This window comes from Pseudomonas fluorescens (genome assembly GCF_001623525.1).
Lineage (GTDB): Bacteria > Pseudomonadota > Gammaproteobacteria > Pseudomonadales > Pseudomonadaceae > Aquipseudomonas > Aquipseudomonas fluorescens_Q.
Map to the genome: position 1 here is coordinate 3,323,159 of NZ_CP015225.1, position 56,363 is coordinate 3,379,521.

Annotated in this window: 56 protein-coding genes and 1 pseudogene (3 of these 57 only partly in view); 19 read left to right on the forward strand and 38 right to left on the reverse strand. The window is 61.0% G+C overall.

Annotated elements, in window-relative coordinates; genetic code table 11:
* The 7 genes from pcaG to pcaR all read right to left on the reverse strand — a co-directional run.
* A protein-coding gene (pcaG, locus tag TK06_RS14235; protein WP_063322594.1) for a protocatechuate 3,4-dioxygenase subunit alpha crosses the window boundary here: on the reverse strand, positions 1-334 show its 5' portion. It extends 233 nt beyond the left edge of the window; 334 of the gene's 567 nt are visible here — the first part of the coding sequence; the start codon lies at positions 332-334; the stop codon falls past the left edge of the window.
* Between the two features lies 1 nt (position 335).
* Positions 336-1,040, reverse strand: coding sequence for a protocatechuate 3,4-dioxygenase subunit beta (gene pcaH / locus TK06_RS14240; RefSeq protein WP_063322595.1), 705 nt, complete (start codon positions 1,038-1,040; stop codon positions 336-338).
* A gap of 37 nt (positions 1,041-1,077) precedes the next feature.
* A complete protein-coding gene (gene pcaF / locus TK06_RS14245; RefSeq protein WP_203417437.1) occupies positions 1,078-2,283 on the reverse strand; it encodes a 3-oxoadipyl-CoA thiolase in 1,206 nt (401 codons plus the stop codon).
* On the reverse strand, positions 2,280-3,059 hold the full coding sequence (locus TK06_RS14250; protein ID WP_053178376.1) for a CoA-transferase subunit beta: 780 nt from the start codon (positions 3,057-3,059) through the stop codon (positions 2,280-2,282). The genes pcaF and TK06_RS14250 overlap by 4 nt, the downstream gene beginning before the upstream one ends.
* Positions 3,056-3,916: a CoA transferase subunit A gene (locus TK06_RS14255; protein ID WP_063322597.1), complete on the reverse strand. Its 861-nt coding sequence runs from the start codon at positions 3,914-3,916 to the stop codon at positions 3,056-3,058. The genes TK06_RS14250 and TK06_RS14255 overlap by 4 nt, the downstream gene beginning before the upstream one ends.
* A gap of 307 nt (positions 3,917-4,223) precedes the next feature.
* Positions 4,224-5,570 carry an MFS transporter gene (locus TK06_RS14260; protein WP_063322598.1) on the reverse strand — a complete coding sequence of 449 codons (1,347 nt, stop codon included), beginning with the start codon at positions 5,568-5,570 and terminating at the stop codon, positions 4,224-4,226.
* A gap of 140 nt (positions 5,571-5,710) precedes the next feature.
* Complete coding sequence (gene pcaR, locus TK06_RS14265; protein WP_014336961.1) at positions 5,711-6,553, reverse strand: pca regulon transcriptional regulator PcaR; 843 nt, start codon at positions 6,551-6,553, stop codon at positions 5,711-5,713.
* Between the two features lie 577 nt (positions 6,554-7,130).
* On the opposite strand from pcaR, the gene TK06_RS14270 reads away from it, so the two are divergent.
* A complete protein-coding gene (locus TK06_RS14270) occupies positions 7,131-7,331 on the forward strand; it encodes a hypothetical protein (protein ID WP_003198635.1) in 201 nt (66 codons plus the stop codon).
* Positions 7,332-7,696: 365 nt separating this feature from the next.
* On the forward strand, positions 7,697-9,172 hold the full coding sequence (locus TK06_RS14275; RefSeq protein ID WP_063322599.1) for an inorganic phosphate transporter: 1,476 nt from the start codon (positions 7,697-7,699) through the stop codon (positions 9,170-9,172).
* Positions 9,173-9,341: 169 nt separating this feature from the next.
* On the opposite strand, the gene ccoM is transcribed toward TK06_RS14275, so the two are convergent.
* The 3 genes from ccoM to TK06_RS14280 all read right to left on the reverse strand — a co-directional run bounded on the left by ccoM (position 9,342) and on the right by TK06_RS14280 (position 10,200).
* Positions 9,342-9,458 carry a cytochrome c oxidase subunit CcoM gene (gene ccoM, locus TK06_RS33275; RefSeq protein WP_025212288.1) on the reverse strand — a complete coding sequence of 39 codons (117 nt, stop codon included), beginning with the start codon at positions 9,456-9,458 and terminating at the stop codon, positions 9,342-9,344.
* A 144-nt stretch (positions 9,459-9,602) separates the two neighbouring features.
* Positions 9,603-9,764, reverse strand: coding sequence for a hypothetical protein (locus TK06_RS32750; protein WP_003198631.1), 162 nt, complete (start codon positions 9,762-9,764; stop codon positions 9,603-9,605).
* Positions 9,765-9,858: 94 nt separating this feature from the next.
* Complete coding sequence (locus TK06_RS14280) at positions 9,859-10,200, reverse strand: hypothetical protein (protein WP_063322600.1); 342 nt, start codon at positions 10,198-10,200, stop codon at positions 9,859-9,861.
* A gap of 228 nt (positions 10,201-10,428) precedes the next feature.
* On the opposite strand from TK06_RS14280, the gene rapA reads away from it, so the two are divergent.
* A complete protein-coding gene (rapA, locus tag TK06_RS14285; protein WP_063322601.1) occupies positions 10,429-13,275 on the forward strand; it encodes an RNA polymerase-associated protein RapA in 2,847 nt (948 codons plus the stop codon).
* Positions 13,276-13,539: 264 nt separating this feature from the next.
* Here rapA and TK06_RS14290 read toward each other — a convergent pair whose 3' ends face one another.
* From TK06_RS14290 to TK06_RS14305, 4 genes are all read right to left on the reverse strand, one after another.
* On the reverse strand, positions 13,540-14,382 hold the full coding sequence (locus TK06_RS14290) for a cache domain-containing protein (protein WP_063322602.1): 843 nt from the start codon (positions 14,380-14,382) through the stop codon (positions 13,540-13,542).
* A gap of 236 nt (positions 14,383-14,618) precedes the next feature.
* A complete protein-coding gene (locus tag TK06_RS14295) occupies positions 14,619-15,494 on the reverse strand; it encodes a hypothetical protein (protein ID WP_063322603.1) in 876 nt (291 codons plus the stop codon).
* Between the two features lie 138 nt (positions 15,495-15,632).
* Positions 15,633-16,625 (reverse strand): NAD-dependent epimerase/dehydratase family protein, encoded by a 993-nt coding sequence (locus tag TK06_RS14300; protein ID WP_063322604.1) that lies wholly within the window; start codon positions 16,623-16,625, stop codon positions 15,633-15,635.
* A gap of 85 nt (positions 16,626-16,710) precedes the next feature.
* Positions 16,711-17,610 (reverse strand): LysR family transcriptional regulator ArgP, encoded by a 900-nt coding sequence (locus TK06_RS14305; protein ID WP_063322605.1) that lies wholly within the window; start codon positions 17,608-17,610, stop codon positions 16,711-16,713.
* A gap of 97 nt (positions 17,611-17,707) precedes the next feature.
* On the opposite strand from TK06_RS14305, the gene TK06_RS14310 reads away from it, so the two are divergent.
* The 4 genes from TK06_RS14310 (at position 17,708) to TK06_RS14325 (ending at position 22,969) form a co-directional block, all read left to right on the forward strand.
* Positions 17,708-18,310: a LysE/ArgO family amino acid transporter gene (locus TK06_RS14310; protein ID WP_063322606.1), complete on the forward strand. Its 603-nt coding sequence runs from the start codon at positions 17,708-17,710 to the stop codon at positions 18,308-18,310.
* 175 nt (positions 18,311-18,485) lie between these two features.
* On the forward strand, positions 18,486-19,082 hold the full coding sequence (locus TK06_RS14315; protein WP_063322607.1) for a superoxide dismutase: 597 nt from the start codon (positions 18,486-18,488) through the stop codon (positions 19,080-19,082).
* Between the two features lie 295 nt (positions 19,083-19,377).
* Entirely contained in the window at positions 19,378-21,429 is a 2,052-nt protein-coding gene (locus TK06_RS14320) for a putative bifunctional diguanylate cyclase/phosphodiesterase (RefSeq protein ID WP_063322608.1), read from the forward strand.
* 196 nt (positions 21,430-21,625) lie between these two features.
* Positions 21,626-22,969 carry an imelysin family protein gene (locus TK06_RS14325; RefSeq protein ID WP_063322609.1) on the forward strand — a complete coding sequence of 448 codons (1,344 nt, stop codon included), beginning with the start codon at positions 21,626-21,628 and terminating at the stop codon, positions 22,967-22,969.
* A gap of 239 nt (positions 22,970-23,208) precedes the next feature.
* Here TK06_RS14325 and TK06_RS14330 read toward each other — a convergent pair whose 3' ends face one another.
* From TK06_RS14330 to TK06_RS14345, 4 genes and pseudogenes are all read right to left on the reverse strand, one after another.
* Positions 23,209-24,444 carry an RNA polymerase sigma factor gene (locus tag TK06_RS14330; protein WP_063322610.1) on the reverse strand — a complete coding sequence of 412 codons (1,236 nt, stop codon included), beginning with the start codon at positions 24,442-24,444 and terminating at the stop codon, positions 23,209-23,211.
* A gap of 8 nt (positions 24,445-24,452) precedes the next feature.
* Positions 24,453-24,578: pseudogene (locus TK06_RS33480) on the reverse strand (polyketide cyclase); the annotation flags it as partial.
* Positions 24,579-24,605: 27 nt separating this feature from the next.
* On the reverse strand, positions 24,606-24,950 hold the full coding sequence (locus TK06_RS14340; RefSeq protein WP_063322612.1) for a YciI family protein: 345 nt from the start codon (positions 24,948-24,950) through the stop codon (positions 24,606-24,608).
* Between the two features lie 67 nt (positions 24,951-25,017).
* Positions 25,018-25,452, reverse strand: a complete 435-nt coding sequence (locus tag TK06_RS14345; protein ID WP_063322613.1) for a YybH family protein — start codon at positions 25,450-25,452, stop codon at positions 25,018-25,020.
* Between the two features lie 140 nt (positions 25,453-25,592).
* Between TK06_RS14345 and TK06_RS14350 the strand changes: the two genes are divergently transcribed.
* Together TK06_RS14350 and TK06_RS14355 are read left to right on the forward strand one after the other, a co-directional pair.
* Entirely contained in the window at positions 25,593-26,078 is a 486-nt protein-coding gene (locus TK06_RS14350; RefSeq protein ID WP_063322614.1) for a GNAT family N-acetyltransferase, read from the forward strand.
* A 35-nt stretch (positions 26,079-26,113) separates the two neighbouring features.
* Positions 26,114-26,719 carry a pyridoxamine 5'-phosphate oxidase family protein gene (locus tag TK06_RS14355; protein WP_063325153.1) on the forward strand — a complete coding sequence of 202 codons (606 nt, stop codon included), beginning with the start codon at positions 26,114-26,116 and terminating at the stop codon, positions 26,717-26,719.
* 11 nt (positions 26,720-26,730) lie between these two features.
* Here TK06_RS14355 and TK06_RS14360 read toward each other — a convergent pair whose 3' ends face one another.
* Both TK06_RS14360 and TK06_RS14365 read right to left on the reverse strand, forming a co-directional pair.
* Positions 26,731-27,219 carry a GyrI-like domain-containing protein gene (locus TK06_RS14360; RefSeq protein ID WP_063322615.1) on the reverse strand — a complete coding sequence of 163 codons (489 nt, stop codon included), beginning with the start codon at positions 27,217-27,219 and terminating at the stop codon, positions 26,731-26,733.
* Between the two features lie 80 nt (positions 27,220-27,299).
* Positions 27,300-27,962 carry a LysE family translocator gene (locus TK06_RS14365; protein WP_063322616.1) on the reverse strand — a complete coding sequence of 221 codons (663 nt, stop codon included), beginning with the start codon at positions 27,960-27,962 and terminating at the stop codon, positions 27,300-27,302.
* Between the two features lie 209 nt (positions 27,963-28,171).
* On the opposite strand from TK06_RS14365, the gene alaC reads away from it, so the two are divergent.
* A complete protein-coding gene (gene alaC, locus TK06_RS14370; RefSeq protein WP_063322617.1) occupies positions 28,172-29,389 on the forward strand; it encodes an alanine transaminase in 1,218 nt (405 codons plus the stop codon).
* Between the two features lie 155 nt (positions 29,390-29,544).
* Here alaC and TK06_RS14375 read toward each other — a convergent pair whose 3' ends face one another.
* Together TK06_RS14375 and TK06_RS14380 are read right to left on the reverse strand one after the other, a co-directional pair.
* Positions 29,545-30,897: a GntP family permease gene (locus TK06_RS14375; protein WP_063322618.1), complete on the reverse strand. Its 1,353-nt coding sequence runs from the start codon at positions 30,895-30,897 to the stop codon at positions 29,545-29,547.
* 92 nt (positions 30,898-30,989) lie between these two features.
* Entirely contained in the window at positions 30,990-31,523 is a 534-nt protein-coding gene (locus TK06_RS14380) for a gluconokinase (protein WP_063322619.1), read from the reverse strand.
* A gap of 216 nt (positions 31,524-31,739) precedes the next feature.
* On the opposite strand from TK06_RS14380, the gene TK06_RS14385 reads away from it, so the two are divergent.
* From TK06_RS14385 to TK06_RS14395, 3 genes are all read left to right on the forward strand, one after another.
* Positions 31,740-32,771: a LacI family DNA-binding transcriptional regulator gene (locus TK06_RS14385; protein ID WP_063322620.1), complete on the forward strand. Its 1,032-nt coding sequence runs from the start codon at positions 31,740-31,742 to the stop codon at positions 32,769-32,771.
* Between the two features lie 159 nt (positions 32,772-32,930).
* Positions 32,931-33,485 (forward strand): hypothetical protein, encoded by a 555-nt coding sequence (locus TK06_RS14390; protein ID WP_063322621.1) that lies wholly within the window; start codon positions 32,931-32,933, stop codon positions 33,483-33,485.
* 291 nt (positions 33,486-33,776) lie between these two features.
* On the forward strand, positions 33,777-34,199 hold the full coding sequence (locus TK06_RS14395) for a GNAT family N-acetyltransferase (protein ID WP_063322622.1): 423 nt from the start codon (positions 33,777-33,779) through the stop codon (positions 34,197-34,199).
* 28 nt (positions 34,200-34,227) lie between these two features.
* Here the strand turns inward: TK06_RS14395 and def are convergent, their stop codons facing one another.
* Together def and TK06_RS14405 are read right to left on the reverse strand one after the other, a co-directional pair.
* Entirely contained in the window at positions 34,228-34,767 is a 540-nt protein-coding gene (gene def, locus TK06_RS14400; protein WP_063322623.1) for a peptide deformylase, read from the reverse strand.
* Positions 34,764-35,714 (reverse strand): YihY/virulence factor BrkB family protein, encoded by a 951-nt coding sequence (locus TK06_RS14405; RefSeq protein ID WP_057448927.1) that lies wholly within the window; start codon positions 35,712-35,714, stop codon positions 34,764-34,766. Before TK06_RS14405 ends, def begins: the two co-directional genes overlap by 4 nt.
* Positions 35,715-35,960: 246 nt before the next feature.
* Between TK06_RS14405 and TK06_RS14410 the strand changes: the two genes are divergently transcribed.
* Positions 35,961-36,338, forward strand: coding sequence for a hypothetical protein (locus TK06_RS14410; protein ID WP_030139341.1), 378 nt, complete (start codon positions 35,961-35,963; stop codon positions 36,336-36,338).
* Between the two features lie 206 nt (positions 36,339-36,544).
* Here the strand turns inward: TK06_RS14410 and fadD1 are convergent, their stop codons facing one another.
* Complete coding sequence (gene fadD1 / locus TK06_RS14415) at positions 36,545-38,236, reverse strand: long-chain-fatty-acid--CoA ligase FadD1 (protein WP_063322624.1); 1,692 nt, start codon at positions 38,234-38,236, stop codon at positions 36,545-36,547.
* Positions 38,237-38,545: 309 nt separating this feature from the next.
* Positions 38,546-40,234, reverse strand: a complete 1,689-nt coding sequence (gene fadD2 / locus TK06_RS14420; protein ID WP_063322625.1) for a long-chain-fatty-acid--CoA ligase FadD2 — start codon at positions 40,232-40,234, stop codon at positions 38,546-38,548.
* 224 nt (positions 40,235-40,458) lie between these two features.
* On the opposite strand from fadD2, the gene TK06_RS14425 reads away from it, so the two are divergent.
* Both TK06_RS14425 and TK06_RS14430 read left to right on the forward strand, forming a co-directional pair.
* Entirely contained in the window at positions 40,459-41,403 is a 945-nt protein-coding gene (locus TK06_RS14425) for an alpha/beta hydrolase (protein ID WP_063322626.1), read from the forward strand.
* Between the two features lie 44 nt (positions 41,404-41,447).
* Positions 41,448-41,918 carry a MaoC family dehydratase gene (locus TK06_RS14430; protein WP_014336929.1) on the forward strand — a complete coding sequence of 157 codons (471 nt, stop codon included), beginning with the start codon at positions 41,448-41,450 and terminating at the stop codon, positions 41,916-41,918.
* Between the two features lie 160 nt (positions 41,919-42,078).
* Here TK06_RS14430 and TK06_RS14435 read toward each other — a convergent pair whose 3' ends face one another.
* From TK06_RS14435 to TK06_RS14450, 4 genes are all read right to left on the reverse strand, one after another.
* Positions 42,079-42,942 carry an efflux RND transporter periplasmic adaptor subunit gene (locus TK06_RS14435; RefSeq protein WP_063322627.1) on the reverse strand — a complete coding sequence of 288 codons (864 nt, stop codon included), beginning with the start codon at positions 42,940-42,942 and terminating at the stop codon, positions 42,079-42,081.
* Positions 42,943-42,951: 9 nt separating this feature from the next.
* Positions 42,952-43,158: a DUF1656 domain-containing protein gene (locus TK06_RS14440; RefSeq protein ID WP_063322628.1), complete on the reverse strand. Its 207-nt coding sequence runs from the start codon at positions 43,156-43,158 to the stop codon at positions 42,952-42,954.
* A complete protein-coding gene (locus tag TK06_RS14445) occupies positions 43,145-45,145 on the reverse strand; it encodes an FUSC family protein (protein WP_063322629.1) in 2,001 nt (666 codons plus the stop codon). The genes TK06_RS14440 and TK06_RS14445 overlap by 14 nt, the downstream gene beginning before the upstream one ends.
* Positions 45,146-45,430: 285 nt before the next feature.
* Positions 45,431-45,895, reverse strand: a complete 465-nt coding sequence (locus TK06_RS14450) for a PA2169 family four-helix-bundle protein (protein WP_063322630.1) — start codon at positions 45,893-45,895, stop codon at positions 45,431-45,433.
* Positions 45,896-46,101: 206 nt separating this feature from the next.
* Between TK06_RS14450 and TK06_RS14455 the strand changes: the two genes are divergently transcribed.
* Together TK06_RS14455 and TK06_RS14460 are read left to right on the forward strand one after the other, a co-directional pair.
* Positions 46,102-46,338: a DUF3820 family protein gene (locus TK06_RS14455; RefSeq protein ID WP_014336924.1), complete on the forward strand. Its 237-nt coding sequence runs from the start codon at positions 46,102-46,104 to the stop codon at positions 46,336-46,338.
* A 17-nt stretch (positions 46,339-46,355) separates the two neighbouring features.
* Entirely contained in the window at positions 46,356-47,543 is a 1,188-nt protein-coding gene (locus TK06_RS14460; protein WP_063322631.1) for an aminotransferase class V-fold PLP-dependent enzyme, read from the forward strand.
* Between the two features lie 233 nt (positions 47,544-47,776).
* Here TK06_RS14460 and TK06_RS14465 read toward each other — a convergent pair whose 3' ends face one another.
* The 3 genes from TK06_RS14465 to zwf are packed head-to-tail and all read right to left on the reverse strand — an operon-like array spanning position 47,777 to position 50,629.
* Positions 47,777-48,442 (reverse strand): bifunctional 4-hydroxy-2-oxoglutarate aldolase/2-dehydro-3-deoxy-phosphogluconate aldolase, encoded by a 666-nt coding sequence (locus TK06_RS14465; RefSeq protein WP_013692437.1) that lies wholly within the window; start codon positions 48,440-48,442, stop codon positions 47,777-47,779.
* Positions 48,443-48,459: 17 nt separating this feature from the next.
* Positions 48,460-49,173, reverse strand: a complete 714-nt coding sequence (pgl, locus tag TK06_RS14470) for a 6-phosphogluconolactonase (RefSeq protein WP_063322632.1) — start codon at positions 49,171-49,173, stop codon at positions 48,460-48,462.
* On the reverse strand, positions 49,160-50,629 hold the full coding sequence (gene zwf / locus TK06_RS14475) for a glucose-6-phosphate dehydrogenase (protein ID WP_060738865.1): 1,470 nt from the start codon (positions 50,627-50,629) through the stop codon (positions 49,160-49,162). The genes pgl and zwf overlap by 14 nt, the downstream gene beginning before the upstream one ends.
* 196 nt (positions 50,630-50,825) lie before the next feature.
* On the opposite strand from zwf, the gene TK06_RS14480 reads away from it, so the two are divergent.
* A complete protein-coding gene (locus tag TK06_RS14480; protein ID WP_170842276.1) occupies positions 50,826-51,686 on the forward strand; it encodes a MurR/RpiR family transcriptional regulator in 861 nt (286 codons plus the stop codon).
* Positions 51,687-51,747: 61 nt separating this feature from the next.
* Here TK06_RS14480 and TK06_RS14485 read toward each other — a convergent pair whose 3' ends face one another.
* Positions 51,748-52,602, reverse strand: a complete 855-nt coding sequence (locus tag TK06_RS14485) for a D-hexose-6-phosphate mutarotase (RefSeq protein ID WP_063322633.1) — start codon at positions 52,600-52,602, stop codon at positions 51,748-51,750.
* Between the two features lie 278 nt (positions 52,603-52,880).
* Positions 52,881-54,227, reverse strand: coding sequence for a carbohydrate porin (locus TK06_RS14490; RefSeq protein ID WP_063322634.1), 1,347 nt, complete (start codon positions 54,225-54,227; stop codon positions 52,881-52,883).
* A gap of 130 nt (positions 54,228-54,357) precedes the next feature.
* Entirely contained in the window at positions 54,358-55,518 is a 1,161-nt protein-coding gene (locus TK06_RS14495) for an ABC transporter ATP-binding protein (protein WP_063322635.1), read from the reverse strand.
* Between the two features lie 2 nt (positions 55,519-55,520).
* Positions 55,521-56,363, reverse strand: the 3' portion of a protein-coding gene (locus TK06_RS14500) for a carbohydrate ABC transporter permease (protein WP_003198539.1). Its footprint extends 3 nt past the window's final position; the window shows 843 of its 846 coding nt (coding positions 4-846); its start codon lies off the right edge, out of view; its stop codon occupies positions 55,521-55,523.
* Positions 56,359-56,363, reverse strand: partial view of a carbohydrate ABC transporter permease gene (locus tag TK06_RS14505; RefSeq protein WP_003198535.1) — the 3' end only. It continues 904 nt past the right edge of the window; only the last 5 of its 909 coding nucleotides appear in the window; its start codon lies off the right edge, out of view; it ends in the stop codon at positions 56,359-56,361. The genes TK06_RS14500 and TK06_RS14505 overlap by 8 nt, the downstream gene beginning before the upstream one ends.

A 56,363-nucleotide genomic window follows, 5' to 3' on the forward strand; every position in this document is an offset into this window, starting at 1 on the left:
TGCCCCCCAATCCCGGCACAGTGCCCGGCTTGATGGTGGTAAAGCGGAAGCGCCCTTCGGCGTCCACCGGCACCCGGCCGAAGCCTTCGAAATTCGGGTCCAGGGGTTTGTCCTGGTCGTCTTCCGGGTGGGCGTATTTGCCGGCGGCGTTGGCCTGCCAGACTTCCAGCATCGCGTCGTTGACGAACTGGCCGTTGCCGTCGACCACCTGCCCGGTGATCGCCACGCGTTGGCCGAGGGTTTCGGCGACGGTCAGGTCTTCGCGGTTCAGCCAGGTCAGGCCGATGTGGTAGTAAGGGCCAACGGTGTGGGACGTGGTGGCGGTGAGCGTCATCTTATTTCTCCATCGGCGTGGCATCGCGGCCGCGCAAGACGATGTCCCAGCGGTAACCGAGGGCGTAGTGAGGGACAGTTTTTTCCAGGTCGAAACGGGCGATCAGGCGTTCCTTGGCACTCGTGTCCGGCACGCAGTTGTAGATCGGGTCGTATTCCAGCAACGGATCGCCAGGGAAGTACATCTGCGTCACCAGGCGCGTCAGAATGCTCGGCCCGAACAGTGAGAAATGGATGTGCGCCGGGCGCCAGGCGTTGTGATGGTTGCCCCACGGATAGGCGCCGGGCTTGATGGTCTGGAACTGATACCAGCCATCGGCGTCGGTGACGGTACGACCGGTGCCGGTGAAATTCGGGTCCAGCGGCGCGTCATGGTTGTCGCGATCGTGGTTGTAGCGACCGGCGGCGTTGGCCTGCCAGATCTCCACCAGGATGCCCGGCACCGGCTGGCCGTGCTCATCCAGCACGCGCCCGTGAATGATGATCCGCTCCCCCAGCGGCTCGCCGGCATGCTGGGCGGTCAGGTCGTTGTCCTTCTCTTGCACGCGGTCGGCACCGACAGTCGGGCCGGTAATTTCCGACAGCGAATGCGGCAGGAACACCAACGGCTTGGACGGCGAGCGCAGGTTGGTGGACTGGTACGGCGGGTGCAGATACTCCGGCTGGGTGCCCGCTTGGGGGCGACGATAACCAGGCTTGTCAGTCATGAAGCGTTCCTCGGTTTCTTATTAGTAGAACGACGCGTCAGACGCGTTCGATTGCCAATGCCAGACCCTGGCCGACGCCGACACACATGGTCGCCAGGCCTTTCTTGCCGCCGGTCTTTTCCAAATGGTGCAACGCCGTCAACACCAGACGCGCCCCGCTCATGCCCAGCGGATGGCCGAGGGCGATGGCACCGCCGTTCGGGTTGACCTGGGGCGCATCGTCCGCCAGACCGAGGTCGCGCAACACCGCCAGGCCCTGGCTGGCAAAGGCTTCATTGAGTTCGATCACGTCGAAATCGGCGACCGCCAGGCCCAGCCGTTCAGTGAGTTTGCGCACCGCCGGCACCGGGCCGATGCCCATCACCCGTGGCGCCACGCCGGCACTGGCCATGCCCAGCACTTTGCCACGCGGCGTCAGGCCATGTTTCTTTACCGCTTCGGCCGAGGCCAGGATCAGCGCCGCCGCACCGTCGTTGACACCCGAGGCGTTGCCGGCGGTGACGGTCTTGTCCGGCCCGTTGACCGGCTTGAGTTTGCCCAGGGTTTCCAAGGTGGTGTCGGCGCGAGGATGTTCATCCTGCTCGACCACGGTTTCACCTTTCTTGTGGGCAATGCGCACCGCCACGATTTCTTCGGCGAAAAAACCTGCCGCCTGGGCCGCTGCCGTGCGCTGTTGGCTGCGCAAGGCGAAAGCGTCCTGGTCGGCGCGGGACACGGCATAGTCATCAGCCACGTTATCAGCGGTCTGTGGCATCGCATCCACCCCGTACTGGGCCTTCATCAATGGGTTGATGAAACGCCAGCCGATGGTGGTGTCTTCCAGCTTCATGCTGCGGGAAAACGCCGCGTCGGCCTTGCCCATCACGAACGGCGCACGGGACATCGACTCCACCCCACCAGCGATGGCCAGTTCCATCTCACCGCTGGCGATGGCGCGGAACGCCGTGCCGATGGCGTCCATGCCCGAGGCGCAAAGACGGTTGAGGGTTACACCGGGAATGCTGTCCGGCAGGCCCGCCAACAGCAGCGCCATGCGCGCCACGTTGCGGTTGTCTTCGCCGGCCTGGTTGGCGCAGCCGAGAAACACTTCGTCCACCGCGCTCCAGTCCACCGATGGGTTGCGCTCCATCAGCGCCTTGATCGGCACCGCCGCCAAGTCATCGGCACGCACGGCGGACAAACCGCCGCCAAACCGACCGATGGGGGTTCGAATCGCATCACAGATATAAACGTCGCGCATCAGGCTTCTCCCGGTGCCTGGCCATGGGCCGCCGCGGTGCGAGCTTCCAGATCGCGCAGTGCGCGCAGCTCTACCTCGGTCGGTTCGGCGGTGGTTTGCACCTGGTCGGCGAAACGGATCGCCCATCCGGTGGCGGCAATGACTTGCTCGCGAGTCACGCCGGGGTGCAGCGCGGTGACCACGAATTCATGGGTGCCGGCTTCCGGTTCCATGATGCACAAGTCGGTGATAATCCCCACTGGACCGGCACCCGGCAGGCCCAGGCGCTTGCGCGAATCGCCGCCTTCACCGTGGCCGACCGAAGTGATGAAATCCAGCTTGTCGACAAACGAACGCGCCGACTGCTTGAGGATGATCAACACGCTCTTGGCCGAGCCGGCGATTTCCGGCGCGCCACCAGCACCCGGCAGGCGGACTTTCGGCTGATGGTAATCGCCCACCACCGTGGTGTTGATGTTGCCGAAACGGTCGACCTGGGCCGCGCCCAGGAACCCGACGTCGATACGCCCGCCCTGCAGCCAGTAGCGAAAAATCTCACCGGTCGGTACGACGGTATCGGCGGTTTCCGCCAGCTCGCCGTCGCCGATGGACAGCGGCAGTACGCTGGGCTTGGCACCGATCGGGCCGGATTCGTAGATCAGCACGACGTCCGGCGATGAGGTCAGTCGTGCCAGGTTGGCCGCTTTCGACGGCAGGCCGATGCCCACGAAGCATACGGCATTGTTCTTCAAGCGACGCGCCGCGGCGACGGTCATCATTTCGTTGGTGGAGTAAGTCATGGTTTCACCTGCGAAGCGGCTGCCAGTCTGGCCTGGAATTCACTGAAGTCTTTAGTGCCATGGATGTATTCGTTGATCCATGCGGTGAAGGTCTCACGGTCCCGGGCGATCGGATCCCACGCCTGGTAGAAACGGTTGTCACGCTCGGTATAGCCGTGGGCGTAGGACGGATGAGCGCCACCCGGCACGAGGCACACGGCGCTCAATGCCCAGGTCGGCAGTACGCAAGCGTTCATCGGTGCATTCAGGTCGTCGACAATTTCTTCCACGGTGACGATGCAACGCTTGGCGGCCAAGACGGCTTCTTTCTGCACACCGAGAATGCCCCACAGCAGCACGTTGCCCTTGCGGTCGGCTTTCTGGGCGTGGATCACCGTGATGTCCGGGCGCACCGAAGGTACAGCGGCCAGTACTTCACCGGTGAAGGGACAGGTCACACTCTTGATCAGCGGGTTGACCTTCGGCAGGTCGGAACCGGCGTAGGCCCGCAGCACCGCGAACGGCAGGCCGGAGGCGCCGGCAACGTAGGCGTTGGCCAGGTCGGCGTGGCTGTGTTCCTCGATCTCCAGGGGGTGCGGCCATTGTTTCTCCACGGCATCGCGCAAGCGGTGCAACGACCCCACGCCAGGGTTGCCGCCCCAGGAGAAAATCAACTTGCGAGCACAACCGGCGCCGATCAACTGGTCATAGATCAGGTCAGGTGTCATGCGCACCAAGGTCAGATCTTTCTTTCCCTGACGAATGATTTCATGACCCGCCGCCGTAGGAATCAGGTGAGTGAAGCCTTCGAGCGCGACGGTATCGCCGTCGTTGACGAATTGCTTCACCGCGTCGTGCAGCGAAAGGATTTCAGCCATGGGGCAGGCTCCCGTTTTCCAGTAGACCGACATGAAGGAAAAGGCGCGAGGTTAAGCGCCGAAGTGACTGAAGATTAAGCCTGGGGGAAAAGCCAAACAATCCGATAATCGACAGAGTGTTCGTTTATCGAACGGATTGTTGTTTGGCTATCGATTTATCCACACAGCGAAAACGAGAACCGTGGCGAGGGCGCTTGCTCCCGCTGGGCCGCGCTGGCGCTCCAGTACGAAGCGGCCCTGTTTTTGGGGCTGCTACGCAGCCCAGCGGGAGCAAGCTCCCTCGCCACAGGGGTGTAGGTTCGGGGTTTCAGGTGGCATCCGCATGGCTGACCATGCCTTTGATCACCACCGCCGTGGTCGCCAGGGCCGCCGGGATCACCAGGGCGGTCAGGACCTGTTCGAAGTTCCAGCCCAGGCCCAACAGGGTCGCGCCCATCCAGGCACCGAGAATCGCGCCGAAACGACCGATGCCCAACATCCAGGACACACCGGTGGCCCTACCCTGGGTCGGGTAGAAACGCGCCGCCAGCGAAGGCATCGCCGATTGCGCGCCGTTGACACACATGCCCGCCACCAGCACCAGGGTGGCGAGCAAGGTGATGTTGCCCAGGCTCTGCCCCACCGCGTAGGCAAACACCCCCGCCATCAGGTAGAAAAGGCCGATGACCTTGTGCGGATTGAACCGGTCCATCGCCCAACCCACCCCGACAGCGCTCAACACGCCGCCGAATTGGAACAGCGCACCGATAAACGCTGCCTGCTCCATGCTCGCGCCGCTGTCGCGCATCAGGGTCGGCAGCCAACTGGTCAACAGGTAGACGATCACCAGGCCCATGAAATAGGTCAGCCACAGAAGCAAGGTGCCAGCGCTGTAGGTGCCGGAGAAAATCACCGCCAGCACATTGCGGGCTTTCACGGTTTTCTGTTCCGGCACACTGAAGCTCGCCGCTTGGGCCACCGTGTTCGGGTCGATCGGTGCCAGGGTCTTGCGCACCTTGTCGGTGCCGCGATTGCGCACCACCAGGTAACGCGCCGACTCCGGCAGCCAGAACAGCAACACGACCGCCAGGATCAACGGCAGGATCCCACCAATCAGCAGCAGGCTATGCCAACCGAACGCCGGTATCAGCTTGGCGGAGATGAACCCACCGCCGGCCATGCCCAAGTTGAAGCCACAGAACATGCTGGTCACCAACAGGGATTTCTTGCGTTCAGGGGTGTATTCCGAGAGCAAGGTCGTGGCGTTCGGCATCCCGGCGCCCAATCCCAGGCCGGTGAGGAAACGCAGCACCAGTAATTGATCGACATTGGTGCTGTAGGCCGAGGCCAAGCTGAACGCGCCGAACAGCAGAACCGCGCCCACCAGTACGACTTTTCGCCCGAAGCGGTCAGCCAGCGGCCCTGAACCCAGCGCGCCGAACACCATGCCGATCAGCGCGGCGCTCATCACCGGGCCGAGGCTGGCGCGATCGATGCCCCAATCCTGGGACAGCGCCGGGGCGATGAAGCCCATGGCCGCTGTATCAAGGCCGTCGAGGAAAACAATCAGGAAACAGAGAATCACCACCCGCCACTGGTAGCGCGAAATAGGTTGGGCATTGATAAAGGACTGCACATCGAGGCAGTGGCCTACGGAGGTCTGGGGCTGGTTCATTTTATTTTTATTCCACGTGATAAACGCAGGCGAACGATCAGGGACCGGCGAAACACGCCGGATGACGCTGCGCGACATTAATGAGGGCAGGCAAATACCGTCAATTCATCGCCGCCGACTGTGTGCGTTTATCGAACAGCTTAAGTGAACAGCTGCGCGCTCAAGTCGCGGCTGGCCCCCAGCAGGCCTGGCAGGAAGCGCTGTTCCAGCTCATTGCGGCTGACCCGCCCGGCATGGGTGCTGACGTTGAGCGCGGCCACTACTTGACCGGAAGCGTCGTACACCGGCACGGCAATCGAACGCAGGCCCTGTTCCAGCTCCTGGTCGACGATGCACCAGCCTTGCTGCCGCACCTGTTCCAGGCATTCAAGCAATGCCTCGGGGGTGTGCAAGGTGCGGCTGGTCTTGGCTTGCAGGTCGGCATGGTCCAGGTAGTCGCGCAGCGAAGCGTCATCCAGGGCCGCCAGGAGAATCCTGCCCATCGAAGTGCAATAGGCTGGAAGACGCCCGCCGACCGACAGATCGACCGAAATCAGGCGCTGGGTGGTGGCTGACCGGGCGATATAGAGGATATCGTCGCCTTCGAGCGTCGCCATGTTGCAGGCCTCGTGCAATTGCTCGCTCATGCGGTCCAGGTACGGCTGGGCAGAAACGGCCAGCGGCGTCGAGGACAGATAGGCGTGCCCCAGGGTCAGCACTTTGGGCAGCAGCGAATAGGTCCGTCCATCCGTGGTGGCGTAGCCCAGCTTGATCAAGGTATGCAGGCAACGTCTGACGGCGGCGCGAGGGATTTCCGTACGATGGCTGATTTGGGCAATGGTCAGGTGCCGCTTGCGCTCCTGGAAGGCCTGGACCACGGCCAACCCGCGGGCCAGGGACGTCATGAAATCGGGATCGCCGGTCAGGGCCTGGATCCGCTTGGCCGGCGAGGCGACGATCGGTGGCGCGACTGAAGTGAAAGCATTGCGCAATTGGTCGTTCATGTCTGGTCCTTCCCGGGGAATGACGGCTATTACAAGCGGCTGTCCGACGGACAGACAAGGGCCGGACCGCCAACAGTGTTCGATTATCGAACCAGCAACCGATAATCGCAATCCTGCCCGGTATCATGAGTTCGACAGCCGTCGAACGCCCGATAACAAGTTGAGCGAGAGTGACAAGCGATTTGACGTGAAGGCGCGGGCGATATTGAACTTGTCGCCTTGAACGGCATCAGGATATCGGCACTAGCAGACATCTTCTGAAACCTGATTGACACAAGTTTGCACATACAAACATCGATTCACACAACAACAGGCCCCTTTAAATATTTCCCGATAGTGTTATTCAGCTGGACCGCTATAATGCAACTCAGCGACGGTACGGCCAATCGACCGCTCCCGTACGCAGGCACCTTGGTAATACCCTGGCGCCCGAAGCACCTTTAGGTCGCTTCCCCTGTATTGGCAACAACACGAAGCCCTGATGCTACGTCAGCTGTCAGCTCTGGTGCCGTGGCCGTCTGCATGTCTACATGCAGTGCGTATCACCAGATTCAATTTCAATTAATTAGGTACAACTGTGACGAAAGACGAACTGCGCGCGGAACTTGAGCGCCAGGAACAACGTTACAAGGAAGTTTACGGCGGGGAAATCACCACCTACGCCGCACAACCTGAACCGGAACGTAAACCCTGGCGTAAGCGCGCCACCGTTCAGGACCAGGCCTTCACCCAGGAACTCCAGAAAATGGAAAAAGAACTCAAAGCCGAAGAGCAGTGACGCGCTGGGCATGATGTTCTTGTGAAGAGGTCTCCGGCCGCCATCCAGGCCGGAAACCGCAGCGCACGCCCGCCATGAGCGGGCCGCCATCCGCTCCCGCCCGACGGCCGGGAAGGCTCATGGCCGACCTTCTTTTCAGATATTTCATGCAACCGCTCGAAGTGCTCTACACGGGGCGGCGGTCAGGCTCCAGGACGCTTTGCGCCCCTGAATCAAAGGGTTACGCGCCCCACGGAAAACCTCGCGCCAGAGCCATTCCTACAAATTATTTCGTTGAAGAATGTTGCCGATGAGCAGGCAATGCATCGATTGCCATGGTTTTCTGGCATAATCGCGCCCCCTTATGACCGGGTCAGAAAACCTTCATGATCGATTTATTCAGCGGACTGGATGCTTGGGTGCTTGTGAGCCTCTTGCTCGCCCTGGCTTTTGTCCTCGCCTTCGAGTTCATCAACGGCTTTCATGACACCGCTAACGCGGTTGCCACTGTTATCTACACCAAAGCCATGCCGCCTCATCTGGCGGTGTTCTTTTCCGGTGTGTTCAATTTCCTCGGCGTGCTGCTGGGTGGTGTGGGGGTGGCGTACGCCATCGTTCACTTGCTGCCCGTAGAGCTGCTGATCAATGTGAACACCGGACACGGGCTCGCCATGGTGTTTTCGCTGCTCGCAGCGGCCATTACCTGGAACCTGGGCACCTGGTACTTCGGTATCCCGGCGTCCAGCTCCCACACGTTGATCGGCTCGATCCTCGGCGTGGGCCTGGCCAATGCGTTGATCAACGATATCCCGTTGGCCGATGGGGTGAACTGGCAGAAGGCGATCGATATCGGCGCCTCCCTGGTGTTCTCGCCCATGGCCGGCTTCCTGATCGCTGCCCTGGTGCTGATCGGCCTGAAATGGTGGCGTCCGCTGTCGAAGATGCACAAGACACCGGAACAGCGCCGCAAGATCGATGACAAGAAGCACCCGCCGTTCTGGAATCGCCTGGTACTGGTGATTTCGGCCATGGCCGTCAGTTTTGTCCATGGCTCCAACGATGGCCAGAAAGGCATCGGCCTGATCATGCTGGTGCTGATCGGTATCGTGCCTTCGCAGTTCGTGCTCGACCTGAGCAGCACCACGTATCAGATCGAGCGGACCCGCGACGCGACCCTGCACCTGAGCCAGTTCTACCAGCGCAACAGCGAATCCCTGGGTGAATACCTGGCGCTGGGCAAGAGCGTGGAAGGCGATCTGCCGGAAAAATTCCGTTGCAACCCGCAGCAGACCGAACCCACCATCGATGCCCTGCTCAACACCCTCAAGGGCGTGGCTGACTACCATTCGCTGCCGTCGGAAAGCCGTATCGAAGTGCGTCGCTACTTGCTCTGCCTGGACGACACGGCGAAGAAGGTTGGCAAACTGCCAGGCCTGGCAGCCCGTGAGAAAGACGACCTGAACAAACTGCGCAAGGACCTGACCGGCACCACCGAGTACGCCCCATTCTGGGTGATCCTGGCGGTCGCCCTGGCACTGGGCCTGGGCACCATGGTCGGCTGGAAGCGTGTGGTACTGACCATCGGCGAGAAGATCGGCAAGCAAGGCATGACCTACGCCCAGGGCATGTCGGCGCAAATCACCACCGCGTGCATGATCGGCGCGGCGAACATTTTCAGCCTGCCGGTTTCCACCACCCACGTACTGTCTTCGGGCGTGGCCGGTACCATGGTCGCGAACAAGAGCGGCCTGCAAGGTGGCACCGTGCGCAACATCCTGCTGGCCTGGGTGCTGACCCTGCCGGCAACGGTGGCGCTGTCGGCCGGGCTGTTCTGGTTGGCGTCCAAGGCCTTGGGCAGCTGATTCCAGCAGCCACAAAAAAGGTGCGATCCTGATGGGTCGCACCTTTTTTTATGCTTAAAACACCTCGCCCCCACAATGGTCTTGTGTGGAACAGGGAAAATTTGGCCAAAAAAAAAGGGCGACCGAAGTCGCCCAAAATGCCTTGCGTGCTCGTTTTAGCCGGAAAGACCTACGGTTTTTTCCGCTTGTGTGCGTCTTTCCAGATGAATAATCCAAAACCTGCGAAAAATACGAACATGAGGCCGACCGTCAACACACCGGCAAACACCACATTATCGAAAAACATGACTGGCCTCCTGGTCTTGCCCCTGTTGCGATGGCTTCAAGTTAACCAATCAGGCCTGGATGAAAATTGACCGGGGTCAATAACGCCCGCAACGGGGCGAAAAGGTGGGGAAATAACTGATCTGCATCAATGGATCGAGGGGGTTCAGCGCTTTTTCGGTTTGTTTTTCGACTTTTTCTTGGGCTTGCCCAACGGCATGGCCTGCTCGAAAGCCTGGCGGACTTCATTGAGGCGCTTTTCGTTGAGGTCGTGAACGCGCTTGGCGCGCTCGGCACTGAGGTCGATCAGCTTATCGTCTTGGCTCATGGCGTGTGGGCATCGTGCAGTGAATTGCGGATGCGCCCATGATGCGGGGTGTTGACGGCGTTGACCAGCCTGCGTACGTCGGCAAACGCCTGAATCAGATCTGGATATCGACCCACAAGCCCTGGCGCGACTCTTCGTCCATCAGCGGCACCACCGGCACGGTGTTGTCGGCGTTGAGTTCGGTACCCGGTACGGCCAGGTGTTCTTCAGGATCTTCATTGGCCTCGCGGTGGCGCTTGTCGCGCTCCTGCCGGCGACGCTGTTCCTCGCGCAACAGCAGCGCGGCCTCTTCCGGGTCGCGGCTCTGCAGGTCGATGGTGCTTTCGTTGGAGCTTTGCTGCACCGGGACCACGGGCGGTATGTCCGGTCGCTGGCGAACCGGATCCTGTTGAGCGGTGATAGGTACGGCGCTCAAAGGGAGCATGGGTGGCAACATAAAGGTCTCCTGTCTTCAGGTTGTCGGCTGGGAAAGTGGCAGCTTGAACCGCCGGTCTGAAACTTGTGACCCAGTTGGCATTGCAGCGATCCCCAGGGCCGAGCTCGTTTGATCGCTGGGCAAGCGTAAGTTCCGTGCGTCGCTCACTAATCAACGTACGTAAATCCTTTGGTCTGAGGGATCCTTCCGTTAAGATAACCGGCTTTTTCAAGGCGGGAGTCAGGCAGCATGGCGCAGCAGTATCAACCGGGGCAACGCTGGATCAGTGACAGCGAAGCCGAGCTGGGTTTAGGCACCGTTCTGGCACAGGACGGCCGCTTGTTGACCGTGCTCTATCCGGCCACTGGCGACACTCGCCAGTACGCGCTACGGAACGCGCCGCTCACCCGTGTACGGTTTTCGCCGGGCGATGTGATCACTCACTTCGAAGGCTGGAAAATGACCGTGCGCGAAGTCGATGACATCGACGGGCTGCTGGTCTACCACGGCCTCAACGGACAGAACGAAGTCGTCACCCTGCCGGAAACCCAACTGTCGAACTTTATCCAGTTCCGCCTGGCGAGCGACCGTCTGTTCGCCGGCCAGATCGACCCATTGGCCTGGTTCTCCCTGCGCTACCACACCCTGGAACACACCAGCCGCCAGTTGCAGTCTTCGCTTTGGGGCCTGGGCGGCGTCCGTGCCCAGCCTATCGCCCACCAATTGCACATTGCCCGTGAAGTAGCCGACCGCATTGCGCCGCGGGTGTTGCTGGCGGACGAAGTGGGCCTGGGCAAGACCATCGAGGCCGGCCTGGTCATCCATCGTCAACTGCTGTCCGGCCGCGCCAACCGCGTCCTGATCCTGGTACCGGAAAACCTCCAGCACCAATGGCTGGTGGAAATGCGTCGACGTTTCAACCTGCAAGTCGCGCTGTTCGACGAAGAACGCTTCATCGAAAGCGATGCCAGCAACCCGTTCGAAGACACTCAACTGGCCCTGGTGGCGCTGGAGTGGCTGGTGGACGACGAGAAGGCCCAGGACGCGCTGTTCGCCGCCGGCTGGGACCTGATGGTGGTCGACGAAGCCCATCACCTGGTGTGGCACGAAGATCAGGTCAGCCCGCAGTACGCGCTGGTCGAGCAACTCGCCGAGACGATCCCGGGCGTGCTGCTGCTGACCGCGACCCCGGAACAACTGGGCCAGGACAGCCACTTTGCTCGCCTGCGCCTGCTGGACCCGAATCGCTTCCACGACCTCAAGGCCTTCCGTGCCGAGAGCGAGAATTATCGCCCGGTGGCCGAAGCCGTGCAGGAGTTGTTGGACAAAGGCCGTCTTTCGCCCGAGGCCCACAAAACCATCCAAGGCTTCCTGGGCAATGAAGGTGAAGCATTGCTGACCGCGGTCAGTGATGGCGATGTCGAAGCCAGTGCCCGCCTGGTGCGTGAACTGCTGGACCGCCACGGCACTGGCCGCGTGCTGTTTCGCAACACCCGCGCCGCCGTGCAGGGTTTCCCGGAGCGCAAGCTGCACGCCTATCCGCTGCCGTGCCCGGCCGAATACCTCGAATTGCCGCTGGGCGATCATCCCGAGCTGTACCCGGAAGTCAGCTTCCAAGCCCAGCCGGACGCCAGCGAAGAAGAACGCTGGTGGCGTTTCGACCCGCGGGTCGAGTGGTTGATCGACACCCTGAAGATGCTCAAGCGCACCAAAGTACTGGTGATCTGTGCCCACGCCGAAACCGCCATGGACCTGGAAGACGCCCTGCGCGTACGTTCCGGCATTCCGGCCACGGTGTTCCACGAAGGCATGAACATCCTGGAGCGCGACCGCGCGGCGGCCTATTTCGCCGACGAAGAGTTTGGTGCCCAGGTGCTGATCTGCTCGGAAATCGGCAGTGAGGGGCGCAACTTCCAGTTCGCCCATCACCTGGTGCTGTTCGATCTGCCGGCGCACCCGGACCTGCTCGAGCAACGTATCGGCCGTCTGGACCGGATCGGCCAGAAGCACACCATCGAGCTGCACGCGCCGTACCTGGAAACCAGCCCACAGGCGCGGCTGTTCCAGTGGTATCACGAAGCCCTGAATGCCTTCCTCAACACTTGCCCGACTGGCAACGCCTTGCAGCATCAGTTCGGCCCGCGCCTGCTGCCATTGCTGGAAGAAGCCGACGATGGCCAGTGGCAAGCACTGATCGACGAAGCCCGCACCGAACGCGAACGCCTGGAGGCCGAGCTGCACACCGGTCGAGACCGTTTGCTGGAGCTCAACTCCGGCGGCGCCGGTGAAGGCGATGCGCTGGTGGAAGCCATTCTCGAGCAGGACGACCAGTTCGCCCTGCCGATCTACATGGAAACCCTGTTCGACGCCTTTGGTATCGACAGCGAGGACCATTCGGAAAACGCGCTGATCCTCAAGCCGAGCGAAAAAATGCTCGACGCCAGCTTCCCGCTGGGCGACGACGAAGGCGTGACCATCACCTACGACCGCAACCAGGCGCTGTCGCGCGAAGACATGCAGTTCATCACCTGGGAGCACCCGATGGTGCAAGGCGGCATGGATCTGGTGCTGTCCGGTTCCATGGGCAACACCGCCGTGGCGCTGATCAAGAACAAGGCCCTCAAGCCCGGCACCGTGTTGCTGGAACTGCTCTACGTCAGTGAAGTAGTGGCCCCGCGCTCGCTGCAACTGGGCCGCTACCTGCCGCCGGCCGCCCTGCGCTGCCTGCTTGACGCCAACGGCAACGACCTGGCCGCCCGGGTTTCGTTCGAAACCTTGAACGACCAGCTCGAAAGCGTGCCACGCGCCAGCGCCAACAAGTTCATCCAGGCCCAGCGCGACCAACTCACGCCGCGGATCAACGCCGGCGAAGAGAAGATCACCCCGCGTCACGCCGAACGCGTGGCCGAGGCCCAGCGTCGCCTGGCCGCCGATACCGACGAGGAATTGGCACGCCTGACCGCCCTACAAGCGGTCAACCCGACCGTGCGCGACAGCGAACTGGTAGCCCTGCGCCAACAGCGCGAGCAAGGGCTGGCGATGCTTGAGAAAGCGGCGTTGCGCCTGGAGGCGATTCGGGTGTTGGTGGCGGGCTGATTGCCACAGTAGTCCGAAAAAAGGCCCGCAGCGATGCGGGCCTTTTTGTGAGCAACCTGCCAAACACAGAAATGCCTGGCCAGGACATGGTCAACTGTGGCGAGGGGATTTATCCCCGCTGGGTTGCGCAGCAGCCCCAGAATCCATCATGCGCCGCGATTGTCAGTTGAAATGCAGAGGGTTGCTGCGCAACCCAACGGGGATAAATCCCATCGCCACAATGCCCTGTCGGCTTCAGCTCCAGCCTTGGCCTTGGCCTTGGCATCAAGGACTGTAATATCCCACCGCCACCAGGAAATGCCCGACCTTCTTCAGGTACGCGTGCTTGTCCTCGACCTTGCCGGTCACCGGGTTCTTCCACCGATACTCATACTCCCCCACGTCCTGCTTGCCGATCATGGCCAGGATCGGCTCGCCCACCGGCTTGCCATCGGGGTCCTTGACCTTGGCGAAGTCGGTATTGATCAACCGCAGGTTGGTGCCGTGACCGACATAGCGCCGGGTATTGAGGTCGACGACAAAGACGTACAAGTCATCCTGCAGATAACCACCCTTGAGGGAGTTAACCGCCGTCAGCGTGGCCTTCTCATTTTTCAACAGGTCGCTCGAAGCCTTGTCCAGCAACGCCCTGGCCTGTTCGGCGGAAGCCCGGGGCAGGTAGTAGCCGACAGCCAGAATCCGTTCGCCGATACGCTGGAAATACACATGCTTGCGCTCGACCTTGCCGTCCGACCAGTTCTGCCAACGGTACTCGGCTTGCTGGATGCCACTGGCCTCGGGAGTCTTCAAGGCGTCCTTGAAGGCTTTGCGCAGGTCCGGGCCCAGCACTTCAGACACGTCTCGCCCGATCAGCGCCGAGGAAGGCCCGCCGCTGGCGAGCATCACACCCTGGGTATCCACCACGAATACGTAGCGATCCTTGTCGACGAATTCCCCCTGGCGACTGAAGGCGGCAAAGGCTTTGTCGCCGTTGTCGTGGTAGTAAGCCAAGGCCTTTTCCAGCAGCGAGCGGGCCGCCTGGCCGTCATCCGGCGTCGCTGCATGAACCGGTGCCAGCCCCAGCACAAGCATTGCGCCCAGCCAGGCCATCCTGTGAAAAAAACCCATATGCGCGCCCCTCGTTCTTGTTGGTGTTTCAAGAGCGTAGACGGCGTGGGGTGATGTTGGAGTATTCAGGGAATTGCTGGAGAGCCGGAGGCGTCAGCGGGTATGGTTACTGACAGAGGCGGTGCCATCGCGAGCAAGCTCGCTCCCACGCTGGACAGCGTTTCCTGTGGGAGCGAGCTTGCTCGCGATAGCAGCGGCACATTCACAATCGCTATCGCGAACAAACGCCCACAGGCTTATTGAGCCCCAGCGCGGAGTTGCTGCTGCAAGTTCTGGATCTGCGCTTGCAAGGTGTTGATGTTACGGGTGACCTGGCCACGGAAGGCGTCGAACTCGGCAGTGTTGCCGCCCTTGTCCTGCTGGCTCTTGAGCACGATCATGTCCTGCTCCAGGCGATCGATGGCCGAGTTGGAGGTGGCTCTTTTCAGGGCGGTGATGTCGGCTCCGATGCTCTTGAGCTGAGCATCCAGGGCACCACCCTCGCCTTGGCTTTTCAGGGCGTTAACTTCAGCCACCAGCGTCTTGACCTGGGCTTGGAGTTCCTTGTTGGACGCTTGCAACTGGGCGTTGGTGTTCTGCTGCTCAGAGGCCTGGGCAATGAGCTGGGCCAGTTCCTTGTCCAAGTCGGCGGACGGACCGAAGGTAGCTTGCTGTTGCTTATACTGCTCCAACAGTTTGTTGTCGAATTGCTTACCCTGATCCTGCAGCTTGCTTTCCAACTGCTTGATCTGCAGTTTCAAGGCCTCACTGTCGCTCATCACATTGGACTGGCCGGCGACGACCTTGCCGGAAAACTCCTGCAGTCGCCCCGCCGCATCTTCACTGATCCGCGCGAAGCTCTCCTGGGTGGCCACCAGTTGCTGCTCCATCAGGGAAATTTGCTGGAAGCTCCACCAGGCCAGGAAACCGAACGCACACAGCAGCGCGCCGACCAATGCCCACAGCGGCCCGGTGCTGGGCCCCTTGACCTTGGCCGCGGCAACGGGAGCCGGGCGTGCTTGCACGTGAGGCTGGCGGTTGGGCAGGAAATCATCGTCATCGGGAATGTCGGCCCGCATCCGCAGGCTCGGTACATCATCGAAGTCGTCGTTGGCATCGTTACGCATGGGCATGGTTCAACCTTTGGGAAACCGGTGATGGCTTGATGCGGCGAGTATAACCCCCTCGCCCGCCGCACCGATTGACCCCGAACCTGGCAGTCGGTTCATGACGGGCCGATCAGCGGGTACTCGGGTGGGCTGTATGGCTAGTCATACCGGCTGCTGTACCTTCCACCAGGCACAAAATTCATCGAGGGCGGTCCACAGGCTGACCTGCGGATCATAATCGAGATAATGCCGGGCCCGGCTGATGTCCAGGGTGAAATTTTTGTTCATGACCTGCATGCCCAGGCGCGACAGCGTCGGTTCGGGGCGGCCCGGCCACAATTTGCAGAAACCTTCATTCAGGGCCGCAACACTATAAGCCAAGCCGTAGGAACGATAACGCCGGACCTGCGGGACTTCCATCTGGCGCATCACATAATTGACCACATCCCACAGTGGAACCGGTGCCCCATTGCTGATGTTATAGGCCTTGCCCAATGCTGAATCGGTAGCCAGCAGGCTGCTGAGCAGCGCTTCGTTGAGGTTTTGCACGCTGGTGAAATCCACTTTGTTCAGCCCGTTGCCGACAATCGCCAGGCGCCCCTTGCGCTGCATTTTCAACAGCCGCGGAAAAATGCTCATGTCACCGGCACCGGTCACGAAACGCGGGCGCAGGGCCAACACTTCCAGGCCGAACTCCTGGGCGCCGAAGACTTTCTGCTCGGCCAGGTACTTGGTGGCCGCGTAAGGGTGCTTGAAGCGCTTGGGCACCTGTTCTTCGGTCAACCCGAGGTGGTCACGACCGTCGAAGTAGATGGACGGCGAGGACAGATGAACCAGCCGGCGAACCTTTTGCTTGAGGCAGGCCTCGACGACATTTTCCGTGACCTGGACATTGCCCTGGTGGAAATCCTGGTAGCGGCCCCAAAGTCCCACGGAACCGGCGCAATGCACGACGGCTTCGACATCCAGGCACAAATCCCGGGCCAGCAGCGGGTCGCTCAGATCCCCTTGGACAAACTGTGCACCGCGACGCACCAGGTGTTCCACGCTCTCGGCCCGGCGACCATTGACCCGTACATCCAGGCCTTGCTCCAGGGCGAAACGCGCGAAGCGTCCGCCAATGAAGCCGCTCGCGCCGGTGACCAGAATTTTCATGAATGCTCCTAAGAAATGCGGTTACGAGCCTTGCGCTACAGCCTGCAATTTTATCTGTGCGCCGCTTTTACCAGCAGCTTGACGTCTACTGCGCCTCCCAAGGCACCAGCCACTGCCGGGAGGAGCGGATCAACTGTTCGGTCAACAAGCCGAGCAACTGCCCGCCATTGCGCCAATGATGCCAGTACAGCGGCACATCGATCGGTTTATCTGCCAACAATTCCACCAGCACGCCTCGCTCCAGCTGTTCGCGCACTTGCAGCTCCGGCACGAGCCCCCAGCCCAGCCCGACTTCAGCAAGACGGATAAAACCTTCGGACGAGGGACACAGATGGTGCTCGAAACCGCCCTCCACGCCTACGGACGCGAGGTAGCGGTGCTGCAGGAAATCATCCGGGCCAAACACCAATGCCGGCGTACGGGCCAGTTGATCGGCCCGCACCTCGTCGGGGAAATGCCGGGCGATGAACGCTGGGCTGGCCATCGCCCGGTAGCGCATCGCCCCCAGCAAAACACTGCGGGCGCCCGCCACCGGGCGTTCGCTGGCGCAGACACACGCCGCCACTTCACCGGCGCGCATGCGCTTGAGACCAACGGTCTGGTCCTCCACCACCAGGTCGAGCAACAGGTGCTGCTCGGCGCAGAAATCGCCCACGGCCGCCGCCCACCAGGTTGCCAGGCTGTCGGCGTTCAAGGCGATGCGCAAACGCTCCGGCAAACCCTCTTCATCCAGGGCCGGCACCAGGCCTTGCAGGTCGCGCTCAAGCAGACGCACCTGTTGCACGTGATTGAGCAGCCGTCGGCCGATCTCCGTGGGCGCTGGCGGCGTGGCACGTACCAGCACGGGCTGGCCGACGCGTGCTTCCAACAGTTTGATTCGTTGGGAAATGGCCGATTGCGACAAACCCAACACTTGGGCCGCGCGCTCGAAACCGGCCTGCTCGACCACGGCAGCCAGGGCAGAAAGCAATTTGTAATCGAACATCAGTTTTCCTAATGAGCAGTCAGCAGGATTGGTTTTTCTTATACAGCCCTTCCCCGGAGAATGGCCAGCATTGAGACACAAACCGGGGATCAAACCTATGTGGCAAAGTTATATGAACGGCCTGCTGGTGGCCTTTGGGCTGATCATGGCCATCGGCGCCCAGAACGCATTTGTGCTGGCCCAGAGCCTGCGCCGCGAACATCATCTGCCCGTGGCGGCGCTGTGCGTCACGTTCGATGCGCTGCTGGTCGCCGCCGGGGTTTTCGGCTTGGCGACCTTGCTGGCCCAGAGTCCGTTGCTGCTGTCGATTGCCCGCTGGGGCGGTGCAGCGTTCCTGCTCTGGTACGCCAGCCTGGCCCTGCGCCGGGCCTGCTCGAAGCAAAGCCTGCGACAGGGGGAAAACCAGGCTGTACGCTCGCTGCGGGCGGTGCTGCTCAGCGCCCTGGCGGTGACGCTGCTCAACCCCCACGTCTACCTCGACACCGTGCTGCTGATCGGCTCTCTCGGTGCCCAGCAGAGCGTGCCTGGCGCCTATGTCGTGGGCGCGGCCAGTGCCTCGCTGCTGTGGTTCTTCACCCTGGCCTTCGGCGCTGCGTGGCTGGCACCCTGGCTGGCTCGTCCAAGCACCTGGCGGATCCTCGACCTGCTCGTGGCGGTGATGATGTTTACCGTGGCGGTGCAATTGATCGTCAACGGCTGATTATTCCAAACCGCTCTGGAACCTCTATTCCACACAGTTGTTGCGTGGTTATGCCGCCCCCCCGGTGCTATGATCCGACTCCTGCGCCGCAAAGAGTACAAACTCCCCGGCGCTAGTCTGGCCGCCCGTGATCGGCCTTGCGCTCACCGCAACTGACCTGATTAGGAGAATCACCATGGCTTTCGAATTGCCGCCGCTGCCCTATCCACACGACGCACTGGCGCCACACATTTCCAAGGAAACACTGGAATACCACCACGACAAGCACCACAACACCTATGTCGTGAACCTGAACAACCTGGTGCCTGGCACCGAGTTCGAAGGCAAGACCCTGGAAGAAATCGTCAAGACTTCCTCGGGCGGTATCTTCAACAACGCCGCTCAGGTCTGGAACCACACCTTCTACTGGAACTGCCTGGCACCGAACGCCGGCGGTCAACCAACCGGCGCGCTGGCTGAAGCCATCAACAAGGCCTTCGGTTCGTTCGACAAGTTCAAGGAAGAGTTCAGCAAAACCTCCATCGGCACCTTCGGTTCCGGCTGGGGCTGGCTGGTGAAAAAGGCCGACGGTTCCCTGGCCCTGGCCAGCACCATTGGTGCCGGCAACCCGCTGACCAGCGGTGACACCCCGCTGCTGACCTGCGACGTGTGGGAACACGCTTACTACATCGACTACCGCAACCTTCGCCCGAAATACGTCGAAGCGTTCTGGAACCTGGTCAACTGGAAATTCGTCGCCGAGCAGTTCGAAGGCAAAGCCTTCACCGCCTAAGCGCCAATGCCAGACAAGAAAACCCGGCGTCGTGCCGGGTTTTTTTTGCCGGAAAAAAATGACCGCAGGCAAAATACCTCGCGTCTGGAACCCCAAGAAAAAATCCCTGGAGGCCTCAAGTTGCGGCCCCTTCCAACCGACACAATGGTCGTAGAGCAATCACTCTGGAAAAAACGTACACCGGCAAGGTTTCAAGCGAAAAACCTTGTGTTTGATTGTCCCTTTGACTGACATCACAGGATTGCCAATACTCATGGCAACTTGACGCTACCCGCACGGAACAAGGAACCACTCTTTGAAGCTGGAACTCAAGAACAGCTTGTCTGTGAAGTTACTCCGGGTCGTGCTCCTCTCGGCATTGATCGTTGGCATGGTCTTGAGCTGCGCCCAGATCGTGTTCGATGCCTACAAAACCAACCAGGCTGTCGCCAGTGACGCCCAACGGATCCTCGACATGTTCCGCGATCCTTCGACCCAGGCCGTCTACAGCCTGGACCGGGAGATGGGCATGCAAGTGATCGAGGGCCTGTTCCAGGACGAAGCCGTACGCATGGCTTCCATCGGCCATCCACGCGAAACCATGCTCGCCGAAAAAACCCGGCCCTTGCAGCGCTCCGAAAGCCGCTGGCTGACCGACCTGATCCTGGGCAAGGAGCGCACCTTCACCACGCAACTGGTGGGACGCGGCCCCTATAGCGAATATTACGGCGACCTGAGCATTACCCTCGACACCGCCACCTACGGCGAGGGTTTCATCGTCAGCTCGGTGATCATCTTCATCTCCGGAATGCTGCGGGCCCTGGCCATGGGCCTGGTGCTGTACCTGGTCTATCACTGGCTGCTGACCAAGCCGTTGTCGCGGATCATCGAGCACCTGACCGAGATCAACCCCGATCGCCCCAGCGCCCACAAGATCCCGCAGCTGCGCGGCCACGAGCAAAACGAACTGGGCCTGTGGATCAATACGGCCAACCAACTGCTCGAATCCATCGAGCGCAACACGCACCTGCGCCACGAAGCGGAAAACAGCCTGCTGCGCATGGCCCAGTACGACTTTCTCACCGGTCTGCCCAACCGCCAGCAACTTCAACAGCAACTGGACAAGATCCTGGTGGACGCCGGGCGCCTGCAACGCCGGGTGGCGGTGTTGTGTGTAGGGCTGGATGATTTCAAGGGCATCAACGAACAGTTCAGCTATCAGACCGGCGACCAGTTGCTGCTGGCCCTGGCCGATCGGCTGCGGGCCCACAGCGGTCGACTCGGCGCACTGGCGCGGCTGGGGGGCGATCAGTTCGCGCTGGTCCAGGCCGACATCGAACAGCCTTACGAGGCGGCCGAACTGGCTCAAAGCATCCTCGACGACCTGGAAGCGCCGTTCGCCATCGACGATCAACAAATCCGCCTGCGGGCCACCATCGGCATCACCCTCTTCCCCGAAGACGGCGACAGCACCGAGAAACTGTTGCAGAAAGCCGAACAGACCATGACCCTGGCCAAGAGCCGCTCGCGCAATCGCTACCAGTTCTACATCGCCAGCGTCGACAGCGAGATGCGCCGTCGCCGCGAACTGGAGAAAGACTTGCGCGAGGCCCTGGCCCGCGAGCAGTTCACGCTGGTGTACCAGCCGCAGATCAGCTACCGCGACCTGCGGGTGGTGGGCACCGAAGCCCTGATCCGCTGGCACCATCCCGAACACGGCCTGGTGCCGCCGGATCTGTTCATTCCCCTGGCCGAGCAGAACGGCACCATTATCGCCATCGGTGAATGGGTGCTGGACCAGGCTTGCAGGCAATTGCGCGACTGGCACGACCAGGGCTTCGTCGACCTGCGCATGGCGGTCAACCTGTCGACGGTGCAACTGCACCACACCGAACTGCCGCGGGTGGTGAACAATCTCCTGCAAATGTACCGGCTGCCGCCGCGCAGCCTGGAGCTGGAGGTTACCGAGACCGGCCTGATGGAAGACATCACCACCGCTGCCCAGCATTTGCTGAGCCTGCGCCGCTCCGGGGCGCTGATTGCCATCGATGACTTCGGGACCGGCTATTCGTCCCTGAGCTACCTCAAGAGCCTGCCGCTGGACAAGATCAAGATCGACAAGAGCTTCGTCCAGGACCTGCTCGACGACGAGGACGATGCAACCATCGTCCGGGCCATCATCCAGTTGGGCAAGAGCCTGGGGATGCAGGTCATTGCCGAAGGCGTCGAAACAGTCGAGCAGGAAGCCTACATCATCGCCGAGGGCTGCCACGAAGGTCAGGGGTATTACTACAGCAAACCGCTGCCGGCACGGGAATTGGGCCTTTACTTGAAGCAGGCCGAGCGCAGCAAGGCGTCCATCATCTGATTCCTGCCCCTGGGCGCCAAGCCTCGCTTTGCGAGGCAGTTCCTACAGACACTATCGAAGGCTGCAATCTTTCATCATTAAATAAGAAATATTTACACCTGCGACCCTTTACACATAATGCAAATCTTTCGCATTATGTCGCAGTTTTGCGCACCCTCGCGCCTGTCCCATCCATCATCGAAGCAGGATGTTTGCCATGATTCGTATGCCCCTGGCTACCGCCAGTCTGCTGGCTATCGCTATTTCCCTCGCCGGTTGCGGCGAAGGCAAAGACAAGGCCGCCGCCCCGCAAGCGCCAACGCCTGCCGCCAGCACCGCGGCACCGGTCGCCCCTGCTGCCGCCGGCAAAATCGACGAAGCGGCCGCCAAGGCCGTCGTCGCGCACTATGCCGACATCGTCTATGCCGTCTACAGCGATGCCGAATCCACTGCAAAAACCCTGCAAACCGCCGTCGACGCGTTCCTGGCCAAGCCGAACGCCGAGACCCTGAAGGCCGCCAAGGCTGCCTGGGTCGCCGCACGCGTGCCTTACCTGCAAAGTGAAGTGTTCCGCTTCGGCAACACCATCATCGACGACTGGGAAGGCCAAGTGAACGCCTGGCCCCTGGATGAAGGCCTGATCGACTACGTCGACAAATCCTACGAACACGCCCTGGGTAACCCTGGCGCCACCGCCAACATCATCGCCAATACCGAAGTCCAGGTTGGCGAAGACAAAGTCGATGTAAAAGACATCACCCCGGAAAAACTCGCCAGCCTCAACGAGCTGGGCGGTTCCGAGGCCAACGTCGCCACCGGCTACCACGCCATCGAATTCCTGCTGTGGGGCCAGGACCTCAACGGCACCGGCCCTGGTGCGGGCAACCGCCCGGCATCGGACTACCTGCAAGGTACTGGCGCCACCGGTGGTCACAACGACCGTCGTCGTGCCTACCTCAAGTCCGTGACCCAATTGCTGGTCAACGACCTCGAAGAGATGGTCGGCAACTGGAAGCCGAACGTGGCCGACAACTACCGCGCCACCCTGGAAGCAGAGCCCGCCGAAAGCGGCCTGCGCAAGATGCTGTTCGGCATGGGCAGCCTGTCCCTGGGTGAACTGGCGGGCGAGCGCATGAAGGTGTCCCTGGAAGCCAACTCGCCAGAAGACGAGCAGGATTGCTTCAGCGACAACACCCACAACTCGCACTTCTACGATGCCAAGGGCGTGCGTAACGTGTACCTGGGCGAATACACCCGCGTCGACGGCACCAAGATGACCGGCGCGAGCCTGTCGTCCCTGGTCGCCAAAGCCGATCCAGCCGCGGATACGGCGCTCAAGGCCGACCTGGCCGACACCGAGGCCAAGATCCAGGTCATGGTCGATCACGCCAACAAGGGTGAGCACTACGACCAACTGATCGCCGCCGGCAACACCGCGGGCAACCAGATCGTGCGCGACGCCATCGCCGCACTGGTCAAGCAGACCGGTTCGATCGAACAGGCCGCGGGCAAACTGGGTATCAGCGACCTGAACCCGGACAACGCTGATCACGAGTTCTGATCAACGCCGGCTGGCTGAAAAAAAGCGACCTTCGGGTCGCTTTTTTTTTGCCTGATGCCCGTCACTCAGTAGAAATAAAGCCGAAGCTGTTCTTGTGGCGAGGGGATTTATCCCCGCTCGAGTGCGCAGCGCTCGCCGACAACTGGCAGCGTTGCACAGAGTTCTGGGATTGCTTCGCAATCCAACGGGGATAAATCCCCTCGCCACAGATTCGGTGCTTGCAGGTCCTTGGTGGCTCATCACTGCAACCCCGCAAGCCGCCCTTCGATAAACCGCCGTTCCGGCAGTTGCTGCGTCAACTCGAGCGCCCGTCGATACGCCGCCCTCGCCTCGTCCAATCGTCCCAGTTGACGACAGAATTCCGCCTGCGCCGAATAGGCCAGGTGATAGTCGAGTAATTCCCCACGCGCCAGGATCGCCTCGACCAGGCGCAAGCCGACTTCCGGTCCGTCGCGCTTGGCCAGGGCAGCGGCGCGGTTGAGTTCGATCACCGGCGACGGCACGGCGCGCAGCAGCTCATCATAAAGCCCGACGATCTGCGGCCAGTCGGTCTGCTCTGCCGTCGGTGCTTCGGCATGCACCGCCGCAATCGCCGCCTGCAGGCAGTACGGCCCGAACCGCCGGGTCTTCAGCGCAGCCTCCACCAATGCACAGCCCTCGGCGATCAGCTCGGCATCCCACAAGGATCGTGCCTGTTCATCCAGCAGGATCAGTTCACCGGTCGATGACGTTCGTGCCGGGCGCCGGGATTCGTGCAGCAGCATCAATGCCAGTAACCCCATGACCTCAGCGTCGGGCAGCAATTCCATCAGCAGGCGCCCGAGGCGGATGGCTTCGCGCGTCAGGTCTTCGCGGGTCAGCTCGGCGCCCATCGAGGCCGAATAACCCTCGTTGAACACCAGATAGATCACCCGCAGCACGCTGTCCAGCCGTTCCGGCAGTTCCGCGCGGGACGGCACTTGGTAGGGGATCCTGGCATCGCGAATTTTCGCCTTGGCCCGCACGATACGCTGGGCAATGGCCGCCGGGGCGGCGAGGAATGCCCGGGCGATTTGCTCAGTGGTCAGGTCGCAGACTTCCCGCAGCGTCAGGGGCACTTGGACATCCGCCGCCAGGGCCGGGTGGCAACAGGTGAAAATCAGCCGCAGGCGATCATCTTCCACGTCTTCGTCACTCCACTGGCCCTGCTCCAGCTCTTCGAGCTGGGCGATCAACATCGGCCGGGACGCGGCGAAACGCGCGCGCCGGCGCAAACTGTCGATGGCTTTGAAACGCCCGGCAGACACCAGCCAGGCCCGCGGGTTGTCCGGCACCCCGTCGCGCTGCCAGCGCTCGACCGCAATGAAGAAGGCCTCGTGCAAGGCTTCTTCGGCGAGGTCGAAGTCCCCCAGCAGGCGAATCAACGTCGCCAGGATTCTCCGCGAGTCTTGCCGATAAACCTGCTCGACCCGCGCCTGGACCGCTTCGACCGACATCAGTCGGGCATGCCTTGGGGGCCCCACCCTTGGACCAACAAGGCTGGCTCGCTCCGGGGGCGGAAAATCTTCTGACGCGGGGCGTCGATCGTTCGGCTGATGAATAACGCGTAGGGGGCAGCTGCAAGGTTCATGAATGAAGTCCTGTTTGTATTTATTGTTCAGGGGTTCAGTTGGCGTACCGGTCGCACTTCGACGCAGCCGACCCGGGCCGCCGGGATATTGCCGGCGACCTGGATGGCTTCGTTGAGGTCCTTGGCATCGATCAGGTAGAAGCCCGCCAGTTGCTCCTTGGTTTCGGCGAACGGGCCGTCGATGATCGACAGCTTGCCGCCGCGCATGCGCACCGTGGTGGCGGTCTGCACCGACTCCAGGGCCTCGGCGGCCAGCATCCGCCCACTGCCCTGGATCGATTCCGCATAGGCCATGCACTCGGCGTCCTCCGGGCTGTCGGGCGAGTTGTGCAGCGTGTGTTCGTTGCTATACACCAGGCATAGGTACTTCATGGAAGGCTCCGCGATCAGACTGATCAACTATGGACGGTAGAATGTGGCCCAGCAAAAAAACCGACGATCAGGGTTGTAGGTCAAACAGCGTCGTACCGGCCATCGGGTCGAACGGCGCGGACCAATGTTCATGGACGATCCGCCATTGCCCGGCTACACGCCGGTAGCAGGCCGTCACACGCATCCAGCAGGCCTGCTCCTCGCCCTTGTCATTGGTGCCGCCGCAATAGGCCAGCCAGTGGGCGAAGGCGATGTTCTCTGCCGGGGTAATCTTGACCTGATGGAAGTCGAACTTGTGCGGGCCGGGGCACATTTCCATGCAGGCTTGCCAATGGGCCCGGTAAGCGGTCTTGCCCTTGAATTGCAAGGCCTGGATGGCATCGAACGAGACGATGTCTTCGTCATAGAGTGCCATGACCTTTTCAACGTCCTTGGCCATGACCGCTTGGCGATAGGTGTCGATCAGGACCTGGATTTCGGTTTCCGTGACTTGGGTATTCATGGTGATTCTCCGCAGGTTTTTGTTGAGGACACCCTTTGTCGTTTGGACAAACAGCAAATCGACAACCCAACAAAAATGATTCGAAGAAAAAATTCGCTAGAATCCAGGTTCTATTCTGCAGGCAAACAACGGACGTTCTTGTGACCGCTCAGCTTGTCCCCTACGAAGACCTGACCCCGCTGCAACGCGAACAGGTCAGCGCCATCGAAATCCACCCCGAACAGATCAAGTTCGCTGGCGATATCCACGGTGCCCTGCACACCCTGCTGTCCAAGCCAGGCCCCGGGGTCAAAGGGTTTGCGCTATTGGCTGAAGAGGTGCCGGTGGCCTTCCTGCTGCTCAAGCGCCCACCGGTACTGCCCGCCTGGGCCAATGAACACAGCGCCACCCTGCATGCCCTGCAAGTCGATCACCGGGCCCAGGGCAAAGGTTATGGCAAGGCCTGCCTACAGGCGCTACCCGCCGTGGCGCGAGCCGCCTGGCCGGAAATCCGCGGGCTGGAACTGTCGGTTGACGCCGATAACGACTCGGCCATCGGCCTGTACTCCCGGCTGGGCTGGGTCGACAGTGGCGAGGCCTACAAGGGCCGCATCGGTTACGAGCGGCGGATGGGGTTGGCGTTCTGATGGACCTCGCCCCATAGACTCAGGATGAATGGATGATGTTGACCTCGATTGAACAGCTGGAAGCCCTTTATGGCCTGCCCCACGAACGGGCCGTACGCAAACAGATCCCCTTCCTGAACGAGGATTACCAGGCGATGGTCCGGGCCTCGCCCCTGGTGGTCATCGGTTCGGCAGGGCCCGACGGCCTCGATAGCTCGCCCCGGGGCGATGTGCCGGGTTTCGTGCAGGTCCTCGACGAGCACACCCTGGCCTTGCCGGATCGCCTCGGCAACAACCGCATCGACACCCTGCGCAACGTCCTGCACGATCCACGGGTGTCGCTGCTGTTCCTCATTCCCGGGATTGGCGAGACCTTGCGGGTCAACGGTACGGCCCGGATCAGCGCCGACCCCGCACTGCTGGAACGCTTTGCAGTCAACGGCAAGCCGGCTCGCACGGTGCTGCTGGTGACGGTCGAAGCGGCGTTTTTCCATTGCTCCAAAGCCATCGTGCGCTCAGACCTGTGGAATCCGGCTCGCCATCTCGAGCGCTCGGCCCTGCCCAGCGCCGGGGCGATCCACAAGCGCTTGAATGGTGGGCAGTTCGATGCCGAAACTTATGACCGTGAAGCACCTGCGCGGGTGCAGGCCAGCCTGTACTGAAGCGGCGACGGTCAGCTTGGCTTGAGCGGGATCCAGATCTCCAGGGTGCCTTCGCCGGTCCTGGGGTTGAAATCCTCGCTGTAGCGCTCGAACTCCGGCAGCTCGGCCGCTGTATGACCGGAATGTGGCAGCCACTCGTTCCAGATGTATTGGAACGTGTCCGGTAGTTGTTTCAACGGCCCCTTGTGTTCGAAGACGGCGTAATACCCAGGCTGGATTTCGACCCAGCGGTATTGCTCCGGCAGATCGTCGAGCCGGCTGATTTCCACGCCAGCGATGTATTCGAACCCACCCTTCCCGTCCGGGTTGCAACACACGCCGTAGGTCACTTCATCTTGCTGCCCTGGCACCTTGCCGAGCCAGGGCAGGAACTTTTCCCAGAGCAAAGGAATGTCCTGGGCAGTGTCCTGGGTAAACCGAGCACCAAAGCCGGCGATAAGCTGAAAACGTCCCTGTTCAAAGCGTGGTTGGGCTGTGTAATCGCGTTTGTGCTTTTCCATGCGGCAACACTCCAGCAAAACGTGAAGTCGGGTTTGGCAGTATAGAAGCCAAACCGTGATTGCCAGGGCCGTTTCGCCTGTCAGATTCCAGGCAAGGCGTTGGCGACAGCTTTTCCTACAAACTCGTTGTAGCCAGAAACGATCACGTACACCGCGAAATAGCAGAAGATCGCGGCGGATGCCCAATAGGAGTAACGCAGCAGTTTATCCCCCAACAATTTGCCACCCTGGGTTGCCGCCAGGCACAGGGCCGCGCACCACAACAATCCGGCGCAGAGAAAACCACTGAGGAACAGCGCCGAGCTGAGCAAGGTGCCACCACCCGAACGCGCGATAAGTGTACCGCCCACCGCAGCGAACCAGAGGATGGCACTGGGCGACGACATGGCCAGGAAAATCCCGCGAAAGAACTCCTGGCGCGAGGAACTGCCCTGCACCTCCCCGGCCTCGGCGAGCACGGCGCTGTGATAAATCGCCGAATGGATCATCTTCGCCGCGAAATACAGCAACAGCACCGAGCCACCGAGCCACAGCACCCAACGCACCGCCTCGTATTGCAGCAGGACTGTCATGCCCGCCAAGGCCAGGACGGCGTAGATCAGGTCGCCCACGCAGGTGCCCAGGCCCAAGGCGAAACCCTGGAAGTAACCGCGCTGCATCGCCAGGGTGATCATTGCGATATTGGCCACGCCTATGTCCAGGCACAGGGAGAGACTCAGCAGGAAACCGCTGGAAAATTCCATTATTCATTCCGTTCGATTGGGCTACAGCGAATTCAACAGTCCGCAGCCGGGTGTTGATGGTTGCGTGGCAAGGCCGACAGTGTCGTCGAAAATAGTTGCGCGCGGCTACTGGACAATCCGATATCCGCCCGATTATCTTGCGCCGCAGGCCACCGCAGTGGCCAACGTCGCTCGGACGGTTCCGGGCGCTCACGTATCTCGAGGCAACAATGGCCGAACAAGGTTCGCCGCGCCGCTTTGCGCGCATCGATCGACTCCCCCCTTACGTATTCAATATCACTGCCGAGCTGAAGATGGCTGCGCGTCGGCGCGGCGAAGACATCATCGACTTGAGCATGGGTAACCCCGACGGCGCCACACCCCCGCACATCGTGGAAAAACTGGTCACCGTCGCCCAGCGGGAAGACACCCACGGCTATTCCACCTCCAAAGGCATCCCGCGCCTGCGCCGCGCCATTTCGCGCTGGTACAAGGATCGCTATGAGGTGGACATCGACCCGGAAACCGAAGCCATTGTCACCATCGGCTCCAAGGAAGGCCTGGCCCACCTGATGCTGGCCACCCTGGACCAGGGCGACACGGTGCTGGTGCCCAATCCCAGCTATCCGATCCACATCTACGGCGCGGTGATCGCCGGCGCCCAAGTCCGTTCGGTACCGCTGGTGCCAGGGGTGGATTTCTTCGCTGAACTGGAGCGGGCCATCCGCGGCTCGATTCCCAAGCCGAAGATGATGATCCTCGGCTTCCCCTCCAACCCCACCGCCCAGTGCGTGGAGCTGGATTTCTTCGAACGGGTCATCGCCCTGGCCAAACAGTACGACGTCCTGGTGATCCACGACCTGGCCTACGCCGACATCGTCTACGACGGTTGGAAAGCCCCGTCGATCATGCAGGTGCCCGGCGCGAAAGACATCGCGGTGGAGTTCTTCACGCTGTCCAAGAGCTACAACATGGCTGGCTGGCGCATCGGTTTCATGGTGGGCAACCCGGAACTGGTCAACGCCCTCGCGCGGATCAAGAGCTACCACGACTACGGCACCTTCACGCCGCTGCAAGTGGCCGCCATCGCCGCCCTTGAAGGCGACCAGCAATGCGTGCGCGACATCGCCGAGCAGTACCGCCAGCGCCGCAACGTACTGGTCAAGGGGCTGCATGAACTGGGCTGGATGGTGGAAAACCCCAAGGCGTCGATGTACGTCTGGGCCAAGATTCCCGAAGCCTATGCCCACCTGGGCTCACTGGAATTTGCCAAGAAGCTGTTGGCCGAAGCCAAGGTCTGCGTCTCGCCGGGGGTGGGGTTCGGGGAATATGGGGATGATCACGTGCGCTTCGCGCTGATCGAAAACCAGGACCGGATTCGCCAGGCGGTACGTGGGATCCGTGGGATGTTCAGGGCCGATGGCTTGGTTCACAAAACCAACGGCTGAGACAAGAACCCATTGTGGCGAGGGAGCTTGCTCCCGCTGGGCCGCGAAGCGGCCCCAATGCGGCCACCGCTGCATTCCAATGAATCGCGGTAGCCGTTGCGACTGCTTCGCAGTCTAGCGGGAGCAAGCTCCCTCGCCACACATGGTTGTTGCGCTTAGACCACCAGCGACAGCAGCAGGATAAAGATCAATCCCACCACCGACAGGATGGTTTCCATCGCGGTCCAGGTCTTGAAGGTCTCGGCCACGGTCATGTTGAAGTACTGCTTGACCAACCAGAAGCCCGCGTCGTTGACGTGGGACAGGATCAACGAACCGGCACCGGTCGCCAGCACCAGCAGCTCACGGTTCACACCCGGCATCATCCCCACCACCGGCACCACGATCCCGGCACCGGTAATGGTCGCCACTGTCGCCGAGCCTGTGGCAATGCGGATCACCGCAGCCACCAGCCACGCCAGCAGGATCGGCGAGATCTGCGCACTCACCGCCATGTGGCCGATCACGTCACCCACACCACTGGTCACCAGCATCTGCTTGAAGCCACCGCCCGCACCGATGATCAGGATAATCGCGGCGGTCGGCGCCAGGCTGGCGTCCAGCCATTTGAGCATCTGGCTGGAACCGATGCCCTGCTTGTAGCCGAAGGTGTACAGCGACAGCAGCAACGCCAGCAGCAACGCCGAGATCGGGTGGCCGATCATGTCCATCCAGGCGCGGAAGAGGTTGCCATCGGGCAGCGCCACGTCAGCGAAGGTCTTGAGCAGCATCAGGAATACCGGCGACAGCACGGTGATCAGGGTGATGCTGAAGCTTGGCAGATCTGCGGAGTCCGTCTTACGGGCCAGTTGATCCACCAGCTCCTGGTTTGGATGACCGGGAATGTGCTTGGCAATGAACGTACCGAAGATCGGGCCGGCAATGATGGCCGTCGGCAGTGCGACGATCAGGCCATAGAGAATGGTCTTGCCGATGTCGGCGCCAAATATGCCAATCGCCAGCAACGGCCCCGGGTGCGGCGGCACCAGGCCGTGGACCGCGGAAAGACCGGCCAGCAGCGGGATACCGATCTTGATGATCGACACGCCCGTGCGACGTGCAACGATGAACACCAGCGGGATCAGCAGCACGAAGCCGATTTCGAAGAACAGCGGAATGCCTACCAGGAACGCGGCGAACATCATGGCCCACTGCACCTTGTCCTTGCCGAAGGCGCGGATCAGGGTCTGGGCGATCTGGTCGGCCCCGCCCGACTCGGCCATCATTTTGCCGAGCATCGTGCCCAGCGCCAGGATGATGCCGACAAAGCCCAGTACGCCACCGAAGCCGTCCTGGAACGCCTTGATGATGGTGCCGGTCGGCATGCCCGACGTCAGGCCGAGGAACGCGGCGGCGATGGTCAGTGCGATGAACGGGTGGAATTTGAACTTGGTGATGAGGATGATGAGTCCGATCACCGTGACCACTGCATCGAGCAGCAGGAACGTCTCGTGGGACATGCCGAACATGGGAGGTGTCTCCTGATTTGTTGTTGTTATTGAAGCAGTTATTGGTTAGCCGTCGGGGTAGCGCTATCTTTCTGACGCAAACTTTTTGAAACTCAGCCAGCAAGCTTCAAACCATGGTCCAACCACCAGACGTAAGCCTGATGCGCCAACTCTTCAACGCTGTGGCTGGACGCATCCAGAGCCAGGGTCAGGGGCTCGCCGACAGGGGATTGCAGGGTGGCAAACTGGCTGTCGATCAACGTCGACGGCATGAAATGGCCGGGACGATGGGAAACCCGGTCGGCGGCCACTTCAGGGGTCAATTCAAGGAACACGAAGCCAAGGCCTGGCAAGGCACTGCGCAGACGCTCGCGATAACTGTGCTTGAGGGCCGAGCAGGTCAGCACCGGGCGCTCGCCCATGGCGTCGACACGGCGCAACTCATCACACAGGCTGTCGAGCCAGCCGGCACGGTCGTCGTCGTTCAAGGGAATACCGGCGCTCATCTTCTGGATGTTGGCCGCAGGATGGAAAGTGTCGCCTTCAATGGCAGTGGCGCCGCTCAACTCGCATAGCGCCTGGCTGACGCAAGTTTTGCCGCAACCGGCAACGCCCATGATGACCAGGGCGGTGATGGGATTATTCATGTAACACCTCAGCGCGCAGACAGCGCTACCTTTGCCAGTTATGACACCGCAGCAAAAGCAGAAGTTGCCGACGCCTTCTTGTCATTTTTGTGGTTACAGCATGTTCGTTCACGACACCAGCACACGGGGGATCAGGCAAACCCCACTTACGCAATTGCAGCCGCGTCGAGACAGCGCTACCTTAGTACCTTGATTTTTGTTTGGCAAGCCGCCCTGATGACCGCCCCTAAAAACGATAAGAATACTCGCACCACCGGTCGCCCTACGCTCAACGAAGTCGCACGCCTGGCCGGTGTCAGCCCCATCACCGCCTCCCGTGCCCTTCGCGGCGTCAGCACCGTAGCCGTCGATCTGGTGGAAAAAGTCCGCCAGGCCGCCTCGGAGCTCAACTACGTCGTCAACCCCGCCGCCCGCGCCCTGGCTTCGGCCCAGAGCCATTCGGTGGTGGTGCTGGTGCCGTCGTTGTCCAACCTGTTGTTCATCGACACCCTGGAAGCCATTCATCGGGTGCTGCGCCCCAAGGGTTTCGAAGTGGTGATCGGCAACTATCACTACTCCCGGGACGAAGAAGAAGACCTGCTGCGCAACTACATGGCCTATCAGCCGCGTGGTTTGCTGCTGACCGGTTTCGACCGCACCGAAAGTGCCCGACGCATGATCGAGGCCAGCAACATTCCCTGCGTGTACATGATGGAACTGGACCCCGGCGCGGGGCTCAACTGCGTCGGTTTTTCCCAGCTCAAGGCCGGCGAAACAGCGGCTGAGCACCTGATTTCCAAAGGCCGCAAGCGCCTGGCCTACATCGGCGCGCAACTGGATCAACGCACCCTGCTGCGTGGCGAAGGTTTTCGCCGCGCCCTGCAGAAAGCCGGCCGCTATGACCCGGACCTGGAACTGCTGACCCCGCGTCCGTCATCGGTAGGCCTGGGCGGCGAGCTGTTCCTGCAATTGCTGGCCAGTCATCCGGACGTCGACGCAATCTTCTTCGGCAACGACGACCTGGCCCACGGCGCCCTGCTCGAAGCATTGCGCTGCGGCATCAAGATTCCCGAGCAGGTGTCGATCCTCGGTTTCAACGACCTGCCCGCCTCGGCCCACATGGTGCCGCGCCTGAGCAGCATCAGCACCCCACGGGAAGCCATCGGCCGCCGCGCTGCCGAGCAAATGCTGACGCTGATGGCCGGCAACCGCATCGCGCAGCCGGTGGTGGACCTGGGTTTCGAACTCAAGGTTCGCGAAAGCACCTGAGGCGCCACGTTCAAGCGGTCGATCCATGCCGTCCGACGGCAAGGGTTGGCCGCCCCGCTCGTCGCGCGCTAGTCCACACCCCTTGGAATACGGACCTTGCGAGGGCGGCATGGGAATTGCTCCTGCCCATCGCTCAGCCATTACCCACAGGTGTTCATCATGTTGATCAGTGCAAAACAGCAAGCGATGGTCTTGCCGCTCAAACGCCCGGGCGAAGATCCCACCGCCGAAGCCGCCAGCGGCCTGCAAAGTGCCGCGTTGCAGGCCTTGCGCGATAACGTCCAGGTCCAGGCCAGCCAGGGCGCTGCCCAAGTCCAGGACTCCTTCACCAAACGAGCCACGCAGCAGGTCAATGCGAGCACCGCCATCAGCGACAACGTCGACGAGGCATTCGCCAAGACCCGCGTGCAATTGCAGACTGTTGCTTCACCCGCGTCCGAAGAAACCACGACGCTTGGAGGTTCTGCGACGGCAGAATTCAAGGACTACATGAGCAAGACGCCCGAAGAGCGCTTGCGCGACAGCATTCTCGAAGAGATGGGCATTACTGAGGAAGAGTTCGAGGCGATGCCGCCCGAGAAGCAGATGGCGGTCAGCCAGGAGATTGCCCAGCGCATGCAGGACAAGTCGGCGATGGCACAAGTGGAAAAGGCCCAGCAGAACCGCACCGACGACAAAGCCTCGGCCACTGACATGTTTCTCGCCTCGCTTTGAGCCTCGGCACATGGCGGAGCGTTTGAGCTGGGGTTAGCGTCCCAGCTCAAACCTGAGGTCAGCCGAGGCAGTATCGGCTCAATGTCCGAACAGGTTCACCTTCTTGGTTTTTTTGTCGGCGCGCTTTTCATCGGCAGTCTTCGCCGGTTTTTTCTTTGCCGCTTTTTTTGAATCCATGCCTTTGGCCATGATACGTACTCCACTCATACGGGATGTGAAGTCAGGTATACACCTATCGCCGCCCATGCGTTCTTTTATAATCGCCCTCCCCTTATCGCCCACGACCCTGTCATGTCCGAAATCCAATACGCAGCGCTCGAAGAATCGCTTTGGCCGCTGATGAACAAGTTTTATCGCGCCCACCAATCCTCGATGAAAGCGGTGCGTGACGCGCAGCTTTGGGTGGCGCGGCGGGATGAGATCGTCGCCGCCCTGTGCCTGCGACCGGTGTCGGGCGGACATTGGTTGACAGGGTTGTTCGTCGACCCGGCGTACCGTGTACAAGGTATCGCGGCACGGTTGGTCGCTGAAGCGGTGAAAGACGTTGAAGGGCCGGTGTGGCTGTTCTGCCACCCGAATTTGCGCGGCTTTTATGAGCGGCGCGGGTTCAGCTTCGACCCTGAACTGCCCTATGCGATGGCTGAGCGCCTGAGCCGATATGCGCGTAGCAAGCCGATGATTGCGATGGGGTGGGAGCCTTCGCGCCCTTCCTGACATAGCTCCCACAGGGTTCGGTGGGGTATCAATCGTCGGCCGCGGGGTCCAGGTCCGGGAACATCACCTCGGTAAACCCGAACTTGCTGAAATCACTGATACGCGACGGGTACAAGCGCCCGATCAGGTGATCACACTCATGCTGCACCACCCGCGCATGAAAGCCCGACGCGTAACGCACGATCGGCTCGCCCTTGGGATCGAAGCCTTCGTAGCGGATGTCCTGGTAGCGCTCGACCGCCCCGCGCAGGCCCGGCACTGACAGGCAACCTTCGAACCCCTCTTCCATCTGCGGGCCCAGTGGGGTGATCAGCGGGTTGATCAGGATGGTCTGGGGCACCGCCTCGGCGTCGGGGTAACGCTCGCTGTGCTCGAAGCCGAAGATCACCAGTTGCAGGTCCACGCCGATCTGTGGCGCCGCCAGGCCGACGCCGCCCACGCTTTCCATGGTCTGGAACATGTCGTCGATCAATTGCCACAATTCTGGGCTGTCGAACATTTCGGTGGGCACAGGCGGGGCGATGCGCAGCAGGCGTTCGTCGCCCATTTTCAGGATGTCACGGATCATGGTCGGGCTTCGTCAGGGTGGGGATGAGGGATGGAATGGTCGCGGCCCAGGCCCGACACATGCTGTTTTTCGTGCTCGCCGGCGCTCTTTTCCCCCGGGTTCTTGCCCTCGGTGGACATGTGCTCGATCACCGCATTCATCTCCGCACCGAGCAGCAGCACTGCCGAAGAAATATAGAAATACAGCAACAACACGATGATCGCACCGATGCTGCCATACATGGCGTTGTAGTTGGCAAAGGTCTTGACGTAAAACGCAAAGCCCAGGGAGGCAATGATCCACACCACCACAGCCAGCACCGACCCCGGCGTGATGAAGCGAAACTCCTGCTTGACGTCGGGCATCACGTAATAGATCAGCGCCACGGCCACCATCAGCAAGATCACGATCACCGGCCAGCGCACGATCGTCCAGAGCGTGACGATGAACTCCTCCAAGCCGACCTGGGCCGCAATCCAGCCCATCACTTGTGGCCCGAGCACCATCAACGCCGCAGCGGCCAGCAGCATGCCGGCGATACCGACGGTGTAGAAGATCGACAGCGGAAAACGCTTCCAGGCCGGACGGCCTTCCACCACATCGTAGGCGGCGTTCATCGCGCTCATCATCAGCCGCACGCCTGCCGAGGCGGTCCACAACGCAATGACGATACCCACCGACAACAATCCGCCCTTGGATTGCTGGAGCTGGTCGATAACCGGGTTGACCTGCTCCAGGGCCTGGGGTGGCAGCACCAGTTCCGATTGCAGGCGCAGCCAGGAGAAGAAGTCCGGCAGGTGCAGGAAGCCGATCAACGCGATCAAAAAGAGAATGAAAGGAAACAGCGAAAATAGCATTTGGTAGGCCAATGCCGAGGCGTAGGTCGACATCTCGTCGTCGAGAAACTCGGTCACGGTGCGCATCATCACACGATGCAAGGGTAAGCCTTTCAAGGCCGGGAACATCATGTGCGTCTCCTTTCGCCGCAAAAAAAGGGGGTCGCTTGGCGACTCAGGGGCCGTTATCACAACAAAGTAGCCTGTTTGGCGACGCTGGATCAATTTCGTCTTTCATGCCCGACGCTGAATTGACCGGCGATTGCCAAGCCAAGTTTCATTGTTCCTACAGGCGGGGCTTTATGTTTGCCCGGCAACCACCGAGAATGCCCCACGTATTCAGGCTGCGGCCTGAAGCTCCAACCCCGTAGGAACGTTATGAAACTCGATAAAAAGCAGGCCATCGCCCGCAGGAACCAGGAACTGGGCGGCGCCGTACTCGGCGTCAACAACTGCCACTTCAGCGAATTGAACCGCAACCGCAACATCTTCTGGTTCGATATCCCGGTGGCGCGCCTGGCCATCGGTCAATACGAATGGATTCACCTGCTGCTGCACACGCCGGCCACCGATGAGCTGCTGCACCTGAAGGTGCCGACCGTGTTCCTGCGCGAGAAAATGGAAGGCTTGGAAGTGCGCAACCAGGGCAAGCGCAAGGCGGCCCTGAGCCTGGAGCTGAGCGCCGACAAGGATTCCTACCTGCAGGACATGCGACCAGGTGGTACTAACCTGGATTTTGCGCAGTTCCGGTTGTAACCGGACCCGAGAAGCACCTGCTCACCTGTGGCGAGGGAGCTTGCTCCCGCTGGGCTGCGCAGCGGCCCCCTTCGATCCAACTGACACCCCACAAGGGGCCGCTGCGCGTCCAGCGGGAGCAAGCTCCCTCGCCACAAAGGCGGTATCGCTTCAGGTCATCGCCCAACAAAAAGCCCCGCTTCTGCGGGGCTTTCGTCTACAAGCTTTTACTTTTTCAGCCCCAGCTTCCTGAGCTCTTCATCCCGCAACTCGCGCCGCAGGATCTTGCCCACGTTGGTGGTCGGCAAGGCATCACGGAACTCCACGGCCTTGGGCACCTTGTAGCCGGTGACGTTGGCACGCATGTGTTCCATCACCTGCTCCTTGGTCAACGTGACACCCGGTCGTGCGACGATGAAGATCTTGATCGCCTCGCCGGACTTCTCGTCCGGTATGCCGATGGCCGCGCACTGCAGCACGCCCGGCAGGGTTGCCAGCACGTCTTCCAGTTCGTTGGGGTACACGTTGAAACCGGAGATCAGGATCATGTCTTTCTTGCGATCGACGATACGCATGTAGCCGTCCGGCTGGATCAGCGCAATGTCACCGGTCTTGAGCCAGCCTTCGCTGTCGAGGATCTCGTCGGTGGCGTCCTGGCGCTGCCAGTAGCCCTTCATGACCTGCGGCCCTTTCACACACAGTTCACCGATTTCGCCCAATGGCTGTTCGACGCCCGCGTCATTGATCACCTTGCACAGCGTCGACGGCACCGGGATGCCGATGGTGCCGATCTGGATGTTCTGGATCGGGTTGACGGTAGCCACCGGGCTGGTTTCGGTCATGCCATAACCTTCGCAGATCGGGCAGCCGGTCACCGCTTTCCAGCGCTCGGCTGCTGCCAGTTGCAGGGCCATGCCGCCAGACAGGGTGACTTTCAGGGCCGAGAAATCCAGCTTGCGGAAGGCTTCGTTGTTGCACAGGGCCACGAACAGCGTATTGAGGCCGACGAAACCGCTGAACTTCCACTTCGACAGCTCCTTGACCATCGCCGGCAGGTCACGCGGGTTGCTGATCAGGATGTTGTGGTTGCCGATCAGCATCATCGCCATGCAATGAAAGGTGAAGGCATAGATGTGGTACAGCGGCAGCGGCGTGATCAGGATCTCGCAACCTTCATTGAGGTTGGAGCCCATCAGCGCCTTGCACTGCAACATGTTCGCCACCAGGTTGCGGTGGGTGAGCATCGCGCCCTTGGCCACGCCGGTGGTGCCACCGGTGTATTGCAGCACGGCGACATCGTCGCTGGTGGGGTTGGCTTCGCTCACGGGTTGGTCGTGGCCTTTGCTCAGCACGTCGTTGAACTTGACGGCCTTGGGCAAGTGATAGGCCGGGACCATCTTCTTGACGTACTTGATCACGCTGTTGATCAACAGGCGCTTGAGCGGCGGCAGCAGGTCGGCGACTTCGGTGACGATGACGTGCTTGACGCTCGTCTTGGGCACCACGGCCTCGGCCAGGTGCGCCATGTTCGCCAAACACACCAGCGCCTTGGCCCCGGAGTCATTGAACTGGTGTTCCATTTCCCGCGCGGTGTACAGCGGGTTGGTGTTGACCACGATCAGCCCGGCGCGGATCGCACCAAACACGGCCACCGGGTACTGGAGAACGTTGGGCAACTGCACGGCGATTCGATCGCCGGGCTGTAAATCGGTATGCTGTTGCAGGTACGCGGCAAAGGCACCGGACAACTCGTAGAGTTCACCGTAGGTGATCGTCTTGCCGAGGTTGCTGAATGCCGGCTTGTTGGCAAAGCGTTGGCAGGACTGCTTCAACACCGCCTGAATATTCGGATACTCGTCTGGATTGATGTCGGCAGCAATCCCAGCTGGGTACTTATCCTTCCAAAAGTCTTCAATCATGGAAGCCCACTCCTCAGCAACGCGAATTCTCACCGCATTTGATGCGATTATTATTGGTGTGTGTTTATTGGTGAATCTGGCTTGAATCAAGGCCGAGAAGTCACAAAAGCGCGCCGAGAGTAGCAGCTTTGCCGGGGGCCGACTAGAGCCAAAAGCAGCCCCCACAGTCACAAACATGACTCATGAACACCTAATAGTCATTTTTAGAGTAAAAATACCAAACCTCATCTGAATCGCCCTGGATACCCAAAAAACTGTGGGAGCGAGCAAGCTCGCTCCCACAGGGGGTTCTACTGGACCTCTCTGGCCTCAGGCGATATCCCGCAGCTCCCGCCGCAGGATCTTGCCCACCGGGGTCATCGGCAATGAGTCCCGCAACACGATGTGCTTGGGTATCTTGTAGCCGGTGAAGTTCTCCTTGCAGTAGGCCTTGAGTTCTTCAAGGCTGACGCCGGTTTCGCGCGCCACCACGAACAGCTTCACCGCCTCCCCCGAGCGTTCGTCCGGCACGCCGATCACCGCACAGTTGGCCACCTTGGGATGGGCCATCACCACGTCTTCGATCTCGTTGGGGTACACATTGAAGCCCGAGACAATGATCATGTCCTTCTTGCGGTCGACGATGCGCACGAAACCGTCCGGGTCGATCACCGCAATATCGCCGGACCTGAACCAGCCCTCGTGGTCAAGCACTTCGGCCGTGGCCTCAGGCTTGTTCCAGTAGCCTTTCATGATCTGCGGGCCCTTGATGCACAGCTCGCCGCGCTCGCCCAGGGGCTGCTCGACGCCATCGTCGTTGATCACTTTCATCAGCGTGCCCGGCACCGGCATCCCCACCGTGCCCAGCCGGGACTTGCCGCCGTAAGGATTGGCACTGGCCACCGGTGAGGTTTCGGTCAGGCCATAACCTTCGGTGATACCGCACCCGGTGATCTGCTCCCAACGCTCGGCGGTGGCCTTGATCAGCGCCGTGCCACCTGAGTTGGTGACCTTGAGGTTGGAAAAATCCAGGGTCTTGAAATCCGGATGGTCCATCAAGGCCACGAACAACGTGTTGAGCCCCAGCAGCAGCGAGAAACGCCAGTTCTTCAGTTCCTTGATGAAACCACCGATGTCCCGCGGATTGGTGATCAGCACGTTGTGGTTGCCGGTCACCATCATGCACATGCAGTTCGCCGTGAACGCATAGATATGGTAAAGCGGCAGCGGTGCGATCATGACCTCCTGGCCCTCGCGCAACAGCGGATGGCCGTCATCGCCGAGCTGCCCCAGGCAGGCCCGGGCCTGTTGCATGTTGGCCACCAGGTTGCCGTGGGTCAGCATCGCGCCCTTCGCCAACCCGGTGGTGCCGCCGGTGTATTGCAACACCGCAATATCGTCGAGACTGACTTTCAGCGGCTTGATGCCCTGGCCGCGTCCCAGGCGCAAGGCGCTCTTGAAGGAAATGGCCTGGGGCAGCGAATAGGCCGGGACCATTTTCTTGACCTTGCTCACCATCGTGTTGACCAGCCAGCCCTTGGCGGTGGGCATCAGGTCGCCCATCTTCGCTTCGATCAGGTACTGCAGGTCCGTATCGGGCAACACCTCCTGGACTTTCTGCCCGAACATGTTCAGGTACACCAGCGCCCGGGCACCGGAGTCCTTGAACTGATGACGCATTTCCCGCGCGGTGTACAAAGGGTTGGTGTTGACCACGATCAGCCCGGCGCGCAAGGCACCGAACACGGCGATCGGGTATTGCAGGATGTTGGGCATCTGCACCGCGATTCGATCACCTGGCGCCAGGTCGGTATGGGCTTGCAGGTAGCCGGCGAAAGCCGCGCTGTAGCGCTCCAGCTCGGCATAGGTGAGGGTCACCCCCATGTTGCTGAACGCCGGACGGTCGGCAAATTTCTTGCAGGAACGTTCGAACACCTCGATTACCGACTTGTAGGCCCCAAGGTCAACATCCAGGGGCACCCCGGCCGGGCGTTTGTCATTCCAGAAATCAGGCTGCATTGTTTTTGTCCTCTTTACCTGAGCATGTCCGGGCCGCCTCTGTATCGCTTGCAGAGGCGGAGCTCCTGGGACACTAGCAGCTATGGCCAATCAGGCAAATATGGCAACCTGCGTCATAGATTGTGTGAATCTTCTTGCCATGGCATAGCCTGATCAGGCGAGACGCAGCGGATGCGCTATACAATGCAGCGACGCTGCGTCTGACTTTGTGCAAAGGAATCGCCATGATCCACCAAACGTTCTGGCTGACCGCGACCGACCACAGCCGCCTGTTCGTCAACCAGTGGCTGCCCGAAACCGCTCCTTTGGCGGTGATCATGCTGGCTCACGGCATGGCCGAACACAGCGGCCGCTACGCCCGCCTGGCCCAGGCACTGTGCGACGAAGGCTATGGTGTCTGCGCTGTGGACCTGCGCGGCCATGGCAAGACCGGCGAGGAAGCGCTTCTCGGCCATTTTGCCGACGAGGACGGCTGGACCAAAGTCGTGGGCGACCTGGCCAGCCTCAACCACCATATCGTCCAGCAATATCCCGATACCCCCATCCTGCTGTTGGGCCACAGCATGGGCAGCTACATCGCCCAGGGTTACCTCTTGCATCACAGCGCCAGCCTGCACGGGGCGATTCTCAGCGGCTCGAACTTTCAGCCGGTGACGCTCTACCGCAGCGCTCGCCTGATCGCCCGCTTCGAACGCTGGCGCCAGGGTGCCACGGGGCGCAGCGCGTTGATCGAGTGGCTGTCGTTCGGCAGCTTCAACAAGAAATTCAAACCCACGCGCACCCCCTTCGACTGGCTCAGCCGCGACCCGGTCGAAGTCGACAAGTACGTCCACGACCCGCTGTGTGGCTTTCGCTGCACCAATCAACTGTGGGTCGACCTGCTCGGCGGGTTGCAGCAAATCAGCAAAGCGTCCAATCTCGCCCAGATCGATCCGGGCCTGCCCCTGCTGGTGATCGGTGGCGAATGTGATCCGGTGAGCGAAGGCAAGCGTCTGAAGGATCTGGCCGACGCCTTGCGTGACGCCGGCATCCGGCACCTGCAATTGACGATTTATCCGCAGGCCCGACACGAACTGTTCAATGAAACCAACCGCGATGAAGTGACCGCCGACGTGCTGGCCTGGATTGCCCAGGCCCTGAGCCACAAGCGGCCGCCACGCAGCGAGTAGGCTTGCAGCATTTTTCCTTTACTCCTTCACAGGATTTGAAACAGATGACCCAGGTTACCAACACCCCTTACGAAGCCCTCGAAATCGGCCAGACCGCCAGCTACAGCAAGACTGTCGAAGAGCGTGACATCCAGCTGTTCGCCGCGATGTCGGGCGATCACAACCCGGTGCACCTGGACGCCGAGTTCGCCGCCGCGAGCATGTTCAAGGAGCGCATCGCCCATGGCATGTTCAGCGGTGCGCTGATCAGCGCGGCGGTAGCCTGCGAGTTGCCTGGGCCGGGCACTATCTACATCGGCCAGCAGATGAGCTTCCAGAAACCGGTGAAAATCGGCGACACCCTGACCGTGCGCCTGGAGATCCTGGAAAAACTGCCGAAATTCCGTGTGCGCATCGCCACACGTGTGTTCAACCAGCGCGACGAGCTGGTGGTGGACGGCGAGGCCGAAATCCTCGCACCGCGCAAGCAGCAGACCGTGACCTTGCCGACGTTGCCGGCGATCACCGTCGGTTGATTCAAACTCACATGTGGCGAGGGAGCTTGCTCCCGCTCGGCGGCGAAGCCGTCGTAAAAAAAGCGACCGCGTTTGAGCAGTTCAAATGCGGTGGCTTTTTTGGGGGGCTTCGCCCCCAGCGGGAGCAAGCTCCCTCGCCACAGGGAACGCGGCGCGGCAATTACTGACGGTCTTCACGCACCTGCACGCTCGCCGTCATCCCGGCGCTCAGGTTCACCCCCTCCGGCACCTTGTCCAACTTGATCCGCACCGGTATCCGCTGGGCCAGGCGCACCCAGTTGAAGGTCGGCTCAACCTCCGCCAGCAACTGCGCATCGGGATTGGTGTTGCGGTCGGTAATGCCACGGCTGATGCTTTCGACATGGCCCTCCAGCGCATGGCCGGCGCTCATCAGCCAGATCTTGACCGGATCGCCTACGCGGATCCTCGGCAGCTTGGTTTCTTCGAAATAGGCCTGCACATAGAACGTCGAGTCGTCGATCAGCGCCATCACCGGCTGCCCGGCATTCACGTAGTTGCCTTCGGCCAGGCGCAGGTTGGTGATGTGGCCGTTGCGTGGGGCCAGGACCTGGCTGCGCGCCAGGTTCAGTTCGGCGACCTTGGCCTCGGCCTGGGCTTCGCGCAGTTCGCCTCGGGCGATGCCGGCGTTGATCTGGGCGTTTTCCCGCAGCTCGGCGCTGATGGCCTGAGGCCCAAGGGCGGCGCGGCGGCTGGCTTCGTGTTCGCGCAAGCCCAGTTGCTGCTGGCGCGTCTGCACCACCGCCCGAGCCTTCTCCAGGGCCGCCTCGAAACGCTCACGGTCGATATTCAGCAACACATCGCCGGCCTTGACCTGCTGGTTATCCACCGCCTTGAGCTCGCGCACCCAGCCCGACACGTCGGGTGCAATCACCACCACGTCGGCGCGGATCCGCGCATCGCGGGTCCAGGGTGTGAGCATGTAGTACTGCCACAAGTGAAACCCGGCGAAGATTGCCACGGCCACCATGCACAGCGTGACGGCGACACGTACGGATGTACGCATGTTCAACTCCTATAGCGGCCCGAGGACCACGGTAATAACGGTCAGGACACAGACATACAGGGCGCAGTCGAACAAGGCTTCATGCCAGATCCAGCGCCCGGCCGGCATCAGGCTGAGCAACAGGCGCAACGCACCGGTCACCAGCAACGCCAGCACCACATAAATCAGGAATGGGCTGAGCAACACCCCGCCAATCGACCACTCACGCAAGCCCATGGCTGTGCTCCCGTCGTTCAGGTTCGTGCTGGTGGCACCAGGCGCGCCAGCTGTTTTGCAATTGCACCACCGCGCCCTGGGCCAGCTTCAATGCGTCACCGGGCGGCTGGGTCGACAAGACTTTCAGGAACTCGGCGCTCGCTGGGGCCAACGCATCGGCCTGGTCACCGGTCGGGCCGTGTTCGAGCACCTGCTCCAGCGCTTCGAAATAACGACGCTGAGCCCGTGTATCAGGCACTTGGGCGACGGCCAGGCTCAGGCGCAAATGCAACAGTTCATCGCCAATGTCCAGGCCAAGCAAACCATCATCCCAGCGGCTGCGCGCCTGCACCGGCAATTCAGGGTAATGCCGCGCCAGTTGCAGCAGCCGGTCGGCCATGCGCCCGCCGAACCAACTCTCGGCGCCACGCAGGCTGCGATGGGTCAGGCGCACCAGATCGTGGAGGGTCGCGGCCAGCAGGCGGCGGCTGTGCCAGGCCGGGTTGCGCAAAATCAGCACATTGAAGGCCAGCACCGCAGCGCCCACGCCAATCATCATGGCCTGGGCGTTGTTGAAGAACGCCGCGACGTCGTACTTCATGGCATTGAGCGGTGAAATCAGCACCACGAAATGCAGGCAGAACGACGTCGCCGTGGCGAATATCTGCGGCTTGGCCATACCCAGCGCGCCGAAAAACAACGGCACGCCCATGGCCATGCAGAGCATCGCGAAACTGCTCCATTGCGGGAGTAGGAGCTCACCGAGCACGAACGCCGTCGGCACGGCCAACAAAATGCCCCGTAGAAAACTCATGCCGATCTGCGCGCCGTTCTCGCGACTGGCAAACAGGCTGCACACCACGCACGTGAGCACCAACGCGCCCGAAGCGGCGGGCCACGCTGTCGCCAGCCAGAAACAGGCCACCGCCAGGAACGCCAGCGCGCTGCGAGCACCAAAGACCATGGCCAGGGACAGATCACGATGAGGCGCCAGGGTTCGCGGTGGATCCGCCGCCTCCCTGCCCTCCTGCACCGCCGTCAGGGCTGCGCAGGCAGCCAGGGCGGTATCGAGCAACAAGGCGAACCGCGCCAGGCAGTAACTTTGCGCCGAGCTGATCTGCGGGTCGTGAGACGCATCCCATACCCGGGGGCGCAAGGCTTGCAGGGTCGCACTGTCGGCGTCGAGGGCCTGCTGTACCTCGTTCATCCATGGCTGGAGAGCCTCGGCCTCCTCGGGATCGAGCTGTTTCCACTGCCGCCGCACCGAGCGCGAAAGGCGCAGCAACATCAGCAATTTCTGGCTCAAGCCGCTGATGGCCCGGGCTCGCTGTCGGCCACGGCTGCCTTCGAACCAGGCATGTTCGCGCTGGGCATCCACCGCGACGATCCTGCCCAGAATTTCCAACAACCCTTTTCGCGCCTGGACATCACCAGCCAGGGTCGCACGGGCGGCCTGCATGCCGCTCTGCCAGGCAGCAAGGGCCTGACCGGCCAGTTGCCGCTCGACCCGCAACGGCCAGAGCAAGGCACTGGCCGCCGTGGCGCAGACAATGCCCAGGCTGATCTCGGTGCAACGCGCCACCGCCTGGTCGAACACACCCAGCGGATGGGAAATGGCCGGCAAGGCAATGATCGCCACCGTGTAACCGGCCAGCACGAACGAATACGACCAGGCACTGCGCAGCAACGTCGAACAGGCTGTGCACAACCCCAGCCAGAGCGCCAAGGCCAGCAGGAACAACCAGGGCGCCTGGGCAAACAGGCCCATGAACACCACCGACATGACGGTGCCTACCAGCGTGCCGACCAATCGTGCCAACCCCTTCTGCACCACCATCCCGGACAGTGGCTGGGCGACGATGATCGCGGTCATCAGCGCCCATGACGGCTGCTCCAGCCCCCAGCGCAGCGCCAGCCACAACGCCAGCCCAGCGCCCAGCACCGTCTTGATAGCGAACTGCAAAGCGAGACGGTCGGGGGCAAACAAGGCCTGGAAGGTAATGGGCACGTAAGAGGCTCTTCTGGGGGGACGCAATAACGATAGATGCAATATGGGGTGGTTGGCAGGCGCCAATTATTAGCTAGCTAACTATGCGAGTCCAGAGCTGTTTGCCAAGACATAAACCTAAGCGCTTTTGTGGCGAGGGAGCTTGCTCCCGCTGGGTTGCGAAGCGACCCTCTTTTTGGGCCTGCTCCGCAGTCCAGCGGGAGCAAGCTCCCTCGCCACGGGATAAAATCCTTGCCATAAAAAAACGCCAGGCAAGCTGGCGTTTTTTCATGTCAGGGCCGGTGTTTAGCTGGCGCGCGCCTGGTTACGCAGGGCCTTGACCTGGTCATGGTTGCGTTGAACGCCATGGTACTGACGCTCGACCAGGTCACGAATACCGACCAGGTTGTGCTTGGTGATTTTTTCCAGCGCCTCTTTGTAAGCCTTGAGCGCATGGTCTTCACCACGCTCGGCTTCGTTGAGCACCGCTTCTTCATCCTTGCCAGTGAACATGGATTTCACGTCGACCCAGCGACGGTGCAGGTCACCGGCAACGCTGGTGGAGGTTTCCGGATCACCGCCCAAGGAACGTACGGCCGCTTGCAACTCAGCTGCCGCAGTGGCGCAATCGGCGGCACGCTTGACGAACAGATCCTTGAGTTCTGGATGCTTGATGTCTTCAGCGCAGGTCTTGAAGCCTTCCTGGCCATCTTTGCTGGTCTCGATCAGGTCGTTCAAGACGGAGATGGATTCTTTGTTGATGTCAGTCATTTTTCAGTTCCTTTGCTTGGTGAATAAAAAACCTGCAAGGGATGTTGCATCGGCCATGCCAGTCAAAGAACCTCGTTAATTTTCTTTAAAATCAGTCAGTTAACAAAAAACAAGAAAACTGTATCCGCGTTATTTGCATGATCTGTCATTTGGCCTGCATGCAGAATGCCTGTATTTTCGAGGCAGATTTGAATCAGACGATTGCCATGAACCCGGAAAAGCTCGAATTGCTCATCACGCGTCAAATGCCGTTCGGCAAATACAAAGGTCGAATCCTGGCTGACCTGCCCGGTCAATACCTGAACTGGTTCGCCCGCGAGGGTTTTCCTCACGGTGAACTGGGGGGGTTGCTGGCACTGATGCAGGAAATCGATCACAACGGGCTGTCGGACCTGCTCGATCCCTTGCGTGCCAAACACGGCAAACCCAAGCCTCGCCCCTGACCAGTTGAGCCCCTGTCATGCCCGAAAACACGCTACGCGCCCATGATGAAGCTTTCTGGCAGACGTTTGTCGGCCGCTACGACGTCGATCCCGCCGGGCCGCTCAACCTGGAAAACGGTTACTTCGGGCGTATGTCCCGCACAGTGGTGGAGGAGTACCAGCGCAACATCGAGTTCATCAACCGGGGCAACTCGGTGTACGTGCGCCAGCATTTCGACCGTGAACACGGCGAAGCCATTCGTCGACAGGTGGCCCGGCTGATCCACGCATCCCCCCAGAGCGTGGCATTGGCCGGTAGCGCGGTGGATGCCTTGCAGACGCTGATTCGCAACTACAACGGCCTCAAACCAGGCGATCAAGTGCTGATCTGTGACCTGGAATATGCCTCGGTCAAGAGTGCAGTGCGCTGGCTGGCCCGCCAGCGTGGCGTGGAGGTGATCGAGATCGTCCACCAGCACCCTGCCAGTTTCGAAAGCCTGGTGGGCACTTATCGCGAAGCGTTCATTCGCTACCCTCGCATCAAGTTGATGGCGCTGACTTACGTCAACCACCTCACCGGACTGGTGATGCCGGTCCAGGCCATTGCCGAGAGTGCCCGCGAGTTCGCCGTCGATATCATCCTCGACGGTGCCCATGCCCTGGGCCAGATCGATTTCGACCTGAAGAAACTCGGGATCGAATTCGCCGGTTTCAACCTGCAGAAGTGGATCGGCGGGCCCCTCTCCCAAGGCTTTCTGTACATCGCCCCGCAGCGCTTGGCCGACATCGACCCGGACATGGACGAAGACAGCTACCCCGCTACCGACGTCCGCTCGCGCACGCCCCACAGCACACCCAACATCCCTGCCTTGCTCACCCTGCCGCTGGTCTTCGAAGAACACCAGGCCCTGGGTGGCGCTTCGGCCAAAGGCGCGCGCCTCTGTTATCTGCGTGACCTGTGGGTGAGCGCCGTGCGCGATGTGCCAGGCATCGAAGTCATGACCCCGGATGACCGGCGTCTCTATTGCGGGATCACCGCGATGCGCTTCACCGCCCAGGCCGATCAAAGGGCGATGGCCCATCGATTGCTCAACGACCATGGGATCTTCACCGTGGTACGCAACACCAGCGTCGGGCCGTGCATTCGCATTACCCCAGGATTGATGACCTTGGCGACTGATATCGAGCGGTTGACCCAGGCACTGATCCATCTGAGCCGAACATAGTTGTGGCGAGGGAGCTTGCTCCCGCTGGGCTGCGAAGCAGTCCTGAAACCTGTCACTGCGGTCCGCCAGGTCAATCTCATTGTGCTTTTTGGGGCCGCTGCGCGCCCCAGCGGGAGCAAGCTCCCTCGCCACCGGAATTTTGTGCTGCCATAAAAACCTGGGCAAAAAAAAACGGCGCGCCGACCAAGCGCACCGTAAAACCGTAGAACACCCAACGAGGTTCGGTAAAACAATCAGTCCAGCAGTGCCAAGGCCTCGGCGGTGCATTCCTGAATGCGGGCCCAGTCGCCGTTCTTGATCCATTCAGGATCAAGCATCCAGCTTCCGCCCACGCACATCACGTTTTTCAACGCCATGTAGCTCTTGATGTTGGCCGGGCTCACGCCGCCGGTCGGGCAGAATTTCACTTCGCCAAACGGGCCACCCAAGGCCTTGATGGCCGCGACGCCGCCGCTGACTTCGGCCGGGAACAGTTTGAAGCGACGATAACCCAGGCTGTAGCCTTCCATGATGCCCGAGGCGTTGCTGATGCCGGGCAGCAGCGGGATAGGGCTGTAGACGCTGGCCTCGAGCAGATCACGGGTGATGCCCGGAGTGACGATGAACTGCGAACCGGCGGCCTCGGCGGCGTCCAGCATGTGACGGTCGAGCACCGTGCCGGCACCGGTCACCAGTTCCGGACGCTGCTCACGCAGCACCTGGATGGCCTTGAGGCCGTATTGGGAACGCAGTGTCACTTCCAGCGCCGTCAGGCCACCGGCAGCCAGGGCATCGGCCAGTGGCAGGATGTCCTGTTCACGGGCGATGGTGATCACCGGCAGGATCCGCGCCTTGGCGCAGAGGCTGTCGATCAGGGCAACTTTGTCCGCCATGGAAACGGTCGGGGATGGGTTTGTCATAGCGGCTGATCCTTGGTTCATGGGCACCAGTAAATCTCTAACGTAGGTTGCAAGAACGCGCGGATCGGCATTTTGGCGACATCGTCACCTGCCACCGCAGCGTTCAAGGTGGTCAATTTCGACTGACCGGAAATCGACAACACTTTGTGTTGCGCCGAAGCCAGCAAGGCGCGGCTCATGGTCAAGCGCTGGTGCGGCACGGTCGGCGCCAGCATCGGCCAGCAGCGACGTGTGCCATTGGCGTCCAGTGCCTGGGCCAGGTTCGGGCTGCCAGGGAACAGCGAGGCGGTGTGTCCGTCATCGCCCATGCCCAAGACCAGCACGTCGATGGGCGGCAGCTCGGCCAACAAGCGATCCGCCTGTTCGGCAGCCGCTTCCAGGTTGCTGCTGGCGCTGTAGAGGCTCAGGAACTGGGCCTTGGCCGCCGCGCCTTGCAGCAGGTAACGCTTGAGCAGGCCTGCGTTGCTGTCGGCGTGTTCAACCGGAACCCAGCGCTCATCGGCCAGGCTGACCACCACTTTGGACCAGTCCAGCGCCTGCTTGGCCAGGTGCTGGAAAAACGCCACCGGGCTACGGCCACCGGAGACCACCAGGGTCGCCGTACCGCGTGCGTCGATTGCATTGCGCAATTGCTCGGCCACGTTCAGCGCCAGGCCTTCGGCCAGCACCACCGGGTTCTTGAACTCATGGGCGCTAACGCCCTGCGGCAGTTTCACTTCAGATATCGCCATACCATGACCTCCCATCCCGCGTGATCAGTGCAATGGAGCTCATCGGCCCCCAGGACCCAGCCGCATACGGCTTGGGCGCATCGCCGGATTTCTTCCATCCGGCGATCAACTGGTCACACCACGTCCACGCGGCTTCAATTTCATCTTTACGGACAAACAGGTTCTGATTGCCGTTCATGACTTCCAGTAACAACCGCTCGTAGGCATCGGGAATACGTGCGCTGCGATAGGTATCGGAGAAGTTGAGTTGCAGCGGACCGCTGCGCAATTGCATGCCCTTGTCCAGGCCTTGCTCCTTGGTCATCACTCGCAAGGAAATCCCTTCGTCCGGTTGCAGGCGGATGATCAGCTTGTTGCTGATCTGCAAGCGCTGCTCGGGCGCGAAGATGTAGTGGGACGGTTCCTTGAAGTGAATGACGATCTGCGACAGCTTTTGCGGCATGCGCTTGCCGGTACGCAGGTAAAATGGCACCCCGGCCCAGCGCCAGTTGCGGATGTCGGCGCGCAGGGCGACGAACGTCTCGGTGTCGCTCTGGGTGTTGGAGTTGGGTTCTTCGAGGTAGCCAGGCACCGACTTGCCCTCGCTGTGGCCGGCGATGTACTGGCCGCGCACCACCTGGGTGGTCAGGCCTTCCGGGCTGATGGGCGCCAGTGCCTTGAGCACCTTGACCTTCTCGTCACGGATGCTGTCGGCGGACAAGTCGGCCGGTGGGTCCATGGCGATCAGGCACAGCAACTGCAACAGGTGGTTCTGGATCATGTCCCGCAGTTGGCCAGCCTTGTCGAAATAGCCCCAGCGGCCTTCGATACCGACCTTCTCGGCCACGGTGATTTCCACGTGGGAAATGTAGTTCTGGTTCCACTGGGTTTCGAACAGGCTGTTGGCAAACCGCAGCGCGATCAGGTTCTGGACTGTCTCTTTGCCCAGGTAATGGTCGATGCGATAGGTACGGTTTTCCGGGAAGAACTGCGCCACGGCGTCGTTGACCTTGCGCGAAGACTCCAGGTCCGAGCCGATGGGCTTCTCCAGCACGACACGGGTGTTTTCGCTCAAGCCAACCTTCGCCAGGTTCTCGCAGATCGCCCCATACACCGCCGCCGGGGTGGCGAAATAGGCAATGACCTGCTGGGTCGAACCGGCCGCTTCGGCCAGGGCGACATAATCGTCGGCCTTGAGGAAATCCACGTGCAGGTAGGTCAAACGTGCCAGGAAACGCTCGAGTACGGCTTCGTCCAGGTCTTTTTCACCGACATAGCGACGCAGTTCGGCGGCGATGAAAGCCAGGTGCTGCTGCTCGCCGCCGGGTTCACGGGCCAGCGCAATGATTCGCGTGTCCTCGTGCAACAATTGGGCGCCATCGAGCTGGTACAGGGCAGGAAAGAGCTTGCGCAAGGCCAGATCGCCCAACGCGCCGAACAAGGCAAAGGTGCACGGTTCAACCGTAATCGAAGGCATGATGTTTGTTCTTTTATCAAGTTAAACTACAAATACCTTTTTTCAAGGTATCACTCAAGGAAAAATGTAGTAATAACCACAACATTTTTCGAAAACACCGATTCCGAGTGGTGGTCCGTCGGAGCCATCAGTAGGATAGGCCACCGCAAAGGGTCGTATCAAAGACCCGTCTTCCTAGGAATCTTGTATGGACCGCGTGCGAAATTTACTGGAACAGATCCAGAGTCGCCTTGAAGACCTGAACAAGGCCGAACGCAAGGTGGCCGAGATCATCCTGCTCAACCCGCAGCAGGCGACCCGCTTCAGCATCGCCGCCCTCGCCCAGGCGGCTTCGGTCAGTGAACCGACCGTCAACCGTTTCTGCCGCTCGTTCGGCGTCAGCGGTTACCCGGAACTCAAGCTGCAACTGGCCCAAAGCCTGGCCAGCGGCGCTGCTTATGTGAGCCGTGCGGTGGAAGCCGACGACAACCCGGAAGCCTATACCCGGAAAATCTTTGGCAGTGCCATTGCATCATTGGACAGCGCCTGCCAGGCCCTTGATCCCAATTTGATCAGTCGCGCCGTGGACCTGCTGATCCAGGCCCGGCAGATCCACTTCTTCGGTCTCGGCGCCTCCGCCCCGGTAGCGCTGGATGCCCAGCACAAGTTTTTCCGCTTCAACCTGGCAGTGACCGCGCACGCCGACGTACTGATGCAGCGCATGATCGCGTCCGTGGCCCATACCGGTGAACTGTTCGTGATCATTTCCTACACCGGTCGTACCCGTGAGTTGGTGGAAGTGGCGCGCATCGCCCGGGAAAACGGCGCCTCGGTATTGGGCCTGACCGCCGAAGGCTCGCCGCTGGCCAAGGCCAGTACCCTGAGCCTGAACATCCCCCTGCCCGAAGACACTGATATCTATATGCCGATGACCTCGCGGATCATCCAACTCACCGTACTGGACGTGCTCGCCACCGGCATGACCCTGCGTCGGGGCGTGGACTTCCAGCCGCATCTGCGCAAGATCAAGGAAAGTCTGAATGCCAGCCGATATCCGGTGGGGGATGAGTTCAACTGAACCGATCCAGAAGCCTCGCTGCCTGATCGTTCCCACGCCGCGTGGGAACGATCATCCAGCGTTAAGCCCCCACCCACGCCTGCAAACTCAGGTGCGCCCGCTCCCCCGGCGCCAGACACAGGCTGTCGGTGCCGCCACTGGCCGCTTCGACGCAGACAAACTCCGACACCTCGTCCCAACTGACCCCCAGCAACGGTCGCGCGCCGGGATGCCAGACCACGGTGTCGGCGCTGTCGCCGGTGTCGATGCACAGTTCGCGCTGCCAGGCGTGGTCCTTGAGCTGCAATTCCCCCTCATGCTGGAACACCCGCTGGCAACCGCCCTCGACCCGCAACTCGCCTTCCTGCTGGCAAACCGCACGGTTCAACTGGTCGTACCCCTGCGCGCCTTCGAGCCCAGACAGCGCTACCTCACCGATGTCACCAATACGCCAATAGGCGTGCAAGGCCTGGCTCAACTGGCAAGGCAGGCTGTCCTGGTGCTCGGTGCTCAAGCGCAGCTCCATCCGCTCACCCAGGTCTGCATGCAAGTCCACTTGCCAGTCGCACAGTTGCAGTTGCCAGTGCAAATGCACACCGTCTTTATCGCTGTGGCTGTCGAGCAGTTTCCAGTCGATCAACCGCGCCCAGCCGTGGGACGGCCAGGCATTTTCGCTGGGATGACGACCATACCAAGGCCAGCACACCGGTACCCCGCCGCGTATCGCACCGACTTGCGGCCACTTGGCCGCGCACCACAACCAGGGCTTCTGGCCTTTGGGCTGAAAATGCAGCAACTGTGCGCCCTGGCGACTGAACACCGCCTGGCACAACGGGTGGTCGATCACCAACACATCGCGCTGCCGATAGCGCTCCCACGCGAACACCGGGCGTTCGCGCAAGGATCTGAAAAAGCGTTGTAGCGGATGCTCATGCATGGGCCGCGGTCCTGGAGATCATTGAATACTCAACTATGTACGACACTATTTTGTGGCGAGGGAGCTTGCTCCCGCTCGACTGCGAAGCAGTCGTAAACGAGGCAAATGCGGTCTGGCTGACGCACCGCAGTGAATGGTTTTGGGGTCGCTTCGCAACCCAGCGGGAGCAAGCTCCCTCGCCACAGGCTTCGCACTGACCCTATGCTCCCCAAAAAAAAGCGGACAGCCATGGCCGTCCGCAAATATGCGCACATAGAGAGGAGCTTATCGCAACAGCGTTAGAACACCGACTGAATTTTCAGGCCGGCCACCAGCGCGTTGTCGACTTCATCCACACCGCCCGGGTGAGTGATGTATTGCAGGTTAGGACGCACGGTCAGCCAGTTGGTGACGTGGACACCGTAGTTGAGTTCGTAGTTGTACTCAGTGCTACGCAACGGTGCGAACAGCGGATCGTTGTAGTCGCTGACACCATTGGCCGCGTTGGTCAGCTCGGCGTTTTTCTTCACGTCTTCGTTGACATGGATGCGGGAGAAACCGATGCCGATGTCATCTTTTGGACGCGCATCGAATGGCCCCTTGTACACGAACATCAGCGACTGGTAGTTGTCGACGACGTTGGTGTCCTTGTCGTGGAAGGTCGCGTTGGCGGCGATGTTCAGGCCGCGGGACGCGTCACCGTTGTGAGTGGTGAGTTGTTGCTGTGCCACGAACCAGTAGCCGTGCTTGCTATCGTGGCTGCGATAGGCATTGCCGGTGGTTGCGGCATCGTCACCGTTGTCGTCTTCACGCACGTCATCGGCATTGGCCGTGCTCTTGTAGTAACCCACACGGTACTCACCCGGCAGGTTGTTGACCTTCGGCGACCAGACCAATTCGACCGGGATCACGGTACCCTTGGTACCACTGCCGCTGAGTTTGAAGCCGTTACCGTGCTCCAGTTGCGAGGGGTTCTGGTTGTACGCGCCGATCTGCGCATAGAACTCAGGCGTGAGGTTGTATTTCACGCGGATCGCGGCCTGGCTGACAGGCCAGTTGTACCAGATATTGGTGGCCCAGTTACCGACCTGGGAGCCGCAGAAGGCCAGGTTCTGGAATTCACAAGGGAAGGTGTTGAAGTCTTCGCCTTCGCCGAAGTAACCGGCCTTGACGTCCAGCTTGCCGTCAAGGAACTGGTGCTTGATCCACAACTGGGTCAGACGGACCATGTGACCACGGCCGTAGACTTCCTGGGAAGAACTCAAGGTGCCGGCACGCGGGTCGCCGACACGGTCGTTGGAAATGTTTTCACCGTTACGGTTGGTGAGCTGGATCTTGGCCTGGGTGTTATCCCAGCCCATCAGTTTTTCCAGGTCCAGTGCCACACCCAGACCGAACTGGTCGGAGTAACGCGCGGTCTTGTCGTTGTTGTAGCCGCCATGCAGGTTGCCACCGACTTCACCGACGTAGTCGGCCTTGATGTCGATACCCTGCTCGATCAGCTCGGTACGCTTACCACCCCAGTCACCCGTCATCCACGGCGAATCGGCGCTGAAGGCGTCGGCAGCCTGTGCGCTACCGGCCAGCATCATCGCCGCAACGGCTGACAACTGGCAGATAAGCTGGGCGTTATTTTTCTTCTTCATCCCTACATCCTCGTCTTTATTGTTATTAACTGTTTTTATCTAACGCGGTTTACAACGATTGCGGCGGGTGGTCCCCCACTCACCGCATACTCCTTCTTTGTGGAAGCACGTTGACTCCCTCATTTGTTCTTCATCGGCCTTTGAACTGCGCGACGTTCGCCGACCGAGCATCGGCTTGCGGCTGGCCAGCCACGCCCAGGCGTTCACCGGACTGCGCGTCGAATAGCAGCACCTTCGACGGATCGAATTGCAGCGTCAGGGTTTCCCCCGGCTGCGGTGCCACGTCCGGCGCCAGGCGGCAGCAGACCTTGGTGTCGTTGAGATTGACGAACACCAGGGTGTCCGGCCCGGTGGGCTCGGTGACCTGGACTTCGGCGCGAATGGTCGGCAAGCCGTTGGGCTCGCTGCCTGCCAGCATGATCTGCTCCGGGCGCATGCCCAGGATCACTTCGCGGTCTTCCAGGCCGGCGTCCTGCATGCCCATCGGCAGTTCACAACGGGCCTGGCCACTGTCGAGCAGCGCCAGCAGGCGACCGTCCTTGCGTTGCAGGCGCAGCGGGATGAAGTTCATCGGTGGCGAACCGATGAAACTCGCCACGAACAGGTTGGCCGGGTTGGTGTAGATGTCTTTCGGCGTACCGAACTGCTGGATGATCCCGTCCTTCATCACCGCCACTTTGTCGCCCAGGGTCATGGCTTCGATCTGGTCGTGGGTCACGTAGACCGTGGTGGTCTTCAGGCGCTGGTGCATCAGTTTCATTTCGGTACGCATCTCGACCCGCAGCTTGGCGTCGAGGTTGGACAGTGGTTCGTCGAACAGGTAGATCTTCGGCCGCCGCGCCAGCGCCCGGCCCATGGCCACGCGCTGTTGCTGGCCGCCGGAAAGCTGGCCGGGCTTGCGATTGAGCAGGTGTTCGATCTGCAGCAGCTTGGCCACGCGGGTGACTTCTTCGTCGATGGCGGCCTGGTTCATCTTGCGGATTTTCAGACCGAACTCGATGTTCTCGCGCACGCTCATGGTCGGGTACAGCGCGTAAGACTGGAACACCATGGCGATGTCGCGATCTTTCGGGCTCATGCCGCTGACATCCTGGTCGCCGATCATGATCGCGCCGCCAGTGATGGTCTCGAGGCCGGCGATGCAGTTCATCAGCGTCGACTTGCCACAGCCCGAAGGTCCGACCAGGATCAGGAATTCACCGTCCTTGATCGACAACTCGATGTTCTTCAGGGTGTCCGGCAGGCCGACACCATAGGTCTTGTTTACGTTGCGAAGTTCAAGCGTTGCCATGATTACCCCTTGACTGCGCCGGCCGTCAGACCGCGCACGAAATACTTGCCTGCGACCACATAGACCAGCAGGGTCGGCAGCCCGGCGATCATCGCCGCCGCCATGTCCACGTTGTATTCCTTGGCCCCGGTACTGGTGTTGACCAAGTTGTTCAGCGCCACCGTGATGGGCTGCGAATCACCGCTGGAAAACACCACGCCGAACAGGAAGTCGTTCCAGATCTGCGTGAACTGCCAGATCAGGCAGACCATGATGATCGGGGTGGACATCGGCAGGATGATCCGCCGGAAAATGGTGAAGAACCCCGCACCGTCCAACCGCGCAGCCTTGACCAGCGCGTCGGGAATGCTGACGTAGTAGTTGCGGAAGAACAGCGTGGTGAATGCCAGGCCGTAGACCACATGCACGAACACCAGGCCCGTGGTGGTGCTGGCCAGGCCCATCTTGCCGAGGGTGAACGAGGCCGGCAGCAGGACGGTCTGGAACGGCAGGAAGCACCCGAACAGCAACAGACCGAAGAACAACTGCGAACCGCGAAAACGCCACATCGACAACACGTAGCCGTTCAAGGCACCGATGGCGGTGGAGATCAGCACCGCCGGGACGGTGATCTTGATCGAGTTCCAGAAGTAGCCGTCCACCGTGGCCCAGGCCTTGACCCAGCCGATGCCGCTGACCACGGTCGGCCAGCTCAGCAGGTTGCCGGTGCTGATGTCTTCCGGCGTCTTGAAGCTGGTCAACAGCATGACCACCAACGGCACCAGGTAAAGCAATACGGCGAGGATCAGCACCGCGTAGATGGCGATGCGACTCAGGCTGATGGAAGGTTTGGCAGCGAGACTAGT

Coding starts and splice junctions, on each gene's coding strand:
- rapA (WP_063322601.1), top strand. CDS start 10,429: ATGGCGCAGCAGTATCAACCGGGGCAACGCTGGATCAGTGACAGCGAA.
- TK06_RS14250 (WP_053178376.1), bottom strand. CDS start 3,059: ATGACTTACTCCACCAACGAAATGATGACCGTCGCCGCGGCGCGTCGC.
- TK06_RS14255 (WP_063322597.1), bottom strand. CDS start 3,916: ATGGCTGAAATCCTTTCGCTGCACGACGCGGTGAAGCAATTCGTCAAC.
- TK06_RS14380 (WP_063322619.1), bottom strand. CDS start 31,523: ATGAATAATCCCATCACCGCCCTGGTCATCATGGGCGTTGCCGGTTGC.
- TK06_RS14330 (WP_063322610.1), bottom strand. CDS start 24,444: ATGTCGGTCGAAGCGGTCCAGGCGCGGGTCGAGCAGGTTTATCGGCAA.
- TK06_RS14345 (WP_063322613.1), bottom strand. CDS start 25,452: ATGAATACCCAAGTCACGGAAACCGAAATCCAGGTCCTGATCGACACC.
- TK06_RS14495 (WP_063322635.1), bottom strand. CDS start 55,518: ATGGCAACGCTTGAACTTCGCAACGTAAACAAGACCTATGGTGTCGGC.
- TK06_RS14385 (WP_063322620.1), top strand. CDS start 31,740: ATGACCGCCCCTAAAAACGATAAGAATACTCGCACCACCGGTCGCCCT.
- def (WP_063322623.1), bottom strand. CDS start 34,767: ATGATCCGTGACATCCTGAAAATGGGCGACGAACGCCTGCTGCGCATC.
- TK06_RS14290 (WP_063322602.1), bottom strand. CDS start 14,382: ATGGGTTTTTTTCACAGGATGGCCTGGCTGGGCGCAATGCTTGTGCTG.
- pgl (WP_063322632.1), bottom strand. CDS start 49,173: ATGGCGATATCTGAAGTGAAACTGCCGCAGGGCGTTAGCGCCCATGAG.
- pcaH (WP_063322595.1), bottom strand. CDS start 1,040: ATGACTGACAAGCCTGGTTATCGTCGCCCCCAAGCGGGCACCCAGCCG.
- TK06_RS14465 (WP_013692437.1), bottom strand. CDS start 48,442: ATGACAAACCCATCCCCGACCGTTTCCATGGCGGACAAAGTTGCCCTG.
- fadD1 (WP_063322624.1), bottom strand. CDS start 38,236: ATGATTGAAGACTTTTGGAAGGATAAGTACCCAGCTGGGATTGCTGCC.
- zwf (WP_060738865.1), bottom strand. CDS start 50,629: ATGCCTTCGATTACGGTTGAACCGTGCACCTTTGCCTTGTTCGGCGCG.
- ccoM (WP_025212288.1), bottom strand. CDS start 9,458: ATGTTTTTCGATAATGTGGTGTTTGCCGGTGTGTTGACGGTCGGCCTC.
- TK06_RS14450 (WP_063322630.1), bottom strand. CDS start 45,895: ATGACTGACATCAACAAAGAATCCATCTCCGTCTTGAACGACCTGATC.
- TK06_RS14295 (WP_063322603.1), bottom strand. CDS start 15,494: ATGCCCATGCGTAACGATGCCAACGACGACTTCGATGATGTACCGAGC.
- TK06_RS14460 (WP_063322631.1), top strand. CDS start 46,356: ATGCCCGAAAACACGCTACGCGCCCATGATGAAGCTTTCTGGCAGACG.
- TK06_RS14390 (WP_063322621.1), top strand. CDS start 32,931: ATGTTGATCAGTGCAAAACAGCAAGCGATGGTCTTGCCGCTCAAACGC.
- TK06_RS14395 (WP_063322622.1), top strand. CDS start 33,777: ATGTCCGAAATCCAATACGCAGCGCTCGAAGAATCGCTTTGGCCGCTG.
- TK06_RS14425 (WP_063322626.1), top strand. CDS start 40,459: ATGATCCACCAAACGTTCTGGCTGACCGCGACCGACCACAGCCGCCTG.
- TK06_RS14305 (WP_063322605.1), bottom strand. CDS start 17,610: ATGTTCGATTACAAATTGCTTTCTGCCCTGGCTGCCGTGGTCGAGCAG.
- TK06_RS14455 (WP_014336924.1), top strand. CDS start 46,102: ATGAACCCGGAAAAGCTCGAATTGCTCATCACGCGTCAAATGCCGTTC.
- TK06_RS14315 (WP_063322607.1), top strand. CDS start 18,486: ATGGCTTTCGAATTGCCGCCGCTGCCCTATCCACACGACGCACTGGCG.
- TK06_RS14375 (WP_063322618.1), bottom strand. CDS start 30,897: ATGTTCGGCATGTCCCACGAGACGTTCCTGCTGCTCGATGCAGTGGTC.
- fadD2 (WP_063322625.1), bottom strand. CDS start 40,234: ATGCAGCCTGATTTCTGGAATGACAAACGCCCGGCCGGGGTGCCCCTG.
- TK06_RS14365 (WP_063322616.1), bottom strand. CDS start 27,962: ATGGAATTTTCCAGCGGTTTCCTGCTGAGTCTCTCCCTGTGCCTGGAC.
- TK06_RS14490 (WP_063322634.1), bottom strand. CDS start 54,227: ATGAAGAAGAAAAATAACGCCCAGCTTATCTGCCAGTTGTCAGCCGTT.
- TK06_RS14430 (WP_014336929.1), top strand. CDS start 41,448: ATGACCCAGGTTACCAACACCCCTTACGAAGCCCTCGAAATCGGCCAG.
- TK06_RS14340 (WP_063322612.1), bottom strand. CDS start 24,950: ATGAAGTACCTATGCCTGGTGTATAGCAACGAACACACGCTGCACAAC.
- TK06_RS14355 (WP_063325153.1), top strand. CDS start 26,114: ATGTTGACCTCGATTGAACAGCTGGAAGCCCTTTATGGCCTGCCCCAC.
- TK06_RS14300 (WP_063322604.1), bottom strand. CDS start 16,625: ATGAAAATTCTGGTCACCGGCGCGAGCGGCTTCATTGGCGGACGCTTC.
- TK06_RS14360 (WP_063322615.1), bottom strand. CDS start 27,219: ATGGAAAAGCACAAACGCGATTACACAGCCCAACCACGCTTTGAACAG.
- TK06_RS14280 (WP_063322600.1), bottom strand. CDS start 10,200: ATGTTGCCACCCATGCTCCCTTTGAGCGCCGTACCTATCACCGCTCAA.
- TK06_RS14260 (WP_063322598.1), bottom strand. CDS start 5,570: ATGAACCAGCCCCAGACCTCCGTAGGCCACTGCCTCGATGTGCAGTCC.
- TK06_RS32750 (WP_003198631.1), bottom strand. CDS start 9,764: ATGAGCCAAGACGATAAGCTGATCGACCTCAGTGCCGAGCGCGCCAAG.
- TK06_RS14440 (WP_063322628.1), bottom strand. CDS start 43,158: ATGGGCTTGCGTGAGTGGTCGATTGGCGGGGTGTTGCTCAGCCCATTC.
- pcaR (WP_014336961.1), bottom strand. CDS start 6,553: ATGAACGACCAATTGCGCAATGCTTTCACTTCAGTCGCGCCACCGATC.
- TK06_RS14485 (WP_063322633.1), bottom strand. CDS start 52,602: ATGCATGAGCATCCGCTACAACGCTTTTTCAGATCCTTGCGCGAACGC.
- TK06_RS14435 (WP_063322627.1), bottom strand. CDS start 42,942: ATGCGTACATCCGTACGTGTCGCCGTCACGCTGTGCATGGTGGCCGTG.
- TK06_RS14405 (WP_057448927.1), bottom strand. CDS start 35,714: ATGATGTTCCCGGCCTTGAAAGGCTTACCCTTGCATCGTGTGATGATG.
- TK06_RS14410 (WP_030139341.1), top strand. CDS start 35,961: ATGAAACTCGATAAAAAGCAGGCCATCGCCCGCAGGAACCAGGAACTG.
- TK06_RS14310 (WP_063322606.1), top strand. CDS start 17,708: ATGTGGCAAAGTTATATGAACGGCCTGCTGGTGGCCTTTGGGCTGATC.
- TK06_RS14275 (WP_063322599.1), top strand. CDS start 7,697: ATGATCGATTTATTCAGCGGACTGGATGCTTGGGTGCTTGTGAGCCTC.
- alaC (WP_063322617.1), top strand. CDS start 28,172: ATGGCCGAACAAGGTTCGCCGCGCCGCTTTGCGCGCATCGATCGACTC.
- TK06_RS14325 (WP_063322609.1), top strand. CDS start 21,626: ATGATTCGTATGCCCCTGGCTACCGCCAGTCTGCTGGCTATCGCTATT.